The sequence below is a fragment of the Dinoroseobacter sp. S76 genome, assembly GCF_049801095.1.
Lineage (GTDB): Bacteria > Pseudomonadota > Alphaproteobacteria > Rhodobacterales > Rhodobacteraceae > Dinoroseobacter.
This window is the reverse complement of sequence record NZ_JBNAGH010000002.1, coordinates 54,871-110,463: the sequence shown is the minus strand read 5'-3', so window position 1 is coordinate 110,463 and position 55,593 is coordinate 54,871. Positions and strand designations below refer to the sequence as shown.

The window sequence follows — 55,593 nt, the reverse complement described above, 5'->3', positions numbered from 1 at the left end:
CTGTGCCCTGGGTCAGGCGGCGGCCTCGGTTCTGGGCGGAGCAGTGATCGGGCGGAGCCTGCCAGAGCTGGAAGGCGCGCGGGACGCGCTCAAAGCCATGCTGAAGGAAGATGGGCCCGTGCCAGCGGCGCCTTTTGACGGGTTCGAGGTTCTGATCCCGGCCAAGGACTACAAGAACCGCCATGCCTCGATCCTTTTGGCGCTGGACGCCACTGTCGCGGCCATGCGGGAAGCCGAAAGCGCGGCCTGCGCCTGAGGGATTGGAGGGCCAGCCCTCCAAACCTCCCGGGATATTTCCAGACTTAAGAGAGGCGCCGTGTGGCGCCTTACTTTTCGGGGATGAGGCCGCGCGGGCTGAACCGCAGGACGAGCAGCAGAACGAGCCCCATGGTGAAGAGGCGCATATGGGCGGCGCTGTCGAGGAGGTGGTCCTTGAGCGCGGAGCCTTCGGCCATGCCGGCTGTGATCCAGAGCATGAGTTGTTGGCCCATGGGCTCCACCTGAATCCAGAGGAACCAGATCAGGAAGCCGCCCAGGATCGCCCCCCAATTGTTGCCCGACCCGCCGACGATCACCATCACCCAGATCAGGAAGGTAAAGCGCAAAGGCTGGTAGGAGGAGGGGATGAGCTGGCTCTCCATCGTCACCAGCATTGCGCCTGCGATGCCGCAAATGGCCGAGCCCATGACGAAGATCTGCAGATGGCGGCGTTTGACATCCTTGCCCATGGCCTCTGCAGCGGTCTCGTTGTCGCGGATCGCGCGCATCATCCGGCCCCAGGGGGATTTCAGCGCGGCCTCAAGCAGGAAGAGCAGGAGCAGGAGCACGCAAGCAAAGAGCCCCGCATAGGCGAGCTTGACCGCGATGGAGGAGGCGACGACCGGGTCAAAGCCCCAGCCGGTCATCCTCTCGACAAAGCCCGGGTCGTTCTGCAGGTCGATCTCATAGGGGACCGGGCGGGGGATCGAGACGACGTTCTTCACGCCCCGGCTCAGCCAGTCCTCGTTCTTCATCACCGCGATCACGATCTCGGCGATCCCGAGGGTTGCGATGGCGAGGTAATCTGAGCGCAGGCCGAGGGCGGTTTTGCCCACGACCCAGGCGGCCCCCGCGGCGAGCGCGCCGCCAATGGGCCAGGCCAGCAGAACGGGCAGGCCCAACCCGCCGAGATAGCCGGTACCCGCAGGGTTCACCGCCTCGACGGCTGCGACGGCCGGATCAAAGAGGGCGCGGAAGGAGAAGAAGCCACCGATCAGGATCGCCATCATGGCAAGCGTCCGGGCCCGGCTTGCCGCCATGCGTTGATAGGTCAGGATCGCCGCGGCGAGCACGATGAGGGCCCAGGCCAGCGCAAGGATCAGGCGCAGCCCGCCCGCGGACCAGGCCTCACCCACGGGAGGCATGGAGACGAGGACCACGGCGAGCCCGCCAAGGGCCGCAAAGCCCATGATCCCCACATTGAAGAGCCCTGCATAGCCCCATTGCATGTTCACGCCGAGCGCCATGACCGCCGAGATCAGCCCGTAATTGAGGATGGTGAGGGCGACGTTCCAGCTTTGCAGGACCCCGGTCCCGACGATCAGCAGGGCGACAAGGCCAAAGAGCCCCAGATTGCGCAGATTGATCGTCATACGGATTTCCCTTTGAAGAGGCCCGTGGGCCGGAAGAGCAGCACGATGATGAGAATGGCGAAGCTGACGGCGAATTTGTAATCCGTGCTCAGGAGCTGGACGAGCCCGTCTGGCTCCAGCGCCTCCGGGAGGAGGTATCCCAGCACCTTCTTGAAGGCGTAGGTGATTGTCACCTCGGAAAAGGCGATCACGAAGCCCCCGGCAATCGCGCCGAGCGGATTGCCCAACCCTCCGACGATGGCGGCAGCGAAAATCGGCAGGAGGAGCTGGAAATAGGTGAAGGGTTTGAAGGACTTGTCGAGGCCGTAGAGCACACCTGCCACGGTCGCGAGGGCGGCCACGATCAGCCAGGTCACCATGACCACCCGCTCAGGATTGATGCCCGAGAGCAGCGCCAGATCCTCATTGTCCGAAAAGGCGCGCATGGATTTGCCCGTCCGCGTGCGGTTCAGGAACCAGAAGAGCAGCGCCACCACGATCACCGCCGTGACCACGGTCAGGCCCTGGGTCGTCTTGATCGCGAGGCCTTCGCGCAGCCCCGTCATCTCACGGAAATCCCGCGCCGAGATGATGAACCGCGCGCCATCGCTGAAGCGTTGATCATCCGGGCCAATGATAAAGCGCACCAGCGCGTTCATGATGAACATCACCCCGAGGGAGGCGATGACGAAGATCACCGGCACGGCCTTTTGTTGGCGGTAGAAGCGGTAGACCAGCCGGTCGGTCCCCACCAGCAACAGCCCCGTGACCGCGATCCCGAAGGGCAGGGCGAGGAGCGCTGTGGGCAAGGGGCCGAGGCTGATCCCCATGGCCTGAAACGCCCAGGTGAACAGGATCGTGACCATGGCGCCAAAAGCCATCGTGTCCCCATGGGCGAAGTTCGAAAACCGCAGGATCCCATAGATCAGCGTCACGCCAAGGGCGCCAAGGGCCAGCTGACTGCCATAGGCCGTGGCCGGGACCACGACAAAGTTCAGGAAGGCGACGAGCGCGTTGAGAAAATCCATCACTCCGCCTCGCAGGTGCCGATATAGTTCACCATCAGGGGGCCTTCGTCGATATGCACTGCAAGCCGCGCCTCCGCGCCGTTCAGGGTCAGCATGTACCCGGCGCTTTCCGCGTCGAAGAAGAACTGCCGCCGTTCCGGCCCGCCGCGCAGGGCATAGCCCGGGAAGCTGCCCGCATCGGTTTCTGCAACAAGCCGAGAGGTCACCGTCGCTTGTGTCTCAGGCAGGCTGAGCCGCATCTCGAAGCTCGAGGGCGCGCAAGCCTCCCCCTCAAAGCACTCCGTCTCGAAACGGCATAGTGTCTGCGCCGAAAGCGGCGTTGCCAGGGTAAGGGTAAGGATCAAAACTAGAAACGCGCGCATCCTTCAGCCTCCCAGGAACGACTTGCGGACATCCGGATCGGCCAGAAGCGCCTGCCCGGTATCGGTGTAGCGGTTGCGTCCTTGGACGAGCACATAGCCTTTATCCGCGATTTCAAGGGCTTGGCGGGCGTTCTGCTCCACCATGAGGATCGATATCCCCGTGCGCGCAACCTCGATGATCCGGTCAAACAGTTCATCCATCACGATGGGGCTGACCCCGGCGGTGGGCTCATCCAGCATCAGGACCTGCGGCTGTGTCATCAGAGCGCGCCCCACGGCGACCTGCTGGCGCTGGCCGCCCGAGAGCTCGCCAGCCGGTTGCCGCCGCTTGTCCCCGAGGATCGGGAAGAGCTCGTAAACCTGCGCAATCGTTTGCGAAATGTCGTCCCGGCGCAGGAAAGCCCCCATCTCGAGGTTTTCCTCCACGCTCATGGAGGTGAAAATGTTGTGGGTCTGGGGCACGAAGGCCATTCCCTTGGCCACACGGGCCTGCGGGGTGAGCCGCGTGATGTCTTCCCCATCCAACCGCACCGCACCCGTGTGGATGTTCAGCATCCCGAAAACAGCCTTCATCGCGGTGGACTTGCCCGCGCCATTGGGCCCGACAATCACCGCGATCTCGCCCTTGTCCACCGAGAGCGTGCAGGCATGGAGGATATCCGCCCCGCTGCCATAGCCGCCGGTCATGGCGTCCCCGATCAGGAACGGCTCCCCGGCCTGCGCGACCCCGCCCGGAGAGGTCGATTTCCCCGCAGACATTGTTCCACCGGGCCGAGGATTGGCGATGGAGGCATCCTTGTTGCCACGCGCATCCTGATAGGGATTGCCGCTCATGGCCGCCCTCCATTCCGCGCCTTGGGCTTCATTGTTCCACAAATACTCAAATCCCACCCTCTCATGGGGTTCAGGCGCTCGCCTTGTTCTTGAGCCCGGTGCCGAGATAAGCCTCGATCACCTGCTCATTCGATTTGATCTCGTCGATCGTGCCCTGGGCCAGTTTCTTGCCTTCGGCCATCACGATCACCGGGTCGCAAAGTTTTCCAATGAAGTCCATGTCATGCTCGATGACGCAAAAGGTATAGCCGCGCTCTTTGTTGAGCCGCAGGATAGCATCCGCGATGGTCCCAAGCAGGGTGCGGTTCACCCCGGCGCCGACCTCATCCAGAAAGACGATCTTGGCATCCACCATCATGGTGCGCCCCAGCTCCAGCAGCTTCTTCTGCCCGCCCGAGAGGTTTCCGGCCTTCTCGTTCTTCAGATGATCGATCGTCAGGAACTCGAGCACCTCATCGGCCTGCTTCAGCAAAGCCGCCTCTTCCTGCGCGATCCGGCGGCGGTTGAACCAGGCGTTCCACATGGTCTCGCCCGATTGCGCGCCGGGTACCATCATCAGGTTCTCGCGCACGGACATGGATCCGAACTCATGGGCGATCTGGAAGGTGCGCAGCAGGCCTTTGTGAAAGAGCTCATGAGGTGGCAGGCCTGTAATGTCCTCGCCTTGCATGGTCACCGTGCCGGAGGTCGGTTTAAGATTGCCGGCAATCACATTGAAAAGCGTGGTCTTTCCGGCGCCGTTGGGGCCAACAAGCCCGGTGATCGAGCGCTCGGCAATCTCGAGCGTCGCGCCATCGACCGCACGGAAACCGCCGAAATGCCGATGCAGGTTTTCAACCTTGATCATATATGCCTCATGCCAAACAGCCCGGGGCGGACCCGGGCTGTTTGCTTTGCATCTGGAAAGGTTAGCGGAAGCGCACCGTGGTGACCAAGCCGTCCTTCATTTCCATCTCGCGGTAATTGCCCGCGGATTCGCCGCCGCCGATCAGCTCAACGGCTGAGGCGCCGATATAATCGATCTCGCCGCCGCTCTTGAGGATCTCCAGCGCTTTGCCAAGTTCCCCCGGCAGGATCGGTTCGCCCGGCGCATTGGCCACGGCCATGACGTGATCTTTGTAGTCGCCCGGCTCGGCAGAACCTGCGGCCTGCATGGCCAGCATGATCAGCGCGGCGGCATCATAGCTCTCGGCCGAGAAAGGCGAGGTCGGATCGAAGGCATCGCCAACCATCTCGGCATAGACCTGCGCGCCGGAGCTGTCGGTGCCCGGGTTCTGACCGAAGGAGCCGTCGATATCGCTGCCGAAGTTTTCTTCCAGCGCGACGGAGACCATGCCATCGGGCAGCACGAAGGTGTCAAAGGCGCCAGTGTCGAGCGCTGCCTGGATAATGCCCGAGCCGCCCTGATCCACATAGCCCGCAACGACGAGGATCTCGCCCCCGGCAGAGGCCAGCGCGCCGACTTCGGCCGAGTAATCCGCCTTGCCATCCTCGTGGGAGGCGTTCAGCGTCACGGTTCCACCCGCGGCCTCAAAGGCAGCCGCAAAGCTGTCGGCGAGACCCTTGCCATAGTCGTTATTGGTGTAGGTCACCGCGACTTCCTTGAAGCCCCGGTCCATGATCACCTCGGTCATCACCACACCCTGACGGGCATCGGACGGCGCGGTGCGGAAGAAGAGGCCATTGTCTTCGACCGTCGACAAAGCCGGCGACGTGGCGGAGGGCGAGATCATCACGACCCCGTTCGGCATGGCCACATTGGACAGGATCGCGCCCGTCGCGCCCGAGCACATGGCCCCCATGATGCCCTTCACGCCCTCGGCGGTGATCAAACGCTCCGCCGTGGCGGTCGCGGCACCGGCGTCGATGCAGGTACTATCGCCGCGCACCGGGGTCACCTTGGCCCCATCCAGCAGCATGCCGCTTTCGGTGACTTCGGCCATCGCCATCTCGGCACCCATGGCCATGGGCGGCGCCAGCGATTCCAGCGGGCCGGTAAAGCCGACGGAGATGCCGAGCTTGATCTCGTTGGAATGGCCGGCCGCGAAGGCGGTGCTGGCCATGGCAGCTGTCGCGACGGATGCGAGTAGCAGCTTTTTCATATATCTCTCCCGTGTTGGATCTTGATGTCCTGAGCTGAGGCTAATTCGGCCCATTCCGATTGAAAAGAGGTGGAACGCGGCTTTCCCTAGGGTCGCCTGCAACAAAACCCGGGTTTTTTATCGATTGCCCCCGAGGCCGGGTCACAGTCTGCGGCGCAGCTGTTGGCCCGGAGCGCGACACGCCTATCTGAGAAAGGAGTGTCGCAACCGGAGACGTCCCATGATCCGACCCGCCCTGATCTCCCTCGCCCTGATGGTTGGCGCGCCGATGGCTCTGGCCACGGAGGGCGAACGCCTGACGACATCCGCCGGACAGGTGGAGGTCACGCGGATCGTGCCAGATCTCGACGAGCCCTGGGCCTTTGGCTTCCTGCCCGAAGGCGGGGTGTTGATCACCGAACGCGGCGGGCGGCTCTGGCATGTCGATCCGGATGGGCAGCGCCAATCGGTCAGCGGTCTGCCACGGGTCGCGCGGGGCGGGCAGGGCGGTCTGCTGGATGTGCTGATCCCCCGGAACTTTGCCCAGACGCGGCAGATCGTGCTGACCTACGCCCGGCCCCAAGGCTCCGGCGCGGGAACCGCCGTCGCGGTGGCGACCCTGTCCCAGGATGGCGCCCGTCTGGACGACACCACGACGATTTTCGAGACTGAGCCCGGGGATCGCGGCGGGCGGCATTTCGGCTCCCGCGTCGTGGAGGGCCGGGATGGCTTTCTCTATGTCACGATCGGCGATCGCGGCGATGATGACAGCGCGCAGGATCTGGGCACCCAGAATGGCAGTGTGATCCGCATTGGCCGCACGGGCGGCGTGCCCTCGCGCAATCCGTTCATCGACACAGCCGGCGCCCAGCCGGAAATCTGGTCCTATGGCCATCGCAACCCCCAGGGCGCGACCCTCGACCTGGAAGGCAATCTCTGGGTCGTTGAACATGGCGCGCGGGGCGGAGATGAAATCAACCCGATCCGCCGAGGCGCGAACTATGGCTGGCCGGTAATCTCCTACGGGCGCCACTATTCTGGCCTGCGGATCGGAGAGGGCAACTCCAAACCCGGGATGGAGCAACCGGCCCATTTCTGGGACCCCTCCATCGCGCCCTCGGGCATGATGATCTATTCCGGGGCGCTCTGGCCCGAATGGCGCGGAGACTTCTTCGTCGGCAGCCTGAAATTCGGCTACCTCTCCCGGCTGGAGGCGGGCAGTTTTGCCGAGGAAGAGATTGAGGGCGACAGCACCGCGCGCCTGCGCGATGTGCGCGAAGGCCCCGATGGGGCGATCTGGTTTCTCAGTGTCGGGAACGGTGCGCTCTATCGCATGACACCGGCGCAATAGCGCCGCGGGCCTCGCCGATACCAAGCGTTTCCGTATCGACAAAACTGATACAATCCGGGACATCCGCCAGAAATATTTCCAATCTAGACAGTTCCTCACACGACGACGCGGCTCGATCCCAAAGCTCCGCAGCGCCGTGTTGTATCAGTAACGCCCTGTTTTTAGGGCAATTGAGGAGTAGACCATGCCTGAAGATAGCGGCTTTTCGTTTAAGTTTATCAAGAGTAACGGTGAAAGAGGGGATGAGGGCGACATGATCAATGACGCCATCGCCCGCTATCTCGAGACAGAGTTTTCGCTGTCCGAGAGCCGCGCCAAGACACCGGTCGATACCGGTCGCGACGTGGATTGGGACGGGAATGTGCCGCCGGATTTCGGCGACGGGTTCGAGTTCATGCTCTAGCCAGTCCCTGCGTGGACCAAAGCACGCAAACCTCGCTTACAAAACGTAGCTTCGGTCGATCGCGCCTCTGCCAAGGGGCCGGTCGGCTGAACGCTTTTTTGAGGAAGGCTTCACGATGACCAAATACGGCACTGACAGGCTGGATGGCAAAACCCTGCTGGTTTGCATCGGGGCGGCCAAGACCGGGACAAGCTGGCTGCACCGCTATCTCGATGGGCGCGCGGATGTGGCGGTCTCTCCCTTGAAGGAAGTGCATTTCTTCGACGCGAAATTTCCCGAGCACGCGCTTGGCGATCCGGACCGCCTGGCCATGAAACGGCTCGCGTTCCACATGCAGGCCGCGGCGACCACGCCCGAGGCCCTGCGCGACGACCCGCTTCTGCAGGCGAGCCTCGACCGGGTTCAGATGATTTACGACCCTCAGGCTTACTTCGACCATTTCGCGCGGCTTGCGACCGATCAGACCCGGGTGATCTGCGATATCACGCCGGGCTATTCGACGATCGGGCAGGCCGGGTTCGCCTATCTGAAGGCCTTCTGCGCGGCGCGGGGGCTCCGGGTGAAAATCCTCTTTCTCATGCGGGATCCGGTGACCCGGCTCTGGTCGCAGCTCCGCCATCTGCAACAGTTGAGCGCCGAGAATGACGCCTTGCGCGACTGGTCCCGTCTTGCCGGTCACCCGGCGGTTCGGGCGCGCGCGGATTACGCGCAGATCGTGGCGGGGTTGGACGCGGTTTTCGACGCGGAAGACCTGCTGCATCTCTTCTATGAAGACATGTTCGACGCCCCGGCCTTGCGCCGGCTCAGCGGGTTTCTCGACCTGCCGTTTCAAGCCCCCGGTGATGCGCAAAGCGTGAACGAAACGCGCGTCAAACTGGATCTTCCCACGGCGGCCCATGATGCGTTTTGCAGGGATCTGGCGCCGCAATACCAGTTTTGCCAAGCACGGTTTGCGGGTCACGTGCCTGCGTCCTGGCTGTCTCAGGCAGTTTGACGACGGGCCCATCCCGCGGCTGCCCGTGACACAAAGAACAGAGCAGCGGCCCCACCACGGTTCGCTGCTCTGCCGGGGTGTCCTGAGCGGTCAGGGTCAGCGCTGGAACAACGCTGGCGGGATCATGACCGCGCGGACATCCCTTGTCTCAAACCTGTCTCAGGTCTCTCTCAGGCCGAGCCCTTGCGCCGTTTGGCAAAGCCAAGCGCGCCGAGACCGCCCAGAAGCAGAAATGCGGGCATCGGCAGCGGCACCGGGCTCGTCTCGTCGATGCGGATATCGTCATAGCCAAAACCCGAGGGCTCCCCCACCGGGGTCAACAGAACACTTGTGGCCTGATCGAGACCGGCAATGGTGTAGAAATCCTTGGTCTCGCTGACGAAGTCAAAGCTGTTGAAGCTGTCCATCACCATGCCGGAGGCGGTGGTGAAGGTCAGGGCCAGCGAGGAATTCGGCCCTTCATCGGACACGATGTTCATCGAGAACATGTCCGTCGCGTTGGGGAACACGATCTCCAGCGGGTTGCCGCAATCACCGGGCTGACAGGACAGGACATAGGTCGTGCGCGTGCCGGGATTGTCGTCAAAGATCCGCACCTCCGAAGGGGCGGTCGTGTTGAACGTAAAGCCATCCACCGTGAAGGTGGTCCCGTTAAAGCTGGTGGGTTGGCCTTCGAAATCGACCGACGCGGCGAGCGCGGGGCCAGAGATGCAAAGCGCGAAAAGCGCAGCAAGCAAAGTTTTCATGGTTAAATACTCCTATAGGACCCACGATCGTCTGCGGGTGCTCGGAGGTTGGCAGCGCTGGCGTTAGTTCGGCGTCAGGACAGCGTTGGGACCGATCAGACCGACAAACGGCCCGATTGGGCGCCGCGTTCGCGATAGGGCGTGGTGTTGTACTGCGACCGGTAGCATTTCGAGAAATGGGACGGGGAGGTGAAGCCACAGGCCAGCGCCACATTGATCACGCTCATATCCGTCTGCATCAGCAGGTTGCGCGCCTTCTGCAGGCGCAGCTCCATGTAGTACCGCTTGGGCGAGCGGTTGAGATAGCGCCGGAACAGGCGCTCGAGCTGCCGGGTGCTCATCCCGATATCGGCGGCGAGCGTCGAAGGGCTGATCGGCTCCTCGATATTGGCCTCCATCATCTGGATGACCTTGCTGAGTTTGGGATGCCGCACCCCGATCCGCGTGGGTGTCGAGAGGCGTTGGGTATCCTGATCCGTGCGGATGGTGGTGTAGATCAACTGATCCGCCACCGCGTTGGCCAGGTCCTCCCCATGGTCGTCGGCGATGATCTTGAGCATCAGGTCGATCGAGGCCGTGCCGCCAGCGGTGGTGTAGCGATTGCCATCCATCACGAAGACCGATTTCGTCAGTTCGATCTCGTCAAACTCCTCAAGGAAGCTGTCATGGTTTTCCCAGTGGATCGTCGCCCGCTTGCCATCGAGCAATCCGGCCCTGGCCAAAGTATAGCCCGCCGTGCAGAGCCCCGCCGTCACCACACCGCGCCGGGCCTCACGCCGGATCCAGTTCAACAATGTCTTGGTGGACGCGTTTTTTACATCCAGCCCGCCACAGAGGAACACCACGTCATCGCGGCTCAGTTCTTCGAGATCCATGTCGAGCTTGAAGCCCACACCCGCCGAACAATAGGCAACCTCGCCGCCTTCGCCCGCAAGGCTCCAGGTATAGAGCCTTTGGCCCGACATCCGGTTGGCAATGCGCAGAGCCTCCACGGCGGAGGCAAAGCAGAGCATCGTGAAGTTTTCCAGCAGGACAAAGACATAGCGCTTGGGCCGCAGCAGGGCCGCGGGCTCCAGATTGCTTTTCACGCGCGAGAGCGGCGGCACCTCGGTCGTCATGTCGTCATCCCCATTTTCCCGACACGAGACTAGATTTGACGCGCGGGCGCAATGCCCCCCGGTCTGCGCGGCGCGGAAAATCGCATGGCCCTAGATCGCGAATGCGGATTGGCAAGGTCGAACCAGTGGCGTAAGGAGAGCGCCACTTCAATCTGCAATCCGTGGAGGAATAGGATGGCATCGACGTGGAACAAGTCGAGCTGGCGCTCGAAACCTCGGGTACAGATGCCCGATTATACGGACCCGGCGGCTCTGGCCGCTGTGGAGGCGCAGCTGACAAAGTATCCGCCGCTGGTGTTTGCGGGCGAGGCGCGCCGTCTGACCCGGGCTCTGGGCGAGGTTGCCGAGGGCCGTGCGTTTCTGATGCAGGGCGGCGATTGCGCCGAAAGCTTCGGTGAGTTCGAGACCGACCAGATCCGCGACACCTTCCGGGTGATGCTGCAGATGGCGATTGTCCTGACCTTCGGCGCGAAGATGCCCGTGGTCAAAGTCGGCCGCATGGCCGGTCAGTTCGCCAAGCCGCGTTCGGCCCCGACCGAGACCCAGGGTGATGTGGAACTGCCGAGCTACCGCGGTGACATCATCAACGACATCGCCTTCACCCCCGAGGCTCGGATCCCCGATCCGGCCCGTATGCTGCAGGCCTACACCCAGGCGGCGGCGTCCCTGAACCTCGTGCGGGCCTTCTCCCACGGGGGCTATGCGGATGTGAATCACGTCCATGGCTGGACCCTTGGCTTTGTCGAAAGCGAGAAGGCCGCCGCCTATGCGGACATGGCCAACCGGATCGCCGATGCGCTGGACTTCATGCAATCCGCAGGTGTGAACAAGGATACGGCGCATACGCTGTCTTCGGTGGATTTCTACACCTCCCACGAGGCGCTCCTGCTGGAATATGAAGAGGCGCTTTGCCGGATCGATTCCACCTCCGGCCACCCGCTGGCGGGCTCCGGGCACATGATCTGGATCGGCGACCGCACGCGGCAGCCGGACGGCGCTCATGTGGAGTTCTGCCGTGGCGTTCAGAACCCGATCGGCCTGAAATGCGGCCCGTCGATCTCGGCGGACGACCTGAAAGTGCTGATCTCCAAGCTGAACCCGGACAACATTCCCGGGCGTCTCACGCTGATCGCGCGTTTCGGTGCGGGCTCCGTGGGCGAGCATCTGCCGCGCCTCATCAAGGCGGTCGAGGAAGAAGGCGCCAAGGTCGTCTGGTCCTGCGATCCCATGCATGGCAACACGATCAAGAGCGCGTCGGGCTACAAGACGCGGCCCTTCGAGAGCGTGCTGCGCGAGGTGCAGGAGTTCTTCGCGGTCCACAACGCCGAAGGGACCTATCCCGGCGGCGTGCATTTCGAGATGACCGGCAAGGACGTGACCGAATGTACCGGTGGCGTGCGCGCTGTCTCGGATGAGGATCTGTCGAGCCGGTATCACACCGCCTGCGATCCGCGCCTGAACGCGAGCCAGTCGCTGGAGCTGGCCTTCCTCGTGGCCGAGGAAATCGAAAAGCACCGCAGCGCGGCAGACGCCACCAAGCGGACCGCCTGATCGAAAAACGCCCCGCCGGTCCTTCGGGACGGGCGGGGCGCTCTAATCTGTCAGGTTCGGGCGATGTCCAAGAACGGACAGCCCGCTTTTACTTCACAACGCGCAGGTAAGACGGCAGCTCGCGCCCCGCTGGGGCGGATTGTGCCGGTGCGGCCGGGGCCGGGGTGTACCCTTCGCTGGGCTCGTGGAACCCTTCGAGCGCATGGTCCTCGGGACGCAGCTGCGGACGCTGGAGCTCTTCGACAGGCTCGGGATGGGGCAGCGGCGTGCTCCGCGACTGGGTCACCTGGAACCGGTAGGGTGGCGACAGGAGCGGGCCACGGGCCACGAGGCAGCCCAGAGCGCGGGTCGGACGCCCGTCATCATCCAGCAGCGGCAGGATCAGCATCTCGGCCTCGGTCGCCTCTTCGCCCGCCTTGCGGGACGACAGGCTCAACTCCAGCGAGGAGGGGGCCCGGAACACCTTCTCGATCATCGGCAGCAGGCGGTTGCGCTGGGTATGGGTGAAGATTGCGCTGATCGGCATGCCGCGGACTTCCATGCCCATCAGGTCGTTCAGATGCCCGCCCGCCACGCGGAAGCGCGCGAGACCCGGGGCGATCTCCTCGAGGATGAACGCATAAGGAAGCGCGCCTTCGATCCGGCGCGGGTCGATATCGGAGCGGCGCGGCAGGCTGTCGCCATCGCGCATGCTCTCCCAGTACTCCATGACGTCCAGGAGGATCTTGCTGCGCAGCGTTGCTTTCTTCTTATTCAAAGACACGACGGCGTTTTCCATCTTGGATGTGACCTGACCAATATCCGACACGCTTACTCTCCTTACTCCGGTGACCGCTTATGCCGGAGTTGTCGTTGCAAGCGTCTGGTGTTAACCGTTACTCGCATAATGATTACTCAAGTCTTAATACCGGGAAATTCGCGAAAATTGCATCGGTATTTTTTGCCAATGGTTAATCTGCGTGACTAGGTCGATGACAGGGTTCGCGGCCCGCGAAGGGGCGCTGGGGGACTGGGTCTGGACCTGGGACCTGAAATCCGTGAACGCCCGGGGTCTTGACCTTAAGATCCGCGTGCCGGACTGGCTGCCGGGGCTCGATCAGACCCTGCGCAAGCGCATGGGCGGGCAAGTAACCCGGGGCTCGGTCACTGTCTCCCTCCGGCTGGCCCGGCAGCAGGACACGGCACAAGCGATCAATGAGACGGCGCTGGAGGCTGCGCTGGCGACCATCGCGATGGTGAACCGCCGCGCGCAAGGGCATGACCTGGCGCTCCCGGCACCTAATGCGCTGGAAATAATGAGTTTTCGAGGTGTCAGCGAAGTCGCGCAACCGGATGGGGACGCGCTCGTGGCGTTGCGCGATGCGCTGCTGGCGGATTTCGATCTGGCCTGCCTTGAGTTCATCGCCTCCCGCGCTCGGGAGGGGGAGAGCACGGCGGAGACGTTACGCGCCACACTGGACGCGCTCGAGGCGATGGTCGCGGCGGCCCACGCTCTGCTGCCTCAACGGGCGGATCGGCAGGCGGTGCAGCTGAATAAGAGCCTGCAATCCGTGCTTGATCTGGCGGGACAAGAGGCCCCGGATCCGGCCCGGATCGCGCAGGAACTGGCCTTGCTGGCTGTTAAGGCTGATGTGGCTGAAGAGTTGGAGCGCCTTGAGAGCCATATTTCCGGCGCGCGCGAAATTCTTAACGGGGATGGCCCGATGGGGCGCAAACTCGATTTCCTGATGCAGGAATTTAACCGTGAAGCGAACACGCTCTGCTCCAAGGCCAATGACACGGAACTGACCCGGATCGGCCTCGATATGAAGGTCCGGATCGACCAGATGCGCGAGCAGGTGCAAAACCTCGAGTGATCGCCCCGTGGTTGCCGCGCCCCGGCGCGCCCTCTAAGAACGGGGCGAGCAAAATGGCCGAAACGGGGGGACGCCGGTGAACCTACATCTGTCGCGACGGGGACTTCTGATCATCCTGTCTTCGCCCTCGGGGGCCGGGAAATCGACCTTGGCCAAGCGCCTGATCGCCTGGGACCCGACCCTGTCGTTCTCCGTCTCGGCCACCACCCGCGCGCCGCGCCCCGGCGAGGTGGATGGCAAGGACTATACCTTCCTCAGCGAGACGGCGTTCCGCGAGTTGGTGGGCACGGGGGGTATGCTGGAACATGCCCACGTGTTCGGGAACTTCTATGGCAGCCCGGTCGCGCCGGTTCAGGCGGCCATCACCGCCGGGCGCGATGTGCTCTTCGATATCGACTGGCAAGGCGCTCAGCAGATCCGGAACTCGGATCTGGGCAAGCACACGCTCTCGGTCTTTATCCTGCCGCCCTCGATCCGTGAGCTGCGCCGCAGGCTCGAGTCCCGTGGTCAGGACACGGCAGAGACGATCGGCAAACGCATGCAGAAAAGCTGGGACGAGATCAGCCACTGGGACAGCTATGACTACGTGCTGGTGAACGAGGATATCGACGAGACCGAGGCCCAGTTGAAATGCATTGTGTCTGCCGAGCGGTTGCGCCGGGCCCAGCAGCCGGGTCTGCAGGGGCATGTGCGCGGGCTTCAGCAGGAATTCGAGGAGGACAAGCTATGATCTATGCACTGGACGAGATCGCCCCGGAGTTTCCCGCCTCTGGCGATTACTGGGTCGCCCCAGATGCCAACCTGATCGGGCGCATCGTGATGGAGGAGGGCAGCTCCGTCTGGTTCGGTGCCACCCTGCGCGGCGACAACGAGGAGATCCGTGTCGGCGCCGGCTCCAACATTCAGGAGGCCTGCGTTCTGCATACCGATATGGGCTTTCCGCTTTCCATCGGGACGAACTGCACGATCGGGCACAAAGCGATGCTCCATGGCTGCACGATCTGCAATGGCAGCCTGATCGGCATGGGCGCGACCGTGCTGAACGGCGCCAAGATCGGGGCCGGGTGTCTGATCGGGGCGGGGGCCTTGATCACCGAGGGCAAGGAGATCCCCGATGGCAGTCTTGTGATGGGCGCGCCGGGTAAAATCGTCCGCACGCTTGATGCTGCAGCGCAGAGTGGATTGCTTCTGTCTGCCGAAGGCTACCAAGCGAATATGCGACGCTTCCGCGCGGGTCTCAGCGCGGTCTGAGCCCGAACATGACGCGGCGTAAAGCGCATGACGATTTTGCGACCTGCACCGCGAATTGTTGCGAGAAAAACACAAGTTTAGGCAAGGACCCGCCGAGGACTAGGGGTAGAACGGTGCATCAGCGACTACTGCATCTCCGAATCAGCACATTGTTTCCGGTAAGTAAACAACGCTGAGCGGCGATGCGCCGCATCGGCAATCAGTCGCCGGTTCCGGTGCGGGTTGCGGCATCCTCGACGATGAGACGGCAGAGAATGTTCTGGGCCACATCGCGTAATTCCCGCTCGATCAGCCGCGGGTTGGGCAGCGCCGGACCGACCGCCCACAGCTCTCCATAATAGCCCGCGAAGGCCAGAGCCTCGGCCACGTCGACCGCGTCAAAACGCTCTGAAAACAAGGGCGTTACGACCAGTTCCGGGCGATACTTCATGAGGCTGTCATCACCAAGCGCGCCGTAATGCAGGGGCTGCAACGGGGCGTCAGGCTCCGCCAGATGGCGTCGAACAAGCTGCGTTTGCGCAGGCGCCAGATCGATGCAGAGCACCGGACGGGACACATTCGTCTGGGTATTGAATTGCGCAGGCCGGAGCACTTTTGAACGCAGATCAGTCCTGTCTTGCATGTAATCCTCTATCCCTCACCGGCCGTTTTCGAGGCCAATTGTTTTCTACGCACCGCGTTTTCTCCTACCCTGAGAAAAATGTGGCCCATGGCGATTTGAATGAAAAGCCGCTTGTTTTTGACGTGCGCGTCAGAAACCTTGCCGCGCAACAGGCATGAGGTGGCGACAATGGCCGAAATCGAAATCGGAAAAATCGTGTCGGCGATCCCGATTCCGGCGTTCTTTGTGGGCGCGAATTTCAGAGTGCAGGTGCCGAATGAGGGCGCGTGCGAGATCTTCGGGGCCGAGATCGAAGGCCGCCACTATGTGACGGCCTTGCGGCAGCCCGCGATCCTGCGCGCCATCGATGCGGCGGTCTCTGAACGCCGCAAGGTGGTCGGCCAATACACGGTCTCCGGCCCCGTCAGCGAGCGGAAGTTTCGGGTGACCGCAGCGCTTCTGGAGGGGAGCGATCCGACCGGTGTTCTGGTCTCTCTCGAAGATGTCACGCCGGTCTATGAGGCAGGTCAGATGCGGCGCGATTTCGTGGCCAATGTGAGCCATGAATTGCGCACGCCGCTCACAGCGCTTCTGGGGTTCATCGACACCTTACAGGGGCCCGCGCGCGAGGACCCCGCCGCCCGGGAGCGTTTCCTGTCGGTCATGGCGCGGGAGGCGCAGCGGATGAACCGGCTGGTCGGCGATCTCCTCTCACTGAGCCGGGTGGAATTCTCGGAGCGTCAGATGCCCGATGCCACGGTCGATCTCGGCGAGATCCTCAGCGCCTCGGTCGCCACCTTGTCGACGGATGGGGCAGGGGAGCGGGTGAAGCTTGATCTCAGCGGTGTCGATCCGACCCTCGACAAGGTGCGTGGCGATACGGATCAGCTGCGCCAGGTCTTCAACAACCTGATCGAGAACGCGCTCAAATATGGCGGGGAGACTGCGCCTGTGGAGGTGACCCTCTCTGTCGCGCCCCAGGACCTCTATCTGCGCACGCGGAGCCTGCGGGTGGATGTGCAGGACCACGGTCCGGGAATCGCCTCCCACCATATTCCGCGCCTGACGGAACGGTTTTACCGAGTCGATGCCCATCGTTCACGGGAACTGGGGGGGACGGGGCTGGGTCTGGCCATCGTCAAACACATCGTGCAGCGCCATCGCGGCCGGATGAGCATCACAAGTGAGCAGGGCACAGGCTCCTGTTTTTCCGTGATAATCCCGGTTGCCTGACCCTGCTTTGAACGCGAAGACCCTCCCAAAATGACAGCGGCGCCCTGCGACATTCCGGGCCGTCATAAAAGCGTTACAAAACTTTAACAAAAGCATTGCCAAAGGCGCCTAGGACACCAGCGAGTGCCGGATCACACGGCGCCTTCAGACCTACCTAGGAGAGCAATCTTATGTCTTATGTAAAACTCGCCGCCTCTGTTGCTGCCGTTGCCGTTGTTGCGGCCACTGCCGCTTCCGCGCGCGACCAGGTTCAGGTGGCAGGGTCCTCCACCGTGCTGCCCTATGCTGCCATCGTGGCTGAAGCATTCGGCGAGAACTTCGAGTTCCCGACACCGGTCGTTGAATCCGGCGGCTCCTCCGCTGGCCTCAAGCGTTTCTGCGAAGGCGTGGGCGAGACCACCATCGACATCGCAAACGCGTCCCGCAAGATCCGCGACCGCGAGATTGCCGCCTGTGCCGAAGCCGGCGTGACCGACATCGTGGAAGTGCGCATCGGCTATGACGGCATCGTCTTTGCTTCCGACATCAACGGCCCGTCCTTCGCGTTCACCCCCGAAGACTGGTACAAGGCCCTGGCCGCCGAGCACTTCATCAATGGTGAGCTGGTTGCCAACGAATTCACCACCTGGGACCAAGTGAACCCGGCCTTCCCGGCACAGGAAATCCAGGCTTTCGTGCCCGGCACCAAGCACGGCACCCGCGAAGTCTTCGAAGAGAAGGTGATCCTGCAGGGCTGTGAAGACGGTGGGTTCTTCCAGGCCATGCTCGACAGCGGCGTGGATGAGGACACCGCAGAAGAGAAGTGCATGGCGCTGCGCACCGATGGCCGCTCCGTGGATATCGACGGCGACTACACCGAGACCCTCGCACGGATCGACGGTGACAAGGACGGCATCGGCGTGTTCGGTCTGGCCTTCTACGAGAACAACACCGACAAGCTGACCGTGGCCACCATGAACGGCATCGTTCCGACCACCGAAGCCATCGCCGCTGGCGAGTATCCGGTTTCCCGTCCGCTGTTCTTCTACATCAAGAAAGCGCATATCGGCGTGATCCCGGGCCTGCAGGAATTCGCAGAATTCTTCGTGTCTGACGAGATCGCCGGCCCCGATGGCCCGCTGGCCGCTTACGGTCTCGTGTCTGACCCTGAGCTGGGCGACACCCAGGCCGTCGTGGCCTCCGGCGAGGCGATGTAAGCCAGTCGGATCTGACAAAGGAGGGGCGGGGTTCCGCCCCTCTCGGTGTCTTTAAAGACAATTCATTTGACGGTGGGAGCGTAAATGCCGGTTCTCTGGATCATTGTGACCATTCTCGTCCTGGCCATCGCCGGGTACGTGCTGGGTCGCCAACGGGCCATGTCTGCGGCTGGCGGGGATGCCCGCGCCCTGCATTCGCTGCCCAATTATTACGGCATGAATGTCGTTCTCTTCACCGTAGCACCGGCTTTGATGATCATGGTCGTGTGGCTGCTGGTGCAGCCCGGCCTGATCGAAAGCCGCGTCTCCTCTCTGATCCCCGAAACGGCGATTGCCGAGGATAGCAGCCTGTCGCTGGTGATGAGTGATGTCCGCCGCATTGCCGAGGGTCTGGATGCTGCCGTGGCCCAAGGGGCCATGTCCGAAGAGGAAGCCCGCGCGATCCGCGCCGAGCTCACCGATGTCCGGCAGCGGCTGGGCGAAGTGGGCGTGGCCCTTGGCAGCAATGTCGAGGCCGCGACCTTGCAGGCGGCGCAAAGCTACCGCGCGATGAACGCCTCGCTCGGCTCCTGGATGAGCGTCGTGGTGCTCGCCATCGCCGCCATCGGGCTCGGCATCTCGGTTCTGCGCACCCACAAGGATTTCCGCGCCCGCAACACGGTTGAGGCGGCAATCCTGGCCCTGCTGATCATTGCCTCGTCGATCGCGATCCTCACCACGCTGGGCATTATCCTCTCCATGCTGTTCGAGACGCGGAACTTCTTCACCCAGTACCAGTGGACCGATTTCTTCTTCGGCACGACCTGGAACCCGAGCTTCAGCGGCCGGGGCGGGGCGTCGGAGCTGGGGATCATCCCGCTTCTCTGGGGCACGCTCTATATCAGCCTGATCGCGCTGCTGGTGGCCGTGCCGATCGGGCTTTTCGCCGCGATCTACATGTCGGAATATGCCGGACCCAAGATCCGCTCGGTGGCCAAGCCGCTGATCGAGATCCTCGCGGGCATCCCGACCATCGTCTACGGCCTGTTTGCGCTGATCACCGTGGGGCCGCTCCTGCGGGATTATTTCGCCTCGCCCATGGGGCTGGGCCAGTCGAGCTCCAGCGTCATGACCGCGGGCATCGTCATGGGCATCATGCTGATCCCTTTTGTCAGCTCGCTCAGCGATGACATCATCAACGCCGTGCCTCAGGCCATGCGCGACGGCTCCCTGGGCCTCGGCGCGACCCAGAGCGAGACCATCAAGCAGGTTGTCATTCCCGCCGCCCTGCCGGGCATTGTCGGGGCGATCCTGCTGGCGGCTTCCCGCGCCATTGGCGAGACCATGATCGTGGTCCTCGGGGCAGGGGCGGCGGCCAAGCTCGACCTCAACCCGTTCGAGGCCATGACCACGGTGACGGTGAAGATCGTCAGCCAGCTGACGGGGGATACGGATTTCGCCTCGCCTGAGACGCTGGTGGCCTTTGCGCTCGGTCTGACCCTCTTTGTCATCACGCTGGGGCTCAACGTTCTCGCCCTATACATTGTCCGCAAGTACCGGGAGCAGTACGAATGAGCGACGCAAGCCTCGGCGGGGCCGCCCCGTCCCAGCCCAAGAAGTCCTCGCTGCTGGTGCAGGACGCGCGGACCAAGAAACGCAACGCGGCCGAGAGCCGGTTCAAGGTGTATGGCATGGCCGCCGTGGTCACCGGCATCCTCGCGCTGGTCCTGCTGCTGGCCTCGATCCTCTCCAACGGGTTGAGCGCGTTCCAGCAAACCTATGTCACGCTGGAGATCGAGTTGCTCGAGGAGAAGCTCGACAAATCCGGCGCGCGTGATCTGGCGGTGATGCGCAAGGTCTCGACCTTCGGCTACGCGCCGCTGATCGCCACGGCGATGGGCAAGAAGCTCGAAGAGAACGGGATCGCCATCGAAGGGCTCAGCACCAAGGATGCCGGCGCGATCATCTCAAAGGATGCCCCGGCCCAGCTGCGCAACTTCGTTCTGGCCAACCCCGAGGTGGTCGGCACGACACAGACCTTCGAGCTCTTGGCGAATGGCCGGATCGATGGATACCTCAAGGGCCGCGTGACCATGGAGACCGCGGCGCTCGACAAGAACGTCTCGCCCGAGCAACTGCTGCTCACCGATGCCCTGCAGGAGCTCGGCACGCTGGAGAAGCGGTTCAACTGGTCCTTCTTCACCAACCCGGATGCCTCTGGTCAGCGGCCCGAGGCGGCAGGTCTCGGTGTGGCGATCCTCGGCAGCCTTTACATGATGCTCGTGGTGCTCTGCCTGGCGCTGCCCATCGGTGTGGCCGCCTCGATCTATCTCGAGGAATTCGCGCCGAAGAACCGCCTGACGGACCTGATCGAGGTGAACATCTCGAACCTCGCGGCGGTGCCGTCGATTGTGTTCGGGATCCTGGGTCTGGCGATCTTCATCAACTTCGCGGGTCTGCCGCAATCGGCGCCCATCGTGGGTGGTTTGGTGCTGACGCTGATGACCCTGCCGACGATCATCATCTCGACCCGCGCGTCGCTGAAATCCGTGCCGCCCTCGATCCGGGACGCGGCATTGGGGATTGGTGCCTCGAAGATGCAATCGGTCTTCCACCATGTGCTGCCCCTCGCAGCGCCTGGCATCCTGACCGGGACCATCATCGGTCTGGCCCAAGCTCTGGGCGAGACCGCGCCGCTCCTGCTCATCGGGATGGTGGCCTTTGTCCGCGAATACCCCGCCGGTCCGCCCGAAGGGTTCTTCGATCCGGCCTCGGCCCTGCCGGTGCAGGTCTATAACTGGACCCAACGGTCCGACCCCGCCTTTGTCGAGCGTGCCTCTGGCGCGATCATTGTGCTGCTCGTCTTTTTGCTCATCATGAACGCGATCGCGATCCTACTGCGCCGTCGCTTCGAGCGCCGCTGGTAATTGGGAGAGCGACCCATGAACGATATGCGTCTGACGGAGAGAGCAGTGCAGGAAGAAAAGAAGATTGCCGCCCGCGGGGTTCAGGTGTTCTACGGGGACACCCACGCGATCAAGGATGTGGATGTCGATATCCTCGACAAGACCGTGACCGCCTTCATCGGCCCGTCGGGCTGCGGCAAGTCGACCTTTCTGCGCTGCCTGAACCGGATGAATGACACGATTGACGTGGCCCGGATCGCAGGCGACATCCGGATCGATGGCGAGGATATCTACGATCCCAAGGTCGACCCGGTGCAGCTGCGCGCCAAGGTCGGCATGGTGTTCCAGAAGCCGAACCCGTTTCCGAAGTCGATCTATGACAATGTGGCCTACGGGCCCCGGATCCACGGGCTGAGCCGCAACAAGGCGGAGCTGGACGAGATCGTCGAGAAGTCCCTGCGTCGCGCGGCAATCTGGAACGAGGTCAAGGACCGGCTGGATGCACCGGGCACCGGTCTCTCGGGCGGGCAGCAGCAGCGTCTCTGCATCGCGCGGGCCGTGGCGACGAGCCCCGAGGTCCTTCTGATGGACGAGCCGTGCTCGGCGCTCGACCCGATCGCGACCGCTCAGGTCGAAGAACTGATCGACGAGCTGCGCCAGAACTTCTCGGTGGTGATCGTCACCCACTCCATGCAGCAGGCCGCGCGCGTCAGCCAGCGCACGGCCTTTTTCCACCTCGGCAATCTGGTCGAATACGGCGAGACCGGGACGATCTTCACCAACCCCGAAGACCCCCGCACCGAGAGCTACATCACAGGACGGATCGGCTAATGGTTATTGATAGCGCGCATATCGCTTCGGCCTTTGACCGGGATCTCGAAGCGATCCAGGCCCTGATCATGAAAATGGGCGGGATGGTCGAGGAGCAGATCGTCGATGCGGCCCGCTCGCTTGCGGAACGCGACGAGGAGCTCGCCGAGACGGTCCGCAAACGCGACAAGCAGATCGACCTCTTGGAAGAGCAGATCAACGAGGAGGCCGCGCGTCTCATCGCCCTGCGGGCGCCCACGGCGGGGGATCTGCGCGTGGTGCTGACGGTAATGAAGATGTCCGCCAATCTCGAGCGGATCGGCGACTATGCCAAGAACATGGCCAAGCGCACCTCGATCCTTGTGCAGCTGCAGCCCGTGGGCAATTCCGCTGGCTCCATCAAGCGCATGGCCAAGGATGTCGAGATGATGCTCCGCGATGCGCTCGACGCTTATCTGCGCCTCGATGTGGAGATGTCCGAAGCGATCCGTCTGCGCGATCAGGAAGTGGACCAGATGTATAACGCGCTCTTCCGCGAGTTCCTGACCCATATGATGGAAGATCCGCGCAATATCACGGCCTGCATGCATCTGCATTTCATCGCCAAGAATATCGAGAGGATGGGCGACCACGTCACCTCCATCGCCGAGCAGGTCATCTACATGGTCAGCGGCGAGATCCCCGATGACGACCGCCCGAAACTCGACCGCACCAGCGTCAAGTAACCCCAGCGAGGTCCCAAGATGCCCGAGCAGCCCACCGTATTGCTCGTAGAGGATGAACCGGCGCAGCGCGAAGTGCTGTCCTATAACCTCGATGCCGAGGGGTTCCGCGTGGCAGAGGCCGAGAATGGCGATGAGGCCATGCTCCTCGTGGATGAGGAGCGCCCGGATATCATCGTGCTCGACTGGATGTTGCCGGTCGTCTCCGGGATCGAGGTCTGTCGCCGCCTGAAATCCAAGCCCGACACGCGCGGGATCCCGATCATCATGCTCTCAGCGCGCTCCGAGGAGGTGGACCGGGTGCGCGGGTTGGAGACCGGGGCGGATGATTACGTGGTCAAACCCTATTCGGTGATTGAGCTCATGGCCCGGGTCCGGGCGCAGCTACGGCGGGTGCGGCCCTCGACCGTGGGACAGCAGCTGACCTTCGATGACATCCTGCTCGATGCCGAAAGCCACCGGGTCTTCCGCGATGAGCAGGCGCTCAAGCTCGGGCCGACCGAGTTCCGCTTGCTGGCCACTTTCATGGAAAAGCCCGGCCGCGTCTGGTCGCGGGAGCAACTGCTCGACCGGGTCTGGGGGCGCGATATCTACGTGGATACCCGTACGGTGGACGTCCATATCGGGCGGTTGCGCAAGGCACTCTGCCAGCATGGGGGCGATGATCCCGTGCGCACCGTGCGCGGTGCGGGCTACTCCCTCGGCTGAAGACGCGAAAACGGCCCGCGCAGGGCCGTTTTGCCGCAGCTTGTAAACGTTTCGATCAGAATTCTTAACGGTTTCTCAAACCGGGCGCGCGATGCTGTCGGCATTCGCGAAGGGATCTTGGGTCGATGCAAAATTTCCACCGCCGGTATAACCCGCTTTTGACGATCATTGTGTGTACGGCGCTGCCGGCCACCAGTGCCTATCTGCTTTATAAATACACGGACAATCCGACGCTGCGCCCCCTTGGGATCACCAAGGAACAGCTGGTGCGCGTGCCCGGCGAGGCAAGCTCCATTGCCATTCGGGTGAATGTGGATTGGGGACGCGATCAGCCCCCGGGCGCAAGCCAGAGCGATCTGCGCCAGATCATCGCGAACACCCTGTTCAACTTCACCGATGATTTCGTCATCAAGTTCCGGGAGGTGCCCGGGGCCGATGTGGGCGTGAACTTCGCGGTGGGGGCCAATTCCTACGGCCCCTTCGCGCCGGATCGGATGATCGACGGGATCGTGCCCTCGCTCATGGCCTGGGACGCCACCAAAACCGCCCATGAGCGGCGCGGCGAGACGCCCTGAGCCTCAGCAGATCATCTTGGCCAGATCCACGGTCGGGCGGACGCCGACCGAGGGCAGGTCCCGGTCGAGGAAGGCCTGCGCCGCCTCTTGCCCGGCGGATTTGAGCGACAGGATCACCGCCGGATTGGGATAGATCTTGGTCGCCTCCGAGAGCGTCACCATCAGCCCGTCATCGGCGATCATATGGATCAGTACGTCCTTCATCGTGCCTTTGACCAAGCGCCCATCCTCCAGCATCTCGTGGATCGACTGGATATGGGCCAGCTCCTGGATCAGGGAGGAGTTGAAGCTGATCTCATTGACCCGGTTGGAGATTTCCTTGGCCGAATTCGGGATCTCTTCGCGGTAGAGCGGGTTGATATGGACGATCACCACGTCTCCAGGCAGGTCCGGATCCTGCGTCAGAGGCTCGAGCGCCGGGTTCGCGGAATAGCCGCCATCCCAATAGCTCTCCATCCGGTCGGTCACGGGATCGAAGATCTCCACGGCGCGGAACAGGGTCGGCAGGCAGGCGGAGGCAAGGATCGGATCAGCCCCGATTTCGATGCCCGAGAACACCCTCAGCTTGCCGGTCCGGACATTGGTCGCGCAAACGTGGAACTTCGGCCCTGAATCGCAGCAGATCTTGTCGTAGTCGAACTTTTCGACAATGCGCGACAGGGGGTTCTGAGCGCCGAAGGGCGTGTCATAGGGGCTGACAAACTGCTCCATCGTCTCGGCCAGCACCGCATAGGGCGAGTATTCCAGGGCCGCGGCGATAACGCTGGGCGGGAAGACCTCGAGCCACGGCGCGAAACGGGTATCGTGGATCCCGCCGATCTGACCCCAGAGCCAATCGAGGTTTTCCCGGGCGTCCTCATGGCTGCCCCCCTTGGCCAGCGCCGCCTTGACCGCCGCACCGTTCAGGGTGCCCGCCGAGGTGCCGGAGATCGCGGCGATCTCCAGATCCGGTTCCTGGAGCAGGCGGTCGAGCACGCCCCAGGTGAAGGCGCCATGGGCACCGCCGCCCTGCAAGGCCAGATTGATCCGTTTGCGCGCCATGGGGCGGCCTCCCTTGTTGCGATCTCCCGTCGGCTCAGACTGGCACGGATGGCGTCAGAGCGCCGTCCAGCCACCGTCAACGGAGATGGTGGTTCCGGTGATTTGCGCCGCCGCATCGGAGCAGAGGAACACGCAAGTGCCGCCCAGCTGCTGGACCGTGGCGAACTCCTTGGAGGGCTGGCGTTCGAGCATGACCTTCTTGATCACCTCTTCGCGGCCCATATTGTATTTCTCCATCGTGTCGGGGATTTGCGCCTCGACAAGCGGGGTCAGGACATAGCCCGGGCAGACGGCATTGCAGGTGATCGGCTCCTGCGCGGTCTCAAGCGCCACGGTCTTGGTCATGCCGACCACGCCATGTTTCGCCGCCACATAGGCCGCCTTGTAGGGTGAGGCCGTCAGGCCATGGGCCGAGGCGATGTTGACGATCCGACCCCAGCCCGCGGCGCGCATCAGGGGCAGGGCGGCAGCGCTGGTATGGAAGGCCGAGTTCATGTTGATGGCGATAATTGCGTCCCACTTGTCCACGGGGAACTCGTCGATCGGGGAGACATGCTGGATGCCCGCGTTGTTCACGAGGATGTCGCATGTGCCCGCCGTCTCGACGAGCGCGCGGCACTCGTCGCCCTTGGACATATCGGCCTTGATATAGCGGGCCGAAGTGCCCGTCTCGGCCGAGATCTCGGCGGCGATCGCGTGGTCCTCATCCCGGTCGGTGAAACTGTTGAGCACCACATCCGCGCCCGCCCGTGCCAGCTCCCATGCGACACCGAGCCCGATGCCCGAATTCGACCCGGTGATGATGGCGGTTTTTCCTTTGAGCGACATGGTCTGGCTCCCCTGATTCTCGCGAAGATTCTGCACCTGCAAAGGTAACGACGCAGATGCAGAATGACAAAGGTCTTGGCGCGGTGCCCGGGGTGGGGGACGGCTGTCGCGACCGGTTGGCGGGGACTTGCCCAGGCACGGGGCCGCGCGCGGGGACCCTTTACAGCTTGACCAAACCTTGTGCAGAGACGGCGGCGCGCGGTTCAGGATTGATGCTTGCGGGAAACGCGGCCCCGGCGATCAGCCTTTGGCCAACCCCAGCCATGGAGCCAAAAAAAAACGCCCGCACGAAGCGGGCGTTAAGTCATTGAGGCAGGTTTCATACAGGCAAGAAACCTATCGAGCAGTGACTCTGTTATAGGCAATCGCCTGCGCGCATCCAAGGGAAAAGTTTGCAGCGCCCCTTGGGCATCGCTACGGTTTGAAACAAACCACACCTAGAGATGGGGATCAGAGCAGGTCATGAAACGGTTCGGCGCGACAAAACGACTGGGGGCGCTCCTTTGCGGCTGCGTGATCACAGTGGCCAGCATGGCCCGGGCGGAGCCTCAGCATGGCATCGCTATGTATGGTGACCCGGCGCTTCCACCGGATTTTGTGTCTCTGCCCTATGCCAATCCGGACGCGCCGAAGGGCGGGCGGATCGTCACCGGCGAGGTTGGCAGCTTTGACAGCCTCAATCCCCATATCCGCAAGGGTCGTGTCCCATGGCAATTGCGATTTCTGGCCTATGAGAGCCTGATGGGCCGCTCCTACGACGAACCCTTTGCGCTCTATGGGCTTCTCGCCGAATCGGTGGAGGCGGATCCCGAGGGGCTCTGGGTGGAATACACCTTGCGACCCGAGGCGCGATTCTCCGATGGCAGCCCGGTCACGGTGGAGGATGTGCTCTGGTCCTATGAGACCCTCGGCACGGTCGGGCATCCGCGCTATCTCGGCGCCTGGACACAGGTCGCCTCGGCGGAGGCTGTGGGCGCGCGCACCCTGCGCTTCACCTTTGTCGAGCCGAACCGGGAGCTTGCGCTGATCATGGGCATGCGCCCGGTGCTGAAAAAGGCCCAATGGGAGGGGAAGGATTTCGCAGAATCCGGTCTCGACGAAATCCCGATCACCAGCGCGCCCTATATCATCGACAGCTTTGAGGCCGGGCGCTATCTGACCCTGCGCCGGGACCCGGGGTATTGGGGCCATGACGTGCCTTATCGCCGGGGGACCCAGAACCTCGATGAGATCCGGATGGAGTTCTTTGGCGATGCGGGCGTGATGTTCGAGGCGTTCAAGGGCGGGTTGATCACCACGATCCGCGAGACCAATGCCGCGAAATGGGATCAGCAATACGATTTCCCGGCGATCCGCTCGGGCGAGATGGTCAAATCCCTCATCCCCCATGAGCGCCCCTCGGGCATCATCGGCTTTGCCATGAACACCCGCGACGGGGATTTTGCCGATTGGCGCGTGCGCTCGGCCATGATCCACGCCTTCAATTTCGAGCTGATGAACAACACGCTCAATGGCGGGGAGGAGCCGCGTGCGACTTCTTACTTCTCGAACTCCGAGCTCGGCATGCGCGAGGGACCGGCGGAAGGGCGCGTCGCCGAGCTGCTCGAGCCCTTTGCCGAGACGCTGATCCCCGGCACGCTGGAGGGGTACAGCTTGCCGGTCTCGGACGGGTCCGAGGCGAACCGGCGCAACATCCGTAAAGCTCTGCGCCTGATGGAGGAGGCGGGCTATACGATCGAGCAAGGTGTCATGACCCGCCCCGATGGCACGCCCATGACTTTTGAGATCCTGGTCGCGCAAGGCAGCTCCGAAGTGCAGTCCATGATCAATATCTACGCCAAGGCGCTGGAGCGTCTGGGGATCGAGATCACCACCGCCACCGTGGACAGCGCTCAGTATCGCGAGCGCACGGATGCCTATGATTTCGACATGACCTATTACCGGCGCGGTCTGTCCCTGAGCCCCGGGAATGAACAGCGGCTCTACTGGGGCGCGGACGGGGTCGAGACGCCCGGCACGCGCAATTGGATGGGCATCTCGGATCCGGCGGTAGAGGCGATGATCGATGCCATGCTGAACTCCGAGAGCCATGAGGACTACGTCGCTGCGGTGCGCGCCCTCGACCGGGTGCTGACCGCCGGGCGCTATGTGATCCCGATCTGGTACAGCCAAGTGTCGCGCATCGCCCATGACGCGGACCTCACCTATCCCGAGGCCTTGCCCGCCTATGGCGATTTCATCGGGTTTCAGCCGGATGTGTGGTGGTCGAAATCGGCGGGGAACTGACCCGCTCCGCCCATTTGTGGGATCAGATCGATTTGATCCAGGCTTGTTCGCGGACCTTCTTGGGGTCCGTGTCTGGATAGACCAGACCGGCGGAGATCACGAGCTTCGCCGCATCCTCCACGGACATATCCAGCACTTTCACATCGCGTTTCGGCACGAACAGCAAAAAGCCCGAGGTCGGGTTTGGCGTGGTCGGCAAAAAGACCGAGATCATCTCATCCTCGCCCTTGGCCGCAATCTCCCCTTTGGCGGAGGTCGAGATGAAGGCGATCGCCCAGATGTTCCGACGCGGATACTCCACAAGACAGGCCTTGTCGAAGGACGTGCTGCCCGAGGCCAGCACCGTCTCGGCGATCTGCTTCATCCCGCCATAGACCGAGCGCACCACCGGCATCTGCGTCACCAGCCCTTCGGTCCAGCGGATCACGGACCGGCCCAAGAGGCCCTTGGCCAGCCAGCCGATGATCAGCGTGAAGAGCAGGAAGAACACGACGCCCACGCCGCGGATGTCCACGGTGACGTCAAAATACTCCTTGATCAGCAAGACCGGGTTGTAGCGCGCGGGCACAAAAGGCAGCACCCAGCTGTCGATCAGGCCGACCACGGACCAGACCAGCCACACCGTCACCGCGATGGGGGCAATCACGATCAGTCCGGTCAGGAAGTTCGCGCGCAGCCGGGCAAAGATGCCGCGTTTCGGCACTTGGCGTGGATCGGGATCGAGTTTCACGGGCACCAGCTCTCACGGGGTCGGTCGGGTTGTATCTAGGCGGCAGAGGGGGCGCACACAAGCGCGCACTGCCCAGACTTGCGCCGCTCCGCGACGTTGAGCCGCTTTTCAGCGCGTGGCGACCAATGCGGAGGCAATCTCTGCGCCGAGCCGGGCGTTGTTGCGCACAAGCGCGATATTCGCCGTGAGGGAGCGGCCCTCGGTGGCTTCAAAGATCCGACCAAGGAGGAAGGGCGTCACATCCTTGGCGGCGATGCCCTGGGCGTCGGCCTCGGAGAGTGCGGCCTCGATCACCGGCAGGATCTGATCCTCGGGTAGGGCGTCCGCCTCCGGGATCGGGTTGGCGATCAGGTGACCGCCCTTGAGGCCAAGCGCCGCCCGGGTCGCGATGCAGGCGGCGATCTCGGTCGCGCTCTCGACGCGCAGAGGCGCGGGCAGGGTGCTTTCGCGCATCCAGAAGGCCGGGAAGCTGTCCGTCCCGTTGCAGAGCACGGGCACGCCGAGGCTCTCCAAAAGCTCCAGCGTCTTGGGCAGATCAAGGATCGCCTTGGCCCCGGCGGCCACCACGGCCACGGGGGTGCGAGCGAGCTCATAGAGATCCGCAGAGACGTCAAAGCTTGTCTCCGCCCCGCGATGCACGCCGCCAATCCCGCCCGTGGCAAAGACCGCGATCCCGGCCATATGGGCGGCGATCATGGTCGACGCGACGGTGGTCGCGCCGGTGCGCCCGGTGGCCAGCGCATAGGCCAGATCCGCGCGGCTGAGCTTGAGCACGTCTTGCGCCTGGGCCAGGGTCGACAATTCGGCCTCGGTCAGGCCCACATGGAGCTGCCCTTCGAGCACGGCGATGGTCGCGGGCACGGCTCCGGCGGCGCGGATATCCGCCTCGACCTGCTGCGCGGTCTCGAGGTTTTGGGGATAGGGCATGCCATGGGTGATGATGGTGGACTCGAGCGCCACCATGGGGCGCCCTTCGGCCCGGGCCTCGGCGACCTCGGGAGCGTAGCGGGGGGTCATTCGGTCTCAGTCTCCGATTGCGAGATATAGCGCGCGGCGGCGTCCACCGCGGCGGCAAGGGCAGTCTCCGGGTCGGCCCCGGCGATCTCGGCGGCCATGTGACCGGCCATGAAGGTATCGCCCGCGCCGGTCACCCGGCGCACGGGCACGGGGGGCGGAGCGACAGTAAAGGAGTGGCGCGCAGAGGCATCCGTCGCCGGGTTCGCCCCATCGGTGATCACGACCCGGTGCGCCCCCATGCCCAAGAGGATCGAAGCCGCCTGCTGGGTCGTCTGGCTCGGGTGGTCCGAGATCAGATTGGCCTCAATCAGGTTCACATGGAGCGTCGCGTCCGAGGCGGACAGGAAAGGCAAAAGCCGCTTGGCCTTGCCCGGGGAGGCCGGGGCCACCCGCAGATCCGCCCGGGCAAAGAGCGGACTGCGTGCGATGTCGTTCAACATCTCATCGGTCAGGTTGCCGTCCAGCGCCACCATCCCGCGCCAGGGCTGCTCCGCCGAGCCAAGACGGCCATCGGCAAGCGGGGTCAGGATCGCGTCGCCCGCATCCTCCAGCGAATGGGCGTCGGCAATGGCCGCGATGAGCCCGTTGCTGCCCTCAATCGCCATGTAGCGATCCGTGGGCCGGTCGCTGCGATAGACATGCTCGGTGATCATGCCCATCTCGCCCGCCCGGGACAGAAGCTCATCGCCCTCGGCATCCGTGCCCACCGCCGACAGGAGCGCGGGGAGCAGGTCAAACCGACAGAGCGTCATCGCGATATTCATCGCCACGCCCCCCGGCACGCGCCGGATCAGGCCCGGCACGTCATAGCCGGATTTCATCTTGATGGGGGCATGGCCGACCGTGTCCCACAGGACCGCGCCAATGCAGAGAACGTCAGGAGAATGTGCCATGGCCAAGCTCTTTCACACCGCGCGGGCCGGGTCCAGAGAGCAGATGCGCCTCAGCCCCGGAGCGGGTAGCGATCCGGCTCTTCGAACATGTCCACAGCCACGGTGCCCGCAGTGACCTTGACCGCATGTTCCATGCCCGAGGGAATGTCATAGCTCTCGCCGGGACCATAGGTGCGGGTCTCGCCGTTCATTGTCAGCGTGACGGACCCTTCGAGGACACTGCCCCATTGGCCCTTGTGGCTGTGCGGAGGCAGCTCCACATCCTGATGAAACCGGAAGAACACGACGAGTGCTGTCTCCGAACGCACCACATTGGTGGTGACAACATCGTCCGGAAAAGGCAGATCCAGAGCGGGCAGGGCATCGAGAAATGAGGGCAGGGGCATGGTCTCTCCTTGGCAAGCGGTCATGGTCTGACGGAGCGAATGATCGCCCAACTCTGGCAGGGGTTGCAATCCCGGCCAGACCGCCGTAAAGCACGCGCACTTCACAGGAGGGGCTTGGGCCCTTGAGGGAGACATCCTCAAGACGTCCGCCGGTTGAGCATCTGCTCTATGGTCCCTCTCAGGCGCAAACCGGAAAGGAACTTTGGAATGGCGCTTCCCGATTTTACAATTCGCCAGCTGCTTGAGGCAGGCGTGCACTTTGGTCACCAGACCCAGCGTTGGAACCCCCGCATGGGCCCGTATATCTACGGCGACCGCAATGGGATCCACATCCTCGACCTGACGCAGACCGTCCCGATGCTGGACCAGGCGCTGCAAGCCGTGCGCGACACCGTCGCCAAAGGCGGTCGTGTTCTCTTCGTCGGCACCAAGCGTCAGGCCCAGAAGCCGATCGCCGAAGCCGCCGAGCGCTGTGCACAGTATTACATGAACCACCGCTGGCTGGGTGGCACGCTGACCAACTGGAAAACCGTGTCCAACTCCATCGGGCGTCTCAAGTCCATCGATGAGGCCATGGAATCGGGCTTTGAAGGCCTGACCAAGAAAGAGCGCCTCGGCATGGAGCGGGACCAGGGCAAGCTGCAAGCTTCCCTAGGTGGTATCCGCGAAATGGGTGGCGTGCCGGATCTGATCTTCGTCATCGACGTCAAGAAAGAAGACCTGGCCATCGCCGAAGCCAACAAGCTGGGCATCCCGGTTGTGGCGGTCGTGGACACGAACTGCTCCCCCGATGGCGTGGACTACGTGATCCCGGGCAATGATGACGCGGCCCGTGCCATCGCGCTCTATTGTGACCTCGTGGCCCGCGCGGCGCTGGACGGCATGTCCGCACAGCTCGGTGCAGCTGGCGTTGATCTCGGCGAGCTCGAAGAGGGCAGCGTCGAAGAGGCGATCGCCGAAGAGCCCGCAGCCGCCGAAGGCTGAGGGGCCGGGGCCTCGCCCCTGTCACATCACTGACATGCGGACCGGGCACATCCCGGTCCGACCCGTTGATCAATTTCAGGAGAAACCAAAATGGCGATCACCGCTGCATTGGTAAAAGAGCTGCGCGACAAGACCGGCGCCGGCATGATGGACGCGAAAAAAGCGCTGACCGAGAATGATGGCGACATGGAAGCCGCCGTGGACTGGCTGCGCACCAAGGGCCTCGCCAAGGCTGCCAAGAAATCCGGCCGTACCGCGGCAGAGGGCCTCGTGGCCGTTGCCGTCGAAGGCGGCACCGCCGTGGCACTGGAAGTGAACGCCGAGACCGACTTTGTGGCCAAGAACGCCGAATTCCAGGCCATGGTGTCGAGCTTTGCTCAGGCTGCCCTGGGTGTGGACAGCGTCGAGGCCCTGAAGGGCGCCTCCGTCGATGGTGGCACCGTCGAAGAGGTCCTGACTTCCAAGATCGCGACGATCGGTGAGAACATGTCCGTGCGTCGCATGGCCAAAGTCACCGGCGACAGCGTTGTCAGCTATGTCCACAACCCGGCCACCGAGGGCATGGGCAAGATCGGCGTGCTCGTCGCGCTGAACGGCACCGACAATGGCATCGGCAAGCAGATCGCCATGCACGTGGCGGCGGCCAACCCGGCCTCCCTCGGCGAGGCGGATCTGGACCCGGCGCTGCTTGAGCGTGAGAAGAACGTTCTGACCGAGCAGGCCCGCGAATCCGGCAAGCCCGAGCAGGTCATCGAGAAGATGATCGTCGGCCGGATGAAAAAGTTCCTCTCCGAAGTGACCCTGCTGGGTCAGTCCTTCGTGGTGAACCCGGACCTGACCGTGGAAGCGGCTGCCAAAGAGGCAGGCGTGGAAGTGACCGGTTTCGTGCGCCTCGAAGTGGGCGAGGGGATCGAGAAGGAAGAAGAAGACTTCGCCGCCGAAGTCGCCAAGATGAACGCCTGATCCTAGGCCCATCGCGAAGATCGAGAAGGGGACCCGTTGCGGTCCCCTTTTTCATGCCAAACGCAAAGCCACGACACTTAACTCAGTTGGGCGGATTGAGATGTCGGCTGAGCGGAGTTGATCAATATTCTCCCCCCAGCCGACGTGTCTTCAGGTGACGAATAAATAACTGCCGCCACTCCTAGGACGTGCTCCATGGCCTAAAGCCACCACTCACGGAACATCACGACACTGCCACCAACGTCTCTGTGACGAAAGTGTGGAAAACCTTACCTATTGGTCAAATTCATGTATTCGATCTATCGGTAGGTGAAGATCTGGTTTTGAACAGAAGCCTTTAGCACAGCCTGCGCCGTCGTCTGTGCGTTCATCGCTTCGCGCGCGAGCCGCAAGTGTTTTTCCACTGTTGCCTGTTTTCGACCTATTAACACGCAGATTTCCGGGATTGTTTTTCCCTGCGCAACCCACTCCAGCACTTCACGTTGACGTTTGGTCAAACGATTCGAGTCCGGGGCGGGAAGCTTCGTAACCGTCAGGTGCATAACGCGATTCATCAAAACGATCTCTGCGCCATGCGCGGCCCAGATCCCGTCTAGGTCCTGCTGCGTCTGTCCCGGCGCGCCCGTGAGGCTGATCGCGCCAAAGGCCCGGTGCGCCAGATTGCGGAAGCTGATCGTGTAGCCCGCCGCAATGCCGAACTCGCGGTTCAAGGCCTGGATTGGCGGCAGGGCGGCGCCGTTCGAGCCTGCGACGTCATGTCCCGCAATCTCACGCCAGCTCAGCGCCCCATCCGAGGCCTCTGCCCATTGGATCACCGGGTCGGTCCGCAGAAGATCCTCTGCAAGATAGCGGTCGAGATAGTCCGGATCGTGATTGCTCAGGATCAGCGCATCCTGCCGGTCGCCGAAGGACGCGGCATTGGCCAACCGCGAATACCCGTAGAGCAGACGGTCGAAGCCGAAGGCCGCCATCTGCGCGCAATGCTGTGTCCACACTGCGTCGACAGAGGTCCCAGACACCAGTTTTTGCAGGTGATCCAGCGTCAAGAGCGGTCCTTCCGCAGATGTGCGACCAAGCCCTCCAATGCCAGTTCATAGCCCTTCGCACCGAAGCCGCAGATCAGCCCCAGCGCCACCGGCGACAGGTAGGAGGTGTGGCGGAAGCTCTCGCGCGCATGGATATTCGACAGATGCACTTCGATACAGGGCAGCGCAACGGAAGCCACCGCATCCATGAGCGCGATCGATGTGTGGGTATAGGCCCCGGCATTGATGATGAGCCCCGCGCTCGTGGTCCGAGCCTCATGGACCAGATCGACCAGCGTGCCCTCATGGTTGCTTTGGTGAAAGGTGATGCTCGCCCCGAGAGCCTCGGCCTTGGCGGCACACATGGTCTCGATATCCTGCAGGGTCGTCGAGCCATAGACTTCCGGCTGACGTGTTCCCAGCAGGTTCAGGTTGGGGCCGTTGAGAATCGTGATCTGCATGTGTCGTCCGGGGTTCCGCCGCAAATTCAATCTTAACCTGTTAACAGACTTCCGTGCCAAGTCTAAGTTTTTTGCAACGCGGCCAGAGGGATACTGCCGATCTCCGCGCGGTTGACCCCTTGTGGAGCGCCCGGGTGAATGTCACTCTGCGCGCGGGGGGCGCTCGGGCGTCCAAGGGGAGGATCAAGATGGGCGCCGTTCTGGGCTGTATCGCCGACGATTTCACTGGAGCAACGGATCTGGCGGGGTTGCTCGCGCGCAGCGGGGCGGCGGTCAGCCTGCGGATCGGGGTCCCCGACGAAAGTGAGGCGGAGACGGCTGCGGAGTTCGAGGTGATTGCCCTGAAATGCCGCACCGCACCGGTGGAGGAGGCCATTGCCAGCTGCCGCGCGGCCCTGGGCTGGTTGCAGAGCGCGGGCGCGTCGCGCTTCTTCTGGAAATACTGCTCCACCTTCGATTCAACGCCCGAGGGCAATATCGGCCCCGTGGCCGAGGCCCTGATGGCCGATCTCGGCGCGAGCCAGACGATCTATTGCCCGGCATTCCCCGAGAACGGGCGCTCGATCTTCATGGGCAACCTCTTTGTGGGGCAGCAACCGCTCCATGAGAGCCCGATGAAGGACCATCCGCTGACGCCCATGCGGGATGCGAACCTCATGCGCCTGCTTGCGCCGCAAGTGCGCGGCGAAGTCGGCCTGATCGATCGTCTGACCGTCGCCAAGGGGCCGGAGGCTGTCCGGGCGGCCTTGGCGGAGCATGCTTCAAACGGGGTCGCTCATCTGGTGGTCGATGCGGTGGCCGATGCGGATCTCGCGATCATTGCCGAGGCATGTCAGGACATGCCGCTTTTGACAGGCGGCAGTGCCATCGCGCAACCACTGCCTGCGCTCTATGCCAAGGGGCAGGGGGCGCCGCAACGCGGGTCCGCGCCCTCCGTCCCGGAGGGCGCTCTCGTTCTGTCGGGCAGTTGCTCGCAGATGACCCGTGCGCAAGTGGCGGCCTATCTGGCGCAGGCGCCGGGCTATAAACTCGATCCATTGGAGCTCGCGAAGTCCGGTCCCGGCGCGGCTCTCAACTGGCTGAAAGGGCAAGCGCCTGAGCAGAACCCGTTGATCTATGCCACGGCAGAACCAGACGAGGTTCGGCGCGCGCAATCCGAACTGGGTGTCTCCCAAGCCGGAGAGGTCGTGGAGCGCGCCCTCGCCGCCATCTCCGTCGCCGCACGGGACCAAGGCACGCGCCGGTTTGTCGTAGCCGGCGGCGAAACCTCCGGAGCCGTGACCAGCGCGCTTGGCGTCACGCGGCTCGACATTCGCGAGGAAATAGCCCCCGGCGTGCCCTGGTGCTTTGCAAAGAGCGCCGGGTCCGACATCGCCATCACTCTGAAGTCCGGCAATTTCGGCGCCGAGAGCTTCTTCGCCGACGCGCTCGTGAAACTGGACGCATCATGAGCGCCGAGGCGCGTCTGCGCGAGCAACTGTGTCTGCTTGCGAAATCCATGTTCGACCGCGGACTGACCGGTGGCAGCACGGGAAACATTTCGGCGCGCACCGAAGATGGCGGGCTGCTGGTCTCGCCCACGGGCACCAGTTTCGGCCGGCTCGATCCCGGTCGGTTGAGCCGGTTTGACGGGCAGGGGCGCTTGGTCTCCGGCGACAAGCCCACCAAGGAAATGCCTTTGCACACCGCCTTTTATGACACGCGCAGCACCGCGGGCGCTGTGGTTCATCTGCATTCCTGTCACTCGGTGGCGCTCTCGATGATGCCCGATGTGGACCCGGACAACTTCCTGCCGCCGCTGACACCTTACGGGATCATGAAGCTGGGTAAAGTGAAGCTCCTGCCGCTGTTTCTGCCGGGCGATCCGGCCATGGGCGATGCGGTGCGTGGGCTGGCAGGCAAGCGCAGCGCCGTGATGCTCGCCAATCACGGTCCGGTCGTCGCGGGCAAGGATGTGGAGGCCGCTTGCAACGCCATCGAAGAGCTTGAGGCGACCGCACAGCTCGCCATGATGACACGCGGCTTGGCTCCGCGCGCGCTCACGCCGGAGCAGATCTCGGATGTGGTCACCACCTTCGATGTGGAGTGGGATTCATGAAGTTCTCCGCCAATCTCGGTTTTCTATGGAATGACAGACCACTACCGGACGCTATTCACGCGGCTAAGTTGGCGGGATTTGACGCGGTCGAATGCCATTGGCCCTATGACACAGACCCGGCTGAGGTCAAGGCGGCGCTCCAGGAGACCGGCTTGCCCATGCTCGGACTCAATACCCGACGTGGAGACGTCGCAGGTCGCGAGAACGGACTTGCAGCGTTGCCAGGACGTGAAGCCGAAGCGCGCGCTGCCATCGAGGAAGCCGTCACTTACGCCAATGCGATCGATGCCGGTGCGGTTCATGTCATGGCGGGCTTTGCGCATGGTCCCCAAGCCCAGGAGTGCTTTGTTGATAGCCTGCGCTACGCCGTTGATCTTGCAAGCAAAACCGGGCGCACAATCCTGATTGAGCCGCTCAACCGCTATGATGCGGCGGGCTATTTCTTGCAGACCACTGACCACGCGAAGGCGATCATCGCCGAAGTGAACGCGCCAAATCTGAAGCTGATGTTCGATTGCTATCACGTGCAGCTCATGGAGGGCGACATCACGCATCGCCTGAACGCGCTCAAGGACATCATCGGTCACATCCAATTCGCGAGCGTCCCGGACCGTGGTGCGCCGGATCACGGCGAACTGAACTACGCGCATGTCTTTGCGGAAGTCACGCGCCTCGGTTGGTCAACACCGTTAGGCGCAGAATACAAGCCTCAGGGCGCGACCGATGACAGCTTGGGGTGGTTGCGGACGTTTTCATAGCGACGGGCGTGGCGACAGCGGGTTCAGAAAGATCCCGTAGCGTGCTGAACCAAAGCGATAAAACAAACAGTCCTTACGCAAAAGCATATCCATTTTAATTACATAATACGGATTACAGGTCTTACGTATGCGGAAATGCGGGTGCCCCATCTCAACGAGCAACCGCGGTTTCAGGCCATAGACGTGACCCAGAGAATGCTCGCATCCTCCTCGCTCGTGGAGATCACATTGTGCCCCATGGAAGCATCGTAATACGCGCTGTCGCCGCGGCGCATGTCCACGGGCTCGTAGAACTCGGTGATCAGCCGGATCGCGCCGGTCAGCACGTAGAGGAACTCTTCGCCGTCATGGCGCACCCAGCCGTCGAACTCGTCGAAGCTTCGCGCGCGCACCCGAGCCCGGTATGGCAGCATGTTCTTCTTCGTCAGGCTGGCGCCCAGCAATTCGTGCTCATAGGTCGCCGTAGGATGCGGCTCGCCATCCTCGCGGCGTGTCACGGACATCCGGCCATTGACCTGAGCTTTGCGCGGTGGCGTGAAGAGCTGCGGGACTGATATCTCCAAACCGTCGGCCAGTTTCTTCAAGGCTTCATAGGTTGGCGACATCTGACCATTCTCGATCTTCGACAAGGTCGAACGCGCCAGACCGGCCTGTCCTGCGGCCTGCTCCAGCGTCCAGTTGCGCGCCTTGCGCAGCTCACGGACGCGCACGCCGAGGTTCAACGGCTCCACAGGCGTGCTGTCGCCGCTTTCGCGGGCCAAACGGATCAAACTGGGTTCGGTATCAGGCTTCGTCATGGCTCTATTGTCCGGAATTGCGCGGCGACTTGCAACCGCCCGGCGCGCGGCCTAGCACCAGAGCCATGAACTCCACGCCCCAAATCGACCCGTTTGCACCCTGCCCTGCGCCGTTCAACCTGGCGGCCTATGTGCTGGATCCGGGCAACGCGCCGAGTGCGAAAACCGCGCTGGAGCTTTGGTCCGGCACGCGGGTGGATCGCTGGAGCTACCATCGCCTGCGCCGCGCCGTGTTTCAGACTGCAGCGGCACTTCTGGAGGAAGGATGCCAGCCGCGCGACAAGATCCTGATGCGCGTGGGCAATAGTGTCGACTTTCCGATCTTGTTTCTGGCCTGTCTGGCCGCAGATCTCGTGCCCGTGCCGACCTCTGCCGCGCTGACGCAGGAAGAGATCGACTGGATCGCCGGGGATCTGCAACCCGCCCTGTCGGTTTGGGATGGCGAGACCGTCGCGCCGACCGGGCTGCGCAGCCTGCGGATCCACGACATTAAATCCGCCGAGCAAATTGCTGGTTTTGAACCGGTTCCCGGGGACCCGAACCGGTTGGCTTTTGTCGTTTATACGTCTGGCAGCTCAGGGCGGCCGCGCGCCGTGGCCCATGCCCATCGCGCGATCTGGGCGCGCCGCATGATGTGGGACGGGTGGTACGGGATGGGTCCCGAGGATCGGATGCTCCATGCCGGGGCGTTCAACTGGACCTATACGCTGGGTGTCGGGTTGATGGATCCGTGGGCGATAGGCGCAACGGCGATCATTCCTGCGGCGGGCACGCAATCCGTGGACCTGCCGGAGCTGTTGCACCAATCGGAGGCCTCTATTTTCGCCGCGGCACCGGGAGTTTATCGTCAGATCCTCAAGTCAGACGCCCTAACGCCCCTCCCATCCCTGCGCCACGGGCTTGCGGCGGGCGAAGCCCTGCCCGGCAGCCTCCGCGAGACCTGGCGTGACCGCATGGGCACCGAGATCTACGAGGCGCTCGGCATGTCCGAATGCTCCACCTTCGTGTCCGGGTGCCCGACACGTCCGGCACCCCCGGGGACCGCGGGCTACGCGCAGCCGGGCCGGCGCATCGCGGCCCTGGGTGCCGAGGGCGCACCCGTTCCGCCCTTGAAGCCGGGCCGCCTCGCCATTCACCGCAGCGATCCGGGATTGATGCTGGGCTATCTCGAGGATGGGCGCCCCACCCTGCCCCTGCAGGGTGACTGGTTCGACACAGGCGATATGGTTGAAATCGGCGCGGATGGGGCCGTGCGCTATCTCGGGCGCGATGATGACATGATGAATGCGGGAGGCTTCCGGGTCTCACCGCTGGAGGTAGAGCGTGCGTTCCAATCCCTGCCTGAGATCACCGAGACCGCTGCGGTTGAGGTTGAGATCAAGCCGGACGTCACAGTAATCGCGCTCTTTTACGCCTCGAACACGGCCCTGCCAGAGGACCGCCTGCGCGCAGAGGCCCTGCAACACTTGGCGCGCTACAAGCAACCGCGCCTTTACATTCACCGCGAAACCCTGCCCAAGGGTGGGAATGGAAAACTGAACCGCCGCGCGTTGCGGGCGGGTTTCGAGGCCCCCCATGATCAAGCTTGATATCCTGTCCGACCCGATCTGCCCCTGGTGCTATATCGGCAAGAGCTATCTCGACCGTGCGATGGCGGATGTGCCGGACCACCCGTTCACCATCGAATGGCACCCGTTTCAGCTGAACCCGGACATGCCGCGCAAGGGGATGGAGCGGCGCACCTATCTGGAGGCGAAATTCGGCGGGCCCGAAGGAGCAGCACAAGTCTATGGCCGGATCGAGGAGACCGCGAAGGCCGCAGGGCTCGACATTGACTTCGCCGCGATCAAGCGCACGCCGAACACGCTCGACGCCCATCGCCTGATCCATTGGGCCGGGTTGGAGGGACGGCAGATCGCCATGGTTTCGCGCCTCTTCACCGCCTATTTCCGCGAGGGGCTGGATATCGGCGATCTCGATGTGCTCTGCGGTTTGGCCGAGGAGGTTGGTCTCGATGCAGCGGTCACGCGCACCCTGCTCGAAGGCGATGCGGATGCCGAGGATATCCGCGCCCGTGACGCCCATGCCCGCCAGCGCGGCGTCTCGGGCGTTCCGACCTTCGTGCTTGCGAACCAGCATGTGCTCAACGGGGCGCAACCACCTGAGCTGTGGGCCAAAGTCATCGACGAGCTGCAGGGGCAGATCCGCGCCGCCCAAAGCTGATCCCGGTAGGGGCATCAGCGCATATGGCGCGCGCCGCGCAGGCGTGTTAGCGATCCGGGAATCCACCGGAGCCTGAAATGCCCCCGCCCCGCCTGTCCCAGCCGGAGTTCATCGCCTTGATGGCGATGCTGTTCGCGACGATTGCGTTTTCCATCGACGCGATGCTGCCCGCCCTGCCCGAAATCGCGGCAGAGCTGACGCCCGAGGATGTGAACCGCGCGCAGCTGATCGTGACCTCCTTTGTGTTTGGCATGGGCTTCGGAACGCTGTTGGCCGGGCCGCTCTCGGACAGCTTTGGCCGAAAGCCGGTGATCGTGGCGGGCGCCGCGCTCTATTGTGCGGCGGCGGCCCTGGCTTGGGTTGCGCAATCGCTTGAACTGGCTCTGCTGGCGCGTCTCGTGCAGGGCATTGGTGCCGCAGGACCGCGCGTGGTGGCGATTGCCATGGTACGCGACCTCTATGTCGGGCGCCAGATGGCGCGGATCATGTCGCTGGTCTTTCTGATCTTCGCCCTCGTGCCCGCCATCGCCCCCAGCCTTGGAGCATTGATCATCCATGTGGCGGGCTGGCGCGCGATCTTTGCGGCCTTCATCGGTTTTGCGGTCCTTTCCGTGGGATGGTTGATGATCCGGCAGGCAGAGACCCTGCCCCTCGCGGCCCGCAGACCGCTCTCCCTCCGCGAAGTCGGGCGCAATGTGGCCGAAGTTCTGAGCAACCGCGTCGTGCGCCTCTCGATCCTCGCGCAGACCATGTCCTTCGGGACGCTCTTTGCGACCCTCTCCTCGACCCAACCGGTCTTCGACGTGACCTTCGACCAAGCCGCGCAATTCCACCTGTGGTTTGCGGCCATCGCCGTTCTGGCCTCCAGCGCCAGCGCGATCAACGCGCGGCTCGTGGTGCGGCTGGGCATGCGGCGCATGGTGCGCGCGGTGCTGACGGGGCAGATCGGGATCTCGACCGGGTTCCTTCTGATCAGCTGGATCGGCTGGCCCGACGCGCTCCATCTCTGGGCCTATTTCTTCTGGGTGACGAGCGTCTTCTTCATGGCAGGAATGACCCTCGGCAATCTCAACGCCATCGCGATGGAGCCCATGGGCCATATCGCGGGCACCGCAGCGTCGGTCGTCGGATCGGTCTCCACTATGGGGTCGGTCCTCTTGGCCGTGCCGATCGGGTTGATGTTCGACGGAACCCCGATCCCCGGGGTCGCCGGGGTGCTCGTGCTCTGCATCGGGGCGCTCTGGGTGATGAAGGTCCTCGGCTCACGCGGAGAACAGCCAGCCTGAGCCCAGGAATTTAACGGCGCCCCCTGCCGGGAAAGCGCGGTTGCCGCCTTGCTGCACCGCCGAAAACCCGTCATTCTGAGCGCATCCGATATCTGCAAACCTCAGGATGTTCTCATGATGAAATCGGCAGCATTGGCCCTTGTCGCGGCCCTTGGCTTCACCGCTCCGGCCCAGGCAGATCCGACCATCGGCTTTGGCTTCACCATGGCCTTCAGCGGTGGCGAGCCGAATGCGGGCGTCGGCCTGCGACTGTTCACCGATGATGAGCAGGATAGCACGGTGGGCAGCATCGGGGTCGATTACATGTTCCGGACCCGCGTCTTCCGCCCGACGGTCGGGATCGCCTATCTCGATGAGGATTACTATCTGGGGCTGGATCTCGGCTATGATCCCGCGCTCAACCTGCTCGATTTCGGTGTGAGCGGCGGGTTGGTCGAGACCGACGCCCCGAGCAGCAACCGTTCCACATCTTCGGACGAAACGGATGACATGGATGGCGGTCCGGGGAGCGGCAGTGCTGATGTCACTATCATTGCTGCCGACGGTTGACCCGATAGGAGCTGTCACGCGCGACGCCCATTGAAAGAAAGCGCGCGAGATCGCGCAAGATTTGGGACCTGCTAGTTTGACTTGCTCGAAACCGGCTTGGCTTTGCCCTTCGCCTGCGCGGCCAGATCCCGCGCAATGGCGAAGGCGCCCTTGATCCGGTCGCTTTCCTTCGCCCAGTCCCGACGCACGACGATTTTGTTGTCGCGCACCTTCGCGAGGCCCCGCTGATCCTGAATGAAGGTCACAAGCCCCGCCGGATTGGCGAATTTGTCGTTGTGGAACTGCACCGTCGCGCCCTTGGGGCCGCCATCGAGCTTGGCGATCCCGGCCTTCTTGCACATGGCCTTGATCCGCACGATCAGGAGCAGCGTGTTGACCTCGCGCGGCAGCTTGCCGAAGCGGTCGATCAGCTCGGCGGCAAAGCCTTCGAGCTCCACCTTGGTCGTGAGCTGCGAGAGCCGCCGGTAAAGCCCCAGCCGCACGTCGAGATCGGGCACGAACGCCTCGGGGATCAGCACCGGCACGCCGAGATTGATCTGCGGCGCCCATTGGCCATCCATATCCGTGACACCCTCCAGCTCGCCCGCCTTGATCTTGCCGATCGCCTCTTCGAGCATGGTCTGATATAGCTCATAGCCCACTTCGCGGAACTGGCCGGACTGCGCCTCGCCCAGAAGGTTCCCGGCGCCGCGAATGTCGAGATCCTGCGAGGCGAGCGTGAAGCCCGCGCCAAGACTGTCGAGCGAACCGAGCACCCGCAGACGCTTTTCGGCCGCCGGAGTCAGTTTCTGGCGCGGTTTCGTGGTCAGATAGGCATAGGCGCGGGTCTTGGCGCGCCCCACCCGGCCCCGGATCTGATAGAGCTGGCTCAGCCCGAACATATCCGCCCGGTGGATGATCATCGTATTGGCCGTGGGGATATCGAGCCCGGATTCCACGATGGTCGTGGCGAGCAGCACATCGTATTTGCCGTCATAGAACGCGTTCATCCGCTCATCGAGCTCGCCCGCCGCCATCTGGCCATGGGCTATGACAAAGCTCACCTCCGGCACATGATCGCGCAGGAATTCTTCGATCTCGGGGATGTCCTTGATGCGCGGCACAACAAAGAAGCTTTGCCCACCACGATAATGCTCGCGCAAGAGCGCTTCTCGCAGGGTGACCGGGTCGAACTCAGAGACGTAAGTGCGGATCGAGAGCCGATCCACGGGCGGCGTGCCGATGATCGACAGGTCCCGCACGCCCGACAGGCTGAGCTGCAGCGTGCGGGGGATCGGCGTCGCCGTCAGGGTCAGCACATGGACATCGGAGCGAAGCTCTTTGAGCCGCTCCTTGTGGCCGACGCCAAACCGCTGCTCCTCATCGATGATCAGAAGCCCGAGATTGTTGAACCGCACGTTCTTCGCCAGAAGCGCATGGGTCCCAACGACAATGTCGATGGACCCGGCCCCGAGCCCCTTTTTCGTATCGGACGCGGATTTCGCGGGCACGAACCGCGAGAGCGGACGCACCTCCAGCGGGAAGCCCCGGAAGCGTTCGGCGAAGCTCTTGTAATGCTGGCGCGCGAGCAAGGTCGTCGGCGCGATCACCGCCACCTGCACGCCCGAGAGGGCCGCGATGAAGGCCGCGCGCATGGCCACTTCGGTCTTGCCAAAGCCCACATCGCCGCAGATGAGCCGGTCCATGGGCGTGCCCGCCGCGAGGTCGGCAACCACATCTTCAATGGCGCTCAGCTGATCATCGGTCTCCGTGTAGGGGAAGCGGGCCGAGAAAGCCTCCCACATATCCGGGGGTGGCTCGAGCATGGGGGCCCGGCGCAAGGCGCGCTCGGCGGCGATGCGGATGAGCTTGTCCGCCATCTCGCGGATCCGCTCCTTGAGCTTGGCCTTCTTGGCCTGCCAGGCACCACCGCCCAGCTTGTCCAGAAGGCCGATCTCTTGCCCGAAGCGGCTGAGGAGCTCGATATTCTCCACCGGCAGGTAGAGCCGGTCGCCCCCGGCATATTCCAGCAGCAGGCATTCATGGGGCGCGCCCATGGCCGTCACGGTCTCGAGCCCTTTGAAACAGCCCACCCCGTGATCCACATGAACCACAAGATCCCCGGCGCTGAGGCTCGTAGCCTCCTGCAAGAAGTTCTCCGCCCGGCGCTTGCGCTTGGTGGTGCGGATCAGCCGGTCACCCAGCACATCCTGCTCCGAGATCACCGTCAGCCGCGTGCCCGCCGCATCCTTGCCCTCGAACCCCTCGTCGAGCGCCCAGACCAGCAGGTAGACTCCGCCGGTCCCACTCGGCACATCCGAAAGCCGCGCGATTTCCGACAGGCCCGCGACTTCCTGATCCTCCAAGAGCCCGCGCAGGCGTTCCCGCGCACCTTCTGACCAGCTGGCAATCACCACCTGGCTGCCCGCGCGCTTGGCGGCGATATGAGCGGCGAGTGCCTCGAAAAGGCCGGTCGCCTCGCTCTGCCGTTCCGGCGCGAAGTTCCGCCCGATCCGCCCGCCCGCATCGGTCACGCCGGGGCCGGAGGCCGAGGGCAGCACGCTCAGTTGCAGGGTGCGCTTGGTGGCGAGCTGTGCCGCTTCATCCTCGGGCGGGATATAGAGGAGCTCAGGCGGACATGGCTTATAGACCGTGCCCATCTGCCCCTTCTGGGCCAGCGCATGGCGCCGGGTCTCATACTGGTCTTGGATCCCCTCCCAACGGCTGAGATGCATGGCCTCGAACTGATCATCGAGCAGCAGGCTCGCCTCGGGCACATAGTCGAGCAGCGTCTCCAGCCGTGCGTGGAAGAAAGGCAGCCAATGCTCCATCCCCGCATGTTTGCGGCCTGCGGACACCGCCTCGTAAAGGGGATCATCGGTCCCCGCCGCACCGAACTCGATGCGATAGGACTGGCGGAACCGGGTGATCGCCGCCTCATCGAGAATGATCTCGGAAACTGGCGCGAGCTCGATCGCGTCCAGCGTCTCGGTTGTGCGCTGGGTCACGGGATCAAAGCGGCGCGCGCCATCGAGGATATCGCCAAAGAGGTCGAGCCGCACCGGACCGCTCTGCCCGGGCGGATAGATATCGATGATCCCGCCCCGGACCGCGTAATCGCCGGGCTCGGTCACCGTGGGCGCCTGCACAAACCCCATCCGGGTCAGGAACTCACGCAGCCCCCGCTCATCGATCTGCCCCTCGACCTGAGCCGAGAAGCTCGCCTCTGCCAGCACGGCGCGCGCAGGCACGCGCTGGGTCACAGCGCTCAGCGTCGTCAGGAGGATGAAAGGTCCCGGCATGCCATGGGCGAGGGCTGCCAGCGTCGCCATGCGCGTGGCGCTGATCTCTGCATTGGGCGAGGAGCGGTCAAAGGGCAGACAGTCCCAGCCCGGAAAGCGCAGCACGGGGATCTGCGGCGCGCTGACGGCGAGGGCGGCGGCCATGGCCGACATGCGCTTGTCATCGCGGGCGACAAACACCGCCTGTCCCGCATCGCCCTGCGCCTCGCGCGCCACGATCTGCGCGTCAAAGCCTTCGGGCACGCCGGTGATGCGCAAACGGGTCGGAGAGGTCGGGGAGGTCATGGCGTGGAGGTACGTGCTTTGGCGTTGCTGTCAACTGCTGTGGGATCCGGGACCGGATCGGGGCGGGCTCAGTTTCCCAGAACCCCGACGCTCATGGTCTGCCAGATACCCCAGAAGGCGGTGAAGAAAATCGACACGATGCCCACAAGCTGCGTGCAGAGCCGGTGCCGCTTGAGCCCGGCGACAAGCTCCGGCCCCTCGGGACGTTTGTCGAGGATTTCCTGCGCGGTGCGCTGGCTCAAAAGGGTGAGCAGGCAAAAGGGAAAGACCAGGAAAAAGAGCGCCTGGCAAAGCTCGATCCAGTAGAAGAACCCCAAGAGGAAAAGGGCCGTGATCAGAAACCCGCCCACAGCCGTGGCCAGAAGCCCGGCCCGGGCGCTGAAACTGACATAGCGGCGCGCCTGGATCTGGCTCAACCTGTTGAGATCGCGCCAGGTTTCCGGATCATCCCGGCGCTGTGCCCGCTGTACCAGATCGAAGGGCACCCCGACGATATAGTGGCTCAGCATGGACCAGAACGCGGCCAGCGCGATCCAGTACCACATGCTCGAAAACGAACGGGCGTCGATCAGCTCGGAGATGGTGAGATGCAGGTCCAAGGGCACAATCCAACAGGCGTGTGCGCGGACCATAGGCAGGTGCGCAGGGGAGTTCCAGCCTTGAGATACAGGCAATTTCATGGCACCCAGACTGAAGTTACGAAAAGGCCCGATATGCGACCGACCCAAGCTCCGTTCCCCCATTCCCGTTTCCGTCGGCTGCGCCGCACCCCTGCCCTGCGCAACCTTGCGCGACAGTGCGAGTTGAGCGTGCATGATCTGATCTGGCCAATCTTCGTCAGCGAGCCGGATGGCGCCGTGGATGTGCCCTCCATGCCCGGGGTCAGCCGGGTGACGGTGGAGGGAGCTGTGCGCGCCGCGGAGCGCGCGGCCAAGCTCGGCATCCCGGCGATCTGCCTCTTTCCCTACACGGATCCGTCGCTCAAGACCCTGCTCTGCGAGGAAGCCTGGAACCCCGAAAACCTGAGCAATCGGGCCATCCGGGCGATCAAGGCCGAGGTGCCGGAGATCGCCGTGATGACCGATGTGGCGCTCGACCCCTATAACATCAACGGCCATGACGGGATCGTCCGGGACGGGGTGATCGTGAATGACGAAAGCGTCGGGGCACTGGTCAAGATGGCCGTGGCTCAAGCTGAGGCGGGCGCCGATATTCTTGGCCCCTCGGACATGATGGATGGCCGGATCGGTGCGATGCGCGCCGCCCTTGAGGCCTCGGGCCATACGGATGTGACGATCCTCAGCTATGCCGCGAAATACAGCTCGGGGTTCTATGGCCCGTTCCGCGATGCGGTGGGCGCCTCCGGTGCGCTGGTGGGCGACAAGAACACCTACCAAATGGATCCTGGCAATTCCGACGAGGCCCTGCGCCTGATCGAGCGCGACCTGACCGAAGGCGCGGATATGGTCATGGTGAAGCCCGGCATGCCCTATCTCGACATCTGCCGCCGAGTGAAAGACGCGTTTGGCGTGCCGACCTATGCCTATCAGGTCTCGGGCGAGTACGCGATGATCCAGGCGGCGGTGTCCAATGGCTGGCTCGACCATGACAAGGTGATGTTTGAGTCGCTGCTCGCGTTCAAACGCGCCGGATGCGACGGGATCCTGACCTATTTCGCGCCCATCGTCGCCGAACGGCTGAACGGGATCGCATAAACCCGCCCGTTTTGCGCCCGCAGCGGCCAATATGCAGGGATGTGAGGTGACAGACCCCACTCCCTCGGTTAAAACACGACATCAAGGGGCCGCAGAGCCCCCAGCCACTAAACCGGCTGGATCCCGGCGCACAGGCATGGCCGGGCCCGGTCGATGTCATGAGAAAGAGCGAGCAGATGACACAGAAAATCACACGGCGCGGCGCCGTTTTGGGCGCGAGCCTTGGGGCTCTGGTGGCCCTGGCGGGCTGCGCCTCCGTCGAGGGCAGCGCGCAACGCGCCGCCACCATTGATCAGCGCGTGGATGCAGCCCTGCTGTTTTTGGAATCGAGCGTGCCGGGCGCGTCCGACCTCGGCCAGAAAGCCTCCGGCGTGCTGGTCATGCCCCTGATCACCGAAGCGGGCTTTGGCGTCGGCGGGGCCTATGGCAAGGGCGCGCTGCGGATCAACGGCGCGACCATCGACTATTATCAGGGCACGCAGGCGAGCTTCGGCTTTCAGATCGGCGCCCAGCAATACGCCCATGCGATCTTCTTCATGACCGATGAGGCGTTGCAGAATTTCCGCAATGGCAGCGGCGTGACCGTGGGCGGCGATCTGGAGATCACCCTTGCCGATACGGGCGAGTCCATCAGTGCCGAAACCCTGACCGCCCGCGACCCGGTGGTGGGCATCATCTTCGGTCAGGCGGGCCTGATTGCAGGCGCATCCCTGAACGGGACGGTCTATAACCGCATCATCCCCTGATCCTCGGGGAGGTGACCGCCCGACCGGGCGCGCCAAGGCAATGACCGGGCCCGGCCCGGGGTAGAAAGGGTGACATGGCGCGGCTCCTGAAATGGATGATGCGGATCCTGTTGGTCAGTCTCGCGCTTGTCGGGGTTGGCCTCGGGCTCACCTACTATTTCACGTCCCGCTCGATCCCGGATTACGATGGCAGCTATGCGCTGCAAGGGGTGTCCGCGCCGGTGGAGATCGTGCGCGACACCCATAACGTGCCCCATATCTTTGGACAGACCGATGCGGACAGCTATTTCGGTCTCGGCTTTGTCCATGCCCAGGACCGTCTGTGGCAGATGGTGATGATGCGGCGCACGGCCCAGGGACGCCTGTCCGAGCTCTTTGGCACGCGCACCTTGCAAATCGACGATCTGCTCCGGCGGTTCGACTTCTACCGGCTCGCGCAATCCTCGGTGAATGCGCTGTCTCCCGCGACGACCGAAGCATTGGAGGCCTATGCAGCGGGGGTAAATGCCTGGATCGCGGAGGTGAACAAGGGCGCGCTGGGGCGCGGCGCGCCGGAGTTTTTCCTCTTCGAGCCCCAGATCGCGCCATGGCAACCCGCCGACTCGGTCGTGATGATCAAGCTCATGGCCCTGCAGCTCAGCTGGCACATGCAGACCGAGGTGTTGCGGGCGCGGATCTCCCTCGCCCTGCCGCCGGAGCGGGTGCTCGACATCCTGCCCGAGAGCCCGGGCGAGGGCCTGACCGTGCTCCCGGATTTCGCGCAACTCGTGCCGGGGATCGACCGTCGGCAGGCTTTTGCGGGCACGCCCCTGCCCCTCGATCCGCTCTCGCCCGTGCATCCCCGCCCCTTTGCAGGCGCGTCGAATGCCTGGGCCGCGGCGCCGTCGCGCTCCGCCGCGGGTGGCACGCTTCTGGCCAATGACCCGCATCTGGAGTTCACCGCACCGGCCATCTGGTATCTCGCGCGGATGGATCTTGGCGCGGGTGGAGTGATTGGCGGTACGGTTCCCGGCATTCCGGCGATCCTGACCGGACGCAACGGGTTTCTCGGCTGGGGCCTGACCTCCAGCTACGCGGATGATCAGGACCTGTTCATCGAGCAGCTGAACCCCGACAATCCCGAGGAATACCTCACGCCGCAGGGTTACAAACCTTTCCGCACCCGGCGCTCGGTGATCGAAGTGAAGGATGCCGCCCCGGTGACCATCACCCTGCGCTGGACCGAGAACGGGCCGGTCCTGCCCGGGCGGCATTACAACCTCGCCACCGTCACGCCCCAGGGCCATGTGGCGGCCCTCGCCTGGACCGCGCTCAGCCCGAACGACACCTCCATGGATGCGGCACTCAACCTGATGGCCGCGCGGGATGTGGAGGCCGCGATCGAAGTGGGCCGTGATTTCATCGCCCCGGCCCAGAACCTGACCCTCGCCGATGCCGAGCGTGTGGCCTTCCAGACTGTGGGCGCCCTGCCCCGGCGCGCCGCCGCCCACCAGAGCCTCGGACGGCTGCCGACCCCCGGTTGGCGTCCCGAGAACCGCTGGCAAGGCGCGCTCGGCTATGCCGCCAATCCGCGTTTCGTTGACCCGTCCAGCGGCCTTCTGGGCAACACGAATAACAAGGTGATCGACCGCCCCTTCCCCTTCCACATGTCCTATGACTGGGGCGACACCCAGCGGGTGCAACGCTGGGAGCGGCTCATGGGCGCGCGGCAGGTTCATACCCGCGACAGTTTCATCGAGGCGCAGCTCGACACGGTCAGTCAGGGCGCGCGGACCCTCCTGCCGCTTGTGGCGCGGGACCTGTGGTTCTCGGAGGAGGCCTCTGCGCTTGGGTCCCAGGCGCGGGACCGGCGCATCGCGCTCGACCTGCTGGCCGAGTGGAATGGCGAGATGTCCGAGCATCTGCCCGAGCCCCTGATCTACACCGCCTGGATGCGCGCCTTGCAGGAACGCTTGATCCGCGACGAGCTTGGCCCGCTCGCAGATGAGTTCCAGCATCCGGAGATCCTCTTCCTTGAACGGGTCTTCCGCGATGTAGATGGGGCGAGCATCTGGTGCGATGTGGTCCAGAGCAGCGAGGTCGAGACCTGCACCTTGCAGGCCCGCCGCGCGCTGGACGATGCGCTCCTGTCGCTCTCGGAAACCTTTGGTCGCGCGGTCGAGGGCTGGCGCTGGGGCGACGCCCATGAAGCCACCCATGACCACCCGGTTCTGGGCGAGGCGCCGTTCATCGGCCCGCTCCTGAACATCCGGCAGTCCACCAGCGGCGGGGACACGACCCTCATGCGCGGGGTCACCAAGGGGACGGGCCCGAACCCCTATCTCAACACCCATGGCGGGGCCTATCGCGGGGTTTATGACTTCGCGGATCCCGACAGTTCGGTCTTCATCATCTCGACGGGGCAGTCCGGTCACCCGCTCTCGCGGCATTACGATGATCTGGGGGAGCTGTGGCGGCGCGGGGAGTACATCCCAATGACGCTGGACCCGGATCTGGCCCGGGCCGGGGCCAATGGGGTGACCCTGCTCTACCCCGCCGAGCCCACCCAGCCCTAGGCGGGATAAAGGCGCTGGAGCTGCTCCAGCGCCATCTGCGCCCGTTGGGTCCTCGCGTCTGGCCTGGGCGGCTCCTGATGCCCGGCCACCACTCGGATCTGTAGATCGCCGATCAAGAGCCGTAGATACGTGTCGCTGATCTCCGCCGCGTCTGGGTCGGGCGCAAGCGCCCCCTGCCCCTGAGCCTGTTCAATTACCTGGGTGATCAGCGGCGCGATGCTGCCACGTCCCGCCTCCGACAGCGCCGCGCCCAAAGCCCCGCTCGCATCCGCCGCAGCCGCCCGGTTGAGCGCAATGGCGCGGGGGCTCAGCAGAAGCCCGAGCAGCTCGGGCCCCAACCTGGCCAACACATCCCAAGGCGCGCTCTGATCCTCCAAGGCCCGTTCCAGGGTTTCGCGGATCGCGGCCGCATTGCCCGCCACCAGCGCCTCGAAGAGCCCGATCTTGTTGCCATACCATTGGTAGAGCGTCCCGTTTGACGCCTTGGCGCGCTGCGCAACCGAGAGAACGGACATGCCCGCAAAGCCCTTCTCTTCAAGAAGCTCATAGGCTGCGGCCTCAATCTCCGCCCGTCTCTGTTTCCTGGTTTCCGCGCGCATGGTGTTGTCTCCGATCGCTCTTGACGGAAACCGTACAGATGATTACGGATATGAGCAACCGTACACACGATTACACTTTTGACGAAAGGAACCGAGAGATGACATGTCGCTATAGCCAGGCCGGACTGACCGCCCTGATCGTGCTGCAAGCGGTGATGCTGAGCGCGCTTTATGCCGGGGTCGCGCCCCACCCGCCGGCCACCACACCGCTCTTTGCGATCGGGCCCTTCATTGGCGCCGCGATTGCGGCAGCGCTTGCCGCGCTCTGGATTGGACCTGGGGAGCGTGCCGGGCGCGCGCTCATGGGGATCGCAGCGCTCGGGGCGCTGGTCTCCTTCGGTCCACAGAAATATCTCGATGCGCAGTTCGCCCTGATCTGGCCCGCTGTTGTCACCGGGCAGATCGCAGCGGCAGTGGTTTTGTGGCGGGCGGTGCAGGCCGGGCGGGTGCACGCGGCCTGAGCGAGCCGAGCGAGGGGCGGGCTAGGAGCCAGCCCCTTCCATCGCTTCGAAACGGGCCTTTTGCGCCGGGGTCCAGCGCACCTGCAGCTCATAGCCCTCATCGGTCTGGGCTTCGCCCTCGACCACCCCCTGCTCAAAGAGCCAGGCCCGAGCGCGCCCCTCCGCATAGGGGATCATCAAGGTGTCATCCGTCACAGCGGGCGTCAGCAGGTCCGCCACCCGCGCATGCAACGCATCGAACCCATCGCCGCGTATGGCCGAGATGGCGAGGACATTCTCCTGCCGCGCGGCCGAGTTGCGCAAGGCATCCGCCTCCGCCTCGGGCAAGAGGTCCAGCTTGTTCCAGACCTCGACCATGCAGGTGGTCTCCTTCACCCCAAGCGCGTCGAGGATCTTATGCACATCCTCGGCCTGCGCCGCACTGTCGGGATGGGCAACGTCGCGCACATGGAGGATGAGATCCGCGTCCAGCACCTCTTCGAGCGTCGCGCGGAAGGCCGCGACAAGCTCGGTCGGCAGATTAGAGATGAACCCCACCGTATCGGACAGGATCACGTCGAGCCCCGTGGGCAGTTGCAGCGCGCGCATGGTCGGGTCCAGCGTGGCAAAGAGCATGTCCTTGGCCATCACCTCCGCCCCGGTCAGGTGATTGAAAAGGGTCGACTTTCCGGCGTTGGTATAGCCCACAAGGGCCACGATTGGGTACGGCACTTTCTTGCGCGCGGCACGGTGCAGTTCACGGGTTTTGACCACCTTGGCAAGCTGGCGCTTGATCCGGGTCACCGCCTCGTCAATCGCCCGGCGGTCCGCCTCAATCTGCGTCTCCCCCGGACCGCCCACGAAGCCGAGGCCACCGCGCTGCCGCTCCAGGTGGGTCCAGGACCGCACCAGCCGGGTGCGCTGATAGGCGAGCGCCGCAAGCTCGACCTGCAGGACGCCTTCGCGGGTTCGGGCACGGTCGGCAAAGATCTCGAGAATCAGACCTGTCCGGTCGAGGATCTTGGTCTTCCATTCCCGCTCGAGATTGCGCTGTTGCACCGGGCTCACGGGGCCATCGATCAGGACAAGCCCGATCTCTTCCGCCTTGATACGCGCGCCCAGCTCCTCGATCTTGCCCGACCCGAACAGAAGCCCCGGCTGCACCTTGGGCAGGCGCACATTCTCCGACCCCACCACATCGAGACGCGGCAGAGCGGCCGCGAGTGACACGGCCTCTTCCAGAGCGGGTCCCGCCAGACGGCGCGCCCGGTCCGAGGTCAGTTCGGGGTGCAGCACCAGAGCACGGGTCTGCTCGGGTGCATGGTCATAGAAGTCGGTCAGTCTTCGCCCTCATACAGGCTAATCGGCTGGGTCGGCATGACGGTCGAGATCGCGTGCTTGTACACCAACTGGCTCTGGCCGTCGCGACGCAGCAGAACGCAGAAATTATCAAACCAGGTGATAACCCCCTGCAATTTAACGCCATTGATAAGGAATACCGTTACCGGAACCTTGGTTTTACGAACATGATTGAGAAACGCGTCCTGCAAATTCTGTTTGTCGCCGGCCATTCTGAGTGCCTTTTTCTTGTGCTGTGCCGCAAATGAAATCGCGGAAATCTTTGACTACGGCAGAGTATGTGATGTGCACGCGGGGGATTCCACCCCTAAAGGCAGGGACATAGCGGAAATGCGCCCTAGTTGCGCCAGAAATCCGGATTGAGGAGCGCCAAAATCGCCAGCGTTTCAAGCCTGCCGAGGACCATGGCCGCGCAAAGAATGTATTTCGCCGTTTCCGGAAGTGTCGCGTAGGAAATAGGCACTTCGGTCGCAATTGTCGCAATTGGGCCGGTGGTCGTCAGGGCCGCGAAGGTCAGTAATGTGGCCTCCTCAAACCCGAGTCCAGAAAGTGCCAATGCCGACATCGTCAGGGCGATTGAAAGTGCAAAAAGCATGAAAAAAATCCATGCAATCGTGGAGCCTTCACGGCGGAGCCGTCGGCCCGTGTAGCCCGCGGAGTTGACCGAGGAGGGATGGATCAGACGCTCCATCTCACGCACCCCGTGCTTGTAGAGCACATAGACCCGCAGGAGCTTCACTCCGCCCGCCGTGGTCGCCACCCCGCCCCCGAAAAGCGCGATGCCCGCAAGGAGAAGCCCGGGCGTGTGCAGGCCGGACCAGTTCTGTGCTGCGGCCCAGGACGTGCTTTCGAAACCGGTGGTGGTCAGGAAAGACAGGACCATGAACATGCTGCCCCAGAGCGCGGTGATCGCGCTGTCATCGAGTTGGGACTGCACTTCGAACGCACCCAACCAGTGGCGCAGGAAGAGAAAAAGCGGGATCGAGAGCACAAAGATCAGCGCGATCCGCAGTTCCCGATCCCGGCGCAGTTCGCGCCAGTTCGGGCTGAGCCCGCCGATGAAACTGCGCCTTGTGATGGCGAAAACCAGAAAGGCAAAAATCGCGACCTCGGCCATCGCGCCATTGGGTGCCTCCCCTGGAAGATCCCCCGCCGTGATCCCGCTGGTGGACAGGGTCGACATGGCAAAGATCAGGCCATGGGCAGGCTCCGTACCGCACAGGATCATGATCAGCCACAGGACCCCAGTCAGGGTAAGGTAGATCGGCCCGAGCCGCAGGGCGAAGCGGATCAGCCGGGTCGAGGCCGCCGCCTTGCCGCTCGTCTCGCGGGTGCTGCGCCCCTGCCCGGCTTCCTGGACGGAGGTCACCTCGAACCCGCCAAGGGTCAGCGGCGCCATCACGGCAAAGGCTGTCACCCAGATCAGAAAGCCCCCGAGCCAGCCAACCGTCGCCCGCCACAGATGCACCGGCATGGGCAGGCGGTCCGGCTCGAACAGGGTCGCGCCCGTGGTGGTGATCGAGGCGACCATCTCCACATAGGCGTTGCTGAACCGCGTGTCGGGCACCGCCTCGGCCAGGGGCACGGCCAGCATGATTGGCAGCGCCGAGAACGTCAGAAGGAGCGCAACCAGTTGACGCCGCTCACTATTTGGTGCGGGAAGGTTCATGGTGGCCAGCCCCAGCAGGATCACCAGCGTCAGGAACAGGATCCCGCCATAGAGAAAGGGCCGCGCGATCTCCAGCTGGCCAATCGCCCCCGCATAGAGCGCGGGGATGAACATCGCGAGCGCGCCAATCCCCATCAGCACCACGATCAGAGGGAACCGCCGGAGCGCCTTCATCAGAAGAAATCGATCGAGACCTGCAGCAGGCGCTCGACCTCTGGCACGTCCTTGGACAGCGCAAACATCACGATGACCGAGGCTTCCTCGATCCGGGTACTGCCTTTGGGTCGGATGATCTTGCCATCCTTGAGGATCCCGGCCAGCAACACGCCTTCGGGGAAATCCACGTCACGCACCAGCTGTCCCGAGAGCGGCGAGGTCGACAGAACCTGCGCCTCGATCACCTCGGCCTCTGCGTCTCCGATGGAATAGACCGTGCGCACCCTGCCATGGCGCACATGGCGCAGGATCGAGCTCACGGTCGTGGCGCGCGGGTTGATATAGGCGTCGATATCGAGCGGCCCGAGCAGCGGGACCAGCGTCGGGTCGTTCACCAATGAGATCGCCACAGGACAGCCCTCGGACTTCGCGCGCACGCCTGAAAGCAGATTGGTCTTGTCGTCATCGGTGATACAGAGCACCGCATCGGCCTTCTCAATGTTGGCCTCGCGCAACAGCTCCACATTCAACCCGTCGCCATTGAGCAC

General features: G+C 63.6%; 56 protein-coding genes (2 of these 56 cut by a window edge). 30 read left to right on the top strand and 26 right to left on the bottom strand.

Going from position 1 to position 55,593, the window contains the following annotated elements; genetic code table 11:
- Positions 1-256: the 3' portion of an iron-sulfur cluster assembly scaffold protein gene (locus ACP153_RS06315; RefSeq protein WP_424970135.1), read on the top strand. The gene continues 194 nt to the left of window position 1, outside the view; only the last 256 of its 450 coding nucleotides appear in the window; its start codon lies off the left edge, out of view; its stop codon occupies positions 254-256.
- Positions 257-326: 70 nt separating this feature from the next.
- On the opposite strand, the gene ACP153_RS06310 is transcribed toward ACP153_RS06315, so the two are convergent.
- The 6 genes from ACP153_RS06310 to ACP153_RS06285 all read right to left on the bottom strand — a co-directional run bounded on the left by ACP153_RS06310 (position 327) and on the right by ACP153_RS06285 (position 5,936).
- Entirely contained in the window at positions 327-1,631 is a 1,305-nt protein-coding gene (locus tag ACP153_RS06310; RefSeq protein ID WP_424970134.1) for a branched-chain amino acid ABC transporter permease, read from the bottom strand.
- Positions 1,628-2,638: a branched-chain amino acid ABC transporter permease gene (locus tag ACP153_RS06305; protein ID WP_424970133.1), complete on the bottom strand. Its 1,011-nt coding sequence runs from the start codon at positions 2,636-2,638 to the stop codon at positions 1,628-1,630. Before ACP153_RS06305 ends, ACP153_RS06310 begins: the two co-directional genes overlap by 4 nt.
- Positions 2,638-3,000, bottom strand: a complete 363-nt coding sequence (locus tag ACP153_RS06300) for a hypothetical protein (RefSeq protein WP_424970132.1) — start codon at positions 2,998-3,000, stop codon at positions 2,638-2,640. Before ACP153_RS06300 ends, ACP153_RS06305 begins: the two co-directional genes overlap by 1 nt.
- Before the next feature lie 3 nt (positions 3,001-3,003).
- Positions 3,004-3,834, bottom strand: coding sequence for an ABC transporter ATP-binding protein (locus ACP153_RS06295; RefSeq protein ID WP_424970131.1), 831 nt, complete (start codon positions 3,832-3,834; stop codon positions 3,004-3,006).
- A gap of 70 nt (positions 3,835-3,904) precedes the next feature.
- Positions 3,905-4,681: an ABC transporter ATP-binding protein gene (locus tag ACP153_RS06290; protein WP_424970130.1), complete on the bottom strand. Its 777-nt coding sequence runs from the start codon at positions 4,679-4,681 to the stop codon at positions 3,905-3,907.
- Between the two features lie 61 nt (positions 4,682-4,742).
- The gene (locus ACP153_RS06285; protein WP_424970129.1) at positions 4,743-5,936 is read right to left on the bottom strand and encodes an ABC transporter substrate-binding protein; all 1,194 of its coding nucleotides are present in this window, start codon (positions 5,934-5,936) and stop codon (positions 4,743-4,745) included.
- A 220-nt stretch (positions 5,937-6,156) separates the two neighbouring features.
- Here ACP153_RS06285 and ACP153_RS06280 point away from each other — a divergent pair, with 220 nt between their 5' ends.
- The 3 genes from ACP153_RS06280 (at position 6,157) to ACP153_RS06270 (ending at position 8,663) form a co-directional block, all read left to right on the top strand.
- Positions 6,157-7,266 carry a PQQ-dependent sugar dehydrogenase gene (locus ACP153_RS06280; protein ID WP_424970128.1) on the top strand — a complete coding sequence of 370 codons (1,110 nt, stop codon included), beginning with the start codon at positions 6,157-6,159 and terminating at the stop codon, positions 7,264-7,266.
- Between the two features lie 253 nt (positions 7,267-7,519).
- Positions 7,520-7,669: a hypothetical protein gene (locus tag ACP153_RS06275; protein ID WP_424970127.1), complete on the top strand. Its 150-nt coding sequence runs from the start codon at positions 7,520-7,522 to the stop codon at positions 7,667-7,669.
- A gap of 115 nt (positions 7,670-7,784) precedes the next feature.
- Positions 7,785-8,663 (top strand): sulfotransferase, encoded by an 879-nt coding sequence (locus ACP153_RS06270; protein WP_424970126.1) that lies wholly within the window; start codon positions 7,785-7,787, stop codon positions 8,661-8,663.
- Between the two features lie 170 nt (positions 8,664-8,833).
- Here the strand turns inward: ACP153_RS06270 and ACP153_RS06265 are convergent, their stop codons facing one another.
- Together ACP153_RS06265 and ACP153_RS06260 are read right to left on the bottom strand one after the other, a co-directional pair.
- Positions 8,834-9,409 carry a hypothetical protein gene (locus ACP153_RS06265; protein WP_424970125.1) on the bottom strand — a complete coding sequence of 192 codons (576 nt, stop codon included), beginning with the start codon at positions 9,407-9,409 and terminating at the stop codon, positions 8,834-8,836.
- A 95-nt stretch (positions 9,410-9,504) separates the two neighbouring features.
- The gene (locus ACP153_RS06260; RefSeq protein WP_424970758.1) at positions 9,505-10,422 is read right to left on the bottom strand and encodes a GlxA family transcriptional regulator; all 918 of its coding nucleotides are present in this window, start codon (positions 10,420-10,422) and stop codon (positions 9,505-9,507) included.
- 279 nt (positions 10,423-10,701) lie between these two features.
- On the opposite strand from ACP153_RS06260, the gene ACP153_RS06255 reads away from it, so the two are divergent.
- On the top strand, positions 10,702-12,078 hold the full coding sequence (locus ACP153_RS06255; RefSeq protein ID WP_424970124.1) for a class II 3-deoxy-7-phosphoheptulonate synthase: 1,377 nt from the start codon (positions 10,702-10,704) through the stop codon (positions 12,076-12,078).
- Between the two features lie 88 nt (positions 12,079-12,166).
- On the opposite strand, the gene ACP153_RS06250 is transcribed toward ACP153_RS06255, so the two are convergent.
- Positions 12,167-12,886, bottom strand: coding sequence for a PAS domain-containing protein (locus ACP153_RS06250; RefSeq protein ID WP_424970123.1), 720 nt, complete (start codon positions 12,884-12,886; stop codon positions 12,167-12,169).
- 163 nt (positions 12,887-13,049) lie between these two features.
- Between ACP153_RS06250 and ACP153_RS06245 the strand changes: the two genes are divergently transcribed.
- The 3 genes from ACP153_RS06245 to ACP153_RS06235 all read left to right on the top strand — a co-directional run bounded on the left by ACP153_RS06245 (position 13,050) and on the right by ACP153_RS06235 (position 15,185).
- The gene (locus tag ACP153_RS06245; protein WP_424970122.1) at positions 13,050-13,934 is read left to right on the top strand and encodes a YicC/YloC family endoribonuclease; all 885 of its coding nucleotides are present in this window, start codon (positions 13,050-13,052) and stop codon (positions 13,932-13,934) included.
- Positions 13,935-14,010: 76 nt separating this feature from the next.
- Positions 14,011-14,664, top strand: coding sequence for a guanylate kinase (gene gmk, locus ACP153_RS06240; protein WP_424970121.1), 654 nt, complete (start codon positions 14,011-14,013; stop codon positions 14,662-14,664).
- Entirely contained in the window at positions 14,661-15,185 is a 525-nt protein-coding gene (locus ACP153_RS06235) for a gamma carbonic anhydrase family protein (RefSeq protein ID WP_424970120.1), read from the top strand. Before gmk ends, ACP153_RS06235 begins: the two co-directional genes overlap by 4 nt.
- 199 nt (positions 15,186-15,384) lie before the next feature.
- On the opposite strand, the gene ACP153_RS06230 is transcribed toward ACP153_RS06235, so the two are convergent.
- Positions 15,385-15,807: a hypothetical protein gene (locus ACP153_RS06230; protein WP_424970119.1), complete on the bottom strand. Its 423-nt coding sequence runs from the start codon at positions 15,805-15,807 to the stop codon at positions 15,385-15,387.
- Between the two features lie 168 nt (positions 15,808-15,975).
- Between ACP153_RS06230 and ACP153_RS06225 the strand changes: the two genes are divergently transcribed.
- The 8 genes from ACP153_RS06225 to ACP153_RS06190 all read left to right on the top strand — a co-directional run bounded on the left by ACP153_RS06225 (position 15,976) and on the right by ACP153_RS06190 (position 23,915).
- Positions 15,976-17,019 carry an ATP-binding protein gene (locus ACP153_RS06225; protein WP_424970118.1) on the top strand — a complete coding sequence of 348 codons (1,044 nt, stop codon included), beginning with the start codon at positions 15,976-15,978 and terminating at the stop codon, positions 17,017-17,019.
- 170 nt (positions 17,020-17,189) lie between these two features.
- A complete protein-coding gene (locus ACP153_RS06220; protein ID WP_424970117.1) occupies positions 17,190-18,215 on the top strand; it encodes a substrate-binding domain-containing protein in 1,026 nt (341 codons plus the stop codon).
- Positions 18,216-18,299: 84 nt separating this feature from the next.
- The gene (gene pstC, locus ACP153_RS06215) at positions 18,300-19,769 is read left to right on the top strand and encodes a phosphate ABC transporter permease subunit PstC (RefSeq protein ID WP_424970116.1); all 1,470 of its coding nucleotides are present in this window, start codon (positions 18,300-18,302) and stop codon (positions 19,767-19,769) included.
- Positions 19,766-21,121, top strand: coding sequence for a phosphate ABC transporter permease PstA (gene pstA, locus ACP153_RS06210; RefSeq protein WP_424970115.1), 1,356 nt, complete (start codon positions 19,766-19,768; stop codon positions 21,119-21,121). The genes pstC and pstA overlap by 4 nt, the downstream gene beginning before the upstream one ends.
- A 15-nt stretch (positions 21,122-21,136) precedes the next feature.
- Positions 21,137-21,931 (top strand): phosphate ABC transporter ATP-binding protein PstB, encoded by a 795-nt coding sequence (gene pstB / locus ACP153_RS06205; protein WP_424970114.1) that lies wholly within the window; start codon positions 21,137-21,139, stop codon positions 21,929-21,931.
- Positions 21,931-22,635: a phosphate signaling complex protein PhoU gene (gene phoU, locus ACP153_RS06200; protein ID WP_424970113.1), complete on the top strand. Its 705-nt coding sequence runs from the start codon at positions 21,931-21,933 to the stop codon at positions 22,633-22,635. The genes pstB and phoU overlap by 1 nt, the downstream gene beginning before the upstream one ends.
- Before the next feature lie 18 nt (positions 22,636-22,653).
- On the top strand, positions 22,654-23,340 hold the full coding sequence (phoB, locus tag ACP153_RS06195) for a phosphate regulon transcriptional regulator PhoB (protein ID WP_424970112.1): 687 nt from the start codon (positions 22,654-22,656) through the stop codon (positions 23,338-23,340).
- A 125-nt stretch (positions 23,341-23,465) separates the two neighbouring features.
- Positions 23,466-23,915, top strand: coding sequence for a hypothetical protein (locus ACP153_RS06190; RefSeq protein WP_424970111.1), 450 nt, complete (start codon positions 23,466-23,468; stop codon positions 23,913-23,915).
- A gap of 3 nt (positions 23,916-23,918) precedes the next feature.
- Here ACP153_RS06190 and ACP153_RS06185 read toward each other — a convergent pair whose 3' ends face one another.
- Both ACP153_RS06185 and ACP153_RS06180 read right to left on the bottom strand, forming a co-directional pair.
- Positions 23,919-24,956, bottom strand: a complete 1,038-nt coding sequence (locus ACP153_RS06185; protein WP_424970110.1) for a patatin-like phospholipase family protein — start codon at positions 24,954-24,956, stop codon at positions 23,919-23,921.
- A 54-nt stretch (positions 24,957-25,010) separates the two neighbouring features.
- A complete protein-coding gene (locus tag ACP153_RS06180; RefSeq protein WP_424970109.1) occupies positions 25,011-25,784 on the bottom strand; it encodes a 3-hydroxybutyrate dehydrogenase in 774 nt (257 codons plus the stop codon).
- A gap of 462 nt (positions 25,785-26,246) precedes the next feature.
- Between ACP153_RS06180 and ACP153_RS06175 the strand changes: the two genes are divergently transcribed.
- Entirely contained in the window at positions 26,247-28,070 is a 1,824-nt protein-coding gene (locus tag ACP153_RS06175; RefSeq protein ID WP_424970108.1) for an extracellular solute-binding protein, read from the top strand.
- A gap of 22 nt (positions 28,071-28,092) precedes the next feature.
- Here ACP153_RS06175 and ACP153_RS06170 read toward each other — a convergent pair whose 3' ends face one another.
- The 4 genes from ACP153_RS06170 to ACP153_RS06155 form a co-directional block, all read right to left on the bottom strand.
- Positions 28,093-28,800, bottom strand: coding sequence for a DUF502 domain-containing protein (locus ACP153_RS06170; RefSeq protein WP_424970107.1), 708 nt, complete (start codon positions 28,798-28,800; stop codon positions 28,093-28,095).
- A gap of 108 nt (positions 28,801-28,908) precedes the next feature.
- Positions 28,909-29,817 carry a pseudouridine-5'-phosphate glycosidase gene (locus ACP153_RS06165; protein ID WP_424970106.1) on the bottom strand — a complete coding sequence of 303 codons (909 nt, stop codon included), beginning with the start codon at positions 29,815-29,817 and terminating at the stop codon, positions 28,909-28,911.
- Positions 29,814-30,710, bottom strand: coding sequence for a PfkB family carbohydrate kinase (locus ACP153_RS06160; protein ID WP_424970105.1), 897 nt, complete (start codon positions 30,708-30,710; stop codon positions 29,814-29,816). Before ACP153_RS06160 ends, ACP153_RS06165 begins: the two co-directional genes overlap by 4 nt.
- 50 nt (positions 30,711-30,760) lie before the next feature.
- Positions 30,761-31,096: a cupin domain-containing protein gene (locus ACP153_RS06155; RefSeq protein WP_424970104.1), complete on the bottom strand. Its 336-nt coding sequence runs from the start codon at positions 31,094-31,096 to the stop codon at positions 30,761-30,763.
- A gap of 207 nt (positions 31,097-31,303) precedes the next feature.
- On the opposite strand from ACP153_RS06155, the gene rpsB reads away from it, so the two are divergent.
- Both rpsB and tsf read left to right on the top strand, forming a co-directional pair.
- Positions 31,304-32,080: a 30S ribosomal protein S2 gene (rpsB, locus tag ACP153_RS06150; RefSeq protein WP_424967420.1), complete on the top strand. Its 777-nt coding sequence runs from the start codon at positions 31,304-31,306 to the stop codon at positions 32,078-32,080.
- 90 nt (positions 32,081-32,170) lie between these two features.
- A complete protein-coding gene (gene tsf, locus ACP153_RS06145; RefSeq protein WP_424970103.1) occupies positions 32,171-33,043 on the top strand; it encodes a translation elongation factor Ts in 873 nt (290 codons plus the stop codon).
- Between the two features lie 299 nt (positions 33,044-33,342).
- Here tsf and ACP153_RS06140 read toward each other — a convergent pair whose 3' ends face one another.
- Both ACP153_RS06140 and aroQ read right to left on the bottom strand, forming a co-directional pair.
- A complete protein-coding gene (locus ACP153_RS06140; protein WP_424970102.1) occupies positions 33,343-34,089 on the bottom strand; it encodes a LuxR family transcriptional regulator in 747 nt (248 codons plus the stop codon).
- On the bottom strand, positions 34,086-34,529 hold the full coding sequence (aroQ, locus tag ACP153_RS06135) for a type II 3-dehydroquinate dehydratase (RefSeq protein WP_424970101.1): 444 nt from the start codon (positions 34,527-34,529) through the stop codon (positions 34,086-34,088). Before aroQ ends, ACP153_RS06140 begins: the two co-directional genes overlap by 4 nt.
- Positions 34,530-34,717: 188 nt before the next feature.
- Between aroQ and otnK the strand changes: the two genes are divergently transcribed.
- From otnK to ACP153_RS06120, 3 genes are read left to right on the top strand one after another with little or no spacing between them, the layout of a single operon-like run.
- Complete coding sequence (otnK, locus tag ACP153_RS06130) at positions 34,718-35,980, top strand: 3-oxo-tetronate kinase (protein ID WP_424970100.1); 1,263 nt, start codon at positions 34,718-34,720, stop codon at positions 35,978-35,980.
- Complete coding sequence (locus ACP153_RS06125; protein ID WP_424970099.1) at positions 35,977-36,627, top strand: aldolase; 651 nt, start codon at positions 35,977-35,979, stop codon at positions 36,625-36,627. The genes otnK and ACP153_RS06125 overlap by 4 nt, the downstream gene beginning before the upstream one ends.
- Positions 36,624-37,385, top strand: a complete 762-nt coding sequence (locus tag ACP153_RS06120) for a hydroxypyruvate isomerase family protein (RefSeq protein ID WP_424970098.1) — start codon at positions 36,624-36,626, stop codon at positions 37,383-37,385. Before ACP153_RS06125 ends, ACP153_RS06120 begins: the two co-directional genes overlap by 4 nt.
- Before the next feature lie 170 nt (positions 37,386-37,555).
- Here ACP153_RS06120 and ACP153_RS06115 read toward each other — a convergent pair whose 3' ends face one another.
- Positions 37,556-38,182, bottom strand: coding sequence for a helix-turn-helix domain-containing protein (locus ACP153_RS06115; protein WP_424970097.1), 627 nt, complete (start codon positions 38,180-38,182; stop codon positions 37,556-37,558).
- Between the two features lie 65 nt (positions 38,183-38,247).
- Here ACP153_RS06115 and ACP153_RS06110 point away from each other — a divergent pair, with 65 nt between their 5' ends.
- From ACP153_RS06110 to ACP153_RS06095, 4 genes are all read left to right on the top strand, one after another.
- Entirely contained in the window at positions 38,248-39,771 is a 1,524-nt protein-coding gene (locus ACP153_RS06110) for a class I adenylate-forming enzyme family protein (RefSeq protein ID WP_424970096.1), read from the top strand.
- Positions 39,758-40,405, top strand: coding sequence for a DsbA family oxidoreductase (locus ACP153_RS06105; RefSeq protein WP_424970095.1), 648 nt, complete (start codon positions 39,758-39,760; stop codon positions 40,403-40,405). Before ACP153_RS06110 ends, ACP153_RS06105 begins: the two co-directional genes overlap by 14 nt.
- A 77-nt stretch (positions 40,406-40,482) precedes the next feature.
- The gene (locus ACP153_RS06100) at positions 40,483-41,691 is read left to right on the top strand and encodes a multidrug effflux MFS transporter (protein ID WP_424970094.1); all 1,209 of its coding nucleotides are present in this window, start codon (positions 40,483-40,485) and stop codon (positions 41,689-41,691) included.
- A gap of 114 nt (positions 41,692-41,805) precedes the next feature.
- A complete protein-coding gene (locus tag ACP153_RS06095; protein WP_424970093.1) occupies positions 41,806-42,240 on the top strand; it encodes a hypothetical protein in 435 nt (144 codons plus the stop codon).
- A gap of 71 nt (positions 42,241-42,311) precedes the next feature.
- Here the strand turns inward: ACP153_RS06095 and mfd are convergent, their stop codons facing one another.
- The gene (gene mfd, locus ACP153_RS06090) at positions 42,312-45,806 is read right to left on the bottom strand and encodes a transcription-repair coupling factor (protein WP_424970092.1); all 3,495 of its coding nucleotides are present in this window, start codon (positions 45,804-45,806) and stop codon (positions 42,312-42,314) included.
- 68 nt (positions 45,807-45,874) lie between these two features.
- Positions 45,875-46,411: a component of SufBCD complex gene (locus ACP153_RS06085; protein ID WP_424970757.1), complete on the bottom strand. Its 537-nt coding sequence runs from the start codon at positions 46,409-46,411 to the stop codon at positions 45,875-45,877.
- A gap of 108 nt (positions 46,412-46,519) precedes the next feature.
- Between ACP153_RS06085 and hemB the strand changes: the two genes are divergently transcribed.
- From hemB to ACP153_RS06070, 3 genes are all read left to right on the top strand, one after another.
- Complete coding sequence (gene hemB / locus ACP153_RS06080) at positions 46,520-47,521, top strand: porphobilinogen synthase (protein ID WP_424970091.1); 1,002 nt, start codon at positions 46,520-46,522, stop codon at positions 47,519-47,521.
- A 176-nt stretch (positions 47,522-47,697) separates the two neighbouring features.
- Complete coding sequence (locus ACP153_RS06075; RefSeq protein WP_424970090.1) at positions 47,698-48,267, top strand: YSC84-related protein; 570 nt, start codon at positions 47,698-47,700, stop codon at positions 48,265-48,267.
- A gap of 74 nt (positions 48,268-48,341) precedes the next feature.
- Positions 48,342-50,822 (top strand): penicillin acylase family protein, encoded by a 2,481-nt coding sequence (locus ACP153_RS06070; RefSeq protein WP_424970089.1) that lies wholly within the window; start codon positions 48,342-48,344, stop codon positions 50,820-50,822.
- Here ACP153_RS06070 and ACP153_RS06065 read toward each other — a convergent pair.
- A complete protein-coding gene (locus ACP153_RS06065; RefSeq protein ID WP_424970088.1) occupies positions 50,819-51,421 on the bottom strand; it encodes a TetR/AcrR family transcriptional regulator in 603 nt (200 codons plus the stop codon). The two genes, ACP153_RS06070 and ACP153_RS06065, sit on opposite strands and share 4 nt — an antisense overlap.
- Before the next feature lie 98 nt (positions 51,422-51,519).
- Between ACP153_RS06065 and ACP153_RS06060 the strand changes: the two genes are divergently transcribed.
- Positions 51,520-51,882: a hypothetical protein gene (locus ACP153_RS06060; RefSeq protein ID WP_424970087.1), complete on the top strand. Its 363-nt coding sequence runs from the start codon at positions 51,520-51,522 to the stop codon at positions 51,880-51,882.
- A gap of 21 nt (positions 51,883-51,903) precedes the next feature.
- On the opposite strand, the gene hflX is transcribed toward ACP153_RS06060, so the two are convergent.
- The 4 genes from hflX to trkA form a co-directional block, all read right to left on the bottom strand.
- Complete coding sequence (hflX, locus tag ACP153_RS06055) at positions 51,904-53,157, bottom strand: GTPase HflX (protein WP_424970086.1); 1,254 nt, start codon at positions 53,155-53,157, stop codon at positions 51,904-51,906.
- A gap of 41 nt (positions 53,158-53,198) precedes the next feature.
- On the bottom strand, positions 53,199-53,432 hold the full coding sequence (hfq, locus tag ACP153_RS06050) for an RNA chaperone Hfq (protein WP_424967440.1): 234 nt from the start codon (positions 53,430-53,432) through the stop codon (positions 53,199-53,201).
- Between the two features lie 125 nt (positions 53,433-53,557).
- Entirely contained in the window at positions 53,558-55,063 is a 1,506-nt protein-coding gene (locus ACP153_RS06045) for a potassium transporter TrkG (protein WP_424970085.1), read from the bottom strand.
- Positions 55,063-55,593, bottom strand: the end of a protein-coding gene (gene trkA, locus ACP153_RS06040) for a Trk system potassium transporter TrkA (RefSeq protein ID WP_424970084.1). 846 nt of this gene lie beyond the right edge of the window; the window shows 531 of its 1,377 coding nt (coding positions 847-1,377); the start codon falls outside the window, past its right edge; its stop codon occupies positions 55,063-55,065. The genes ACP153_RS06045 and trkA overlap by 1 nt, the downstream gene beginning before the upstream one ends.

Excerpts from the sequence above, each read along its gene's own strand:
- ACP153_RS06310 (WP_424970134.1), bottom strand. The coding sequence starts at position 1,631 with ATGACGATCAATCTGCGCAATCTGGGGCTCTTTGGCCTTGTCGCCCTG.
- ACP153_RS06305 (WP_424970133.1), bottom strand. The coding sequence starts at position 2,638 with ATGGATTTTCTCAACGCGCTCGTCGCCTTCCTGAACTTTGTCGTGGTC.
- ACP153_RS06300 (WP_424970132.1), bottom strand. The coding sequence starts at position 3,000 with ATGCGCGCGTTTCTAGTTTTGATCCTTACCCTTACCCTGGCAACGCCG.
- ACP153_RS06295 (WP_424970131.1), bottom strand. The coding sequence starts at position 3,834 with ATGAGCGGCAATCCCTATCAGGATGCGCGTGGCAACAAGGATGCCTCC.
- ACP153_RS06290 (WP_424970130.1), bottom strand. The coding sequence starts at position 4,681 with ATGATCAAGGTTGAAAACCTGCATCGGCATTTCGGCGGTTTCCGTGCG.
- ACP153_RS06285 (WP_424970129.1), bottom strand. The coding sequence starts at position 5,936 with ATGAAAAAGCTGCTACTCGCATCCGTCGCGACAGCTGCCATGGCCAGC.
- ACP153_RS06280 (WP_424970128.1), top strand. The coding sequence starts at position 6,157 with ATGATCCGACCCGCCCTGATCTCCCTCGCCCTGATGGTTGGCGCGCCG.
- ACP153_RS06275 (WP_424970127.1), top strand. The coding sequence starts at position 7,520 with ATGATCAATGACGCCATCGCCCGCTATCTCGAGACAGAGTTTTCGCTG.
- ACP153_RS06270 (WP_424970126.1), top strand. The coding sequence starts at position 7,785 with ATGACCAAATACGGCACTGACAGGCTGGATGGCAAAACCCTGCTGGTT.
- ACP153_RS06265 (WP_424970125.1), bottom strand. The coding sequence starts at position 9,409 with ATGAAAACTTTGCTTGCTGCGCTTTTCGCGCTTTGCATCTCTGGCCCC.
- ACP153_RS06260 (WP_424970758.1), bottom strand. The coding sequence starts at position 10,422 with ATGCTCTGCTTTGCCTCCGCCGTGGAGGCTCTGCGCATTGCCAACCGG.
- ACP153_RS06255 (WP_424970124.1), top strand. The coding sequence starts at position 10,702 with ATGGCATCGACGTGGAACAAGTCGAGCTGGCGCTCGAAACCTCGGGTA.
- ACP153_RS06245 (WP_424970122.1), top strand. The coding sequence starts at position 13,050 with ATGACAGGGTTCGCGGCCCGCGAAGGGGCGCTGGGGGACTGGGTCTGG.
- ACP153_RS06235 (WP_424970120.1), top strand. The coding sequence starts at position 14,661 with ATGATCTATGCACTGGACGAGATCGCCCCGGAGTTTCCCGCCTCTGGC.
- ACP153_RS06230 (WP_424970119.1), bottom strand. The coding sequence starts at position 15,807 with ATGCAAGACAGGACTGATCTGCGTTCAAAAGTGCTCCGGCCTGCGCAA.
- ACP153_RS06225 (WP_424970118.1), top strand. The coding sequence starts at position 15,976 with ATGGCCGAAATCGAAATCGGAAAAATCGTGTCGGCGATCCCGATTCCG.
- ACP153_RS06220 (WP_424970117.1), top strand. The coding sequence starts at position 17,190 with ATGTCTTATGTAAAACTCGCCGCCTCTGTTGCTGCCGTTGCCGTTGTT.
- pstC (WP_424970116.1), top strand. The coding sequence starts at position 18,300 with ATGCCGGTTCTCTGGATCATTGTGACCATTCTCGTCCTGGCCATCGCC.
- pstA (WP_424970115.1), top strand. The coding sequence starts at position 19,766 with ATGAGCGACGCAAGCCTCGGCGGGGCCGCCCCGTCCCAGCCCAAGAAG.
- pstB (WP_424970114.1), top strand. The coding sequence starts at position 21,137 with ATGAACGATATGCGTCTGACGGAGAGAGCAGTGCAGGAAGAAAAGAAG.
- phoU (WP_424970113.1), top strand. The coding sequence starts at position 21,931 with ATGGTTATTGATAGCGCGCATATCGCTTCGGCCTTTGACCGGGATCTC.
- phoB (WP_424970112.1), top strand. The coding sequence starts at position 22,654 with ATGCCCGAGCAGCCCACCGTATTGCTCGTAGAGGATGAACCGGCGCAG.
- ACP153_RS06190 (WP_424970111.1), top strand. The coding sequence starts at position 23,466 with ATGCAAAATTTCCACCGCCGGTATAACCCGCTTTTGACGATCATTGTG.
- ACP153_RS06185 (WP_424970110.1), bottom strand. The coding sequence starts at position 24,956 with ATGGCGCGCAAACGGATCAATCTGGCCTTGCAGGGCGGCGGTGCCCAT.
- ACP153_RS06180 (WP_424970109.1), bottom strand. The coding sequence starts at position 25,784 with ATGTCGCTCAAAGGAAAAACCGCCATCATCACCGGGTCGAATTCGGGC.
- ACP153_RS06175 (WP_424970108.1), top strand. The coding sequence starts at position 26,247 with ATGAAACGGTTCGGCGCGACAAAACGACTGGGGGCGCTCCTTTGCGGC.
- ACP153_RS06165 (WP_424970106.1), bottom strand. The coding sequence starts at position 29,817 with ATGACCCCCCGCTACGCTCCCGAGGTCGCCGAGGCCCGGGCCGAAGGG.
- ACP153_RS06160 (WP_424970105.1), bottom strand. The coding sequence starts at position 30,710 with ATGGCACATTCTCCTGACGTTCTCTGCATTGGCGCGGTCCTGTGGGAC.
- ACP153_RS06155 (WP_424970104.1), bottom strand. The coding sequence starts at position 31,096 with ATGCCCCTGCCCTCATTTCTCGATGCCCTGCCCGCTCTGGATCTGCCT.
- rpsB (WP_424967420.1), top strand. The coding sequence starts at position 31,304 with ATGGCGCTTCCCGATTTTACAATTCGCCAGCTGCTTGAGGCAGGCGTG.
- tsf (WP_424970103.1), top strand. The coding sequence starts at position 32,171 with ATGGCGATCACCGCTGCATTGGTAAAAGAGCTGCGCGACAAGACCGGC.
- aroQ (WP_424970101.1), bottom strand. The coding sequence starts at position 34,529 with ATGCAGATCACGATTCTCAACGGCCCCAACCTGAACCTGCTGGGAACA.
- otnK (WP_424970100.1), top strand. The coding sequence starts at position 34,718 with ATGGGCGCCGTTCTGGGCTGTATCGCCGACGATTTCACTGGAGCAACG.
- ACP153_RS06125 (WP_424970099.1), top strand. The coding sequence starts at position 35,977 with ATGAGCGCCGAGGCGCGTCTGCGCGAGCAACTGTGTCTGCTTGCGAAA.
- ACP153_RS06120 (WP_424970098.1), top strand. The coding sequence starts at position 36,624 with ATGAAGTTCTCCGCCAATCTCGGTTTTCTATGGAATGACAGACCACTA.
- ACP153_RS06115 (WP_424970097.1), bottom strand. The coding sequence starts at position 38,182 with ATGACGAAGCCTGATACCGAACCCAGTTTGATCCGTTTGGCCCGCGAA.
- ACP153_RS06110 (WP_424970096.1), top strand. The coding sequence starts at position 38,248 with ATGAACTCCACGCCCCAAATCGACCCGTTTGCACCCTGCCCTGCGCCG.
- ACP153_RS06105 (WP_424970095.1), top strand. The coding sequence starts at position 39,758 with ATGATCAAGCTTGATATCCTGTCCGACCCGATCTGCCCCTGGTGCTAT.
- ACP153_RS06100 (WP_424970094.1), top strand. The coding sequence starts at position 40,483 with ATGCCCCCGCCCCGCCTGTCCCAGCCGGAGTTCATCGCCTTGATGGCG.
- ACP153_RS06095 (WP_424970093.1), top strand. The coding sequence starts at position 41,806 with ATGATGAAATCGGCAGCATTGGCCCTTGTCGCGGCCCTTGGCTTCACC.
- mfd (WP_424970092.1), bottom strand. The coding sequence starts at position 45,806 with ATGACCTCCCCGACCTCTCCGACCCGTTTGCGCATCACCGGCGTGCCC.
- hemB (WP_424970091.1), top strand. The coding sequence starts at position 46,520 with ATGCGACCGACCCAAGCTCCGTTCCCCCATTCCCGTTTCCGTCGGCTG.
- ACP153_RS06075 (WP_424970090.1), top strand. The coding sequence starts at position 47,698 with ATGACACAGAAAATCACACGGCGCGGCGCCGTTTTGGGCGCGAGCCTT.
- ACP153_RS06070 (WP_424970089.1), top strand. The coding sequence starts at position 48,342 with ATGGCGCGGCTCCTGAAATGGATGATGCGGATCCTGTTGGTCAGTCTC.
- ACP153_RS06065 (WP_424970088.1), bottom strand. The coding sequence starts at position 51,421 with ATGCGCGCGGAAACCAGGAAACAGAGACGGGCGGAGATTGAGGCCGCA.
- ACP153_RS06060 (WP_424970087.1), top strand. The coding sequence starts at position 51,520 with ATGACATGTCGCTATAGCCAGGCCGGACTGACCGCCCTGATCGTGCTG.
- hfq (WP_424967440.1), bottom strand. The coding sequence starts at position 53,432 with ATGGCCGGCGACAAACAGAATTTGCAGGACGCGTTTCTCAATCATGTT.
- ACP153_RS06045 (WP_424970085.1), bottom strand. The coding sequence starts at position 55,063 with ATGAAGGCGCTCCGGCGGTTCCCTCTGATCGTGGTGCTGATGGGGATT.